Origin of the sequence: Nonomuraea indica (assembly GCF_002850745.1) — a bacterium.
Classification (GTDB): Bacteria; Actinomycetota; Actinomycetes; order Streptosporangiales; family Streptosporangiaceae; genus Nonomuraea; species Nonomuraea indica.
In genome coordinates, this window is sequence record NZ_KZ559487.1 from 28092 (window position 1) to 78235 (window position 50144).

General features: G+C 72.5%; 50 protein-coding genes. 20 read left to right on the top strand and 30 right to left on the bottom strand.

Going from position 1 to position 50144, the window contains the following annotated elements; translation table 11 throughout:
- Positions 1–223: 223 nt before the first annotated feature.
- Positions 224–1390 carry a glycerophosphodiester phosphodiesterase gene (locus CXR44_RS34250; RefSeq protein ID WP_101790307.1) on the top strand — a complete coding sequence of 389 codons (1167 nt, stop codon included), beginning with the start codon at positions 224–226 and terminating at the stop codon, positions 1388–1390.
- 152 nt (positions 1391–1542) lie between these two features.
- Here CXR44_RS34250 and pflA read toward each other — a convergent pair whose 3' ends face one another.
- On the bottom strand, positions 1543–2319 hold the full coding sequence (gene pflA / locus CXR44_RS34255; protein ID WP_245899769.1) for a pyruvate formate-lyase-activating protein: 777 nt from the start codon (positions 2317–2319) through the stop codon (positions 1543–1545).
- On the bottom strand, positions 2316–4562 hold the full coding sequence (pflB, locus tag CXR44_RS34260) for a formate C-acetyltransferase (protein ID WP_101790309.1): 2247 nt from the start codon (positions 4560–4562) through the stop codon (positions 2316–2318). The genes pflA and pflB overlap by 4 nt, the downstream gene beginning before the upstream one ends.
- A gap of 327 nt (positions 4563–4889) precedes the next feature.
- Between pflB and CXR44_RS34265 the strand changes: the two genes are divergently transcribed.
- Complete coding sequence (locus tag CXR44_RS34265; protein WP_101790310.1) at positions 4890–5420, top strand: flavodoxin family protein; 531 nt, start codon at positions 4890–4892, stop codon at positions 5418–5420.
- A 138-nt stretch (positions 5421–5558) separates the two neighbouring features.
- Here CXR44_RS34265 and CXR44_RS34270 read toward each other — a convergent pair whose 3' ends face one another.
- Positions 5559–6839 (bottom strand): MFS transporter, encoded by a 1281-nt coding sequence (locus CXR44_RS34270; protein ID WP_219602180.1) that lies wholly within the window; start codon positions 6837–6839, stop codon positions 5559–5561.
- A gap of 55 nt (positions 6840–6894) precedes the next feature.
- Between CXR44_RS34270 and CXR44_RS34275 the strand changes: the two genes are divergently transcribed.
- Positions 6895–7905 (top strand): ArsR/SmtB family transcription factor, encoded by a 1011-nt coding sequence (locus tag CXR44_RS34275; RefSeq protein ID WP_101790311.1) that lies wholly within the window; start codon positions 6895–6897, stop codon positions 7903–7905.
- 30 nt (positions 7906–7935) lie between these two features.
- Here the strand turns inward: CXR44_RS34275 and CXR44_RS39840 are convergent, their stop codons facing one another.
- The 3 genes from CXR44_RS39840 to CXR44_RS34285 form a co-directional block, all read right to left on the bottom strand.
- Positions 7936–8112 carry a hypothetical protein gene (locus CXR44_RS39840; RefSeq protein ID WP_180903843.1) on the bottom strand — a complete coding sequence of 59 codons (177 nt, stop codon included), beginning with the start codon at positions 8110–8112 and terminating at the stop codon, positions 7936–7938.
- A gap of 111 nt (positions 8113–8223) precedes the next feature.
- Complete coding sequence (locus CXR44_RS34280; RefSeq protein WP_101790312.1) at positions 8224–8433, bottom strand: hypothetical protein; 210 nt, start codon at positions 8431–8433, stop codon at positions 8224–8226.
- Positions 8434–8528: 95 nt separating this feature from the next.
- Positions 8529–9170: a response regulator gene (locus tag CXR44_RS34285; protein ID WP_101790313.1), complete on the bottom strand. Its 642-nt coding sequence runs from the start codon at positions 9168–9170 to the stop codon at positions 8529–8531.
- 170 nt (positions 9171–9340) lie between these two features.
- Between CXR44_RS34285 and CXR44_RS34290 the strand changes: the two genes are divergently transcribed.
- Positions 9341–10243, top strand: coding sequence for an ABC transporter ATP-binding protein (locus tag CXR44_RS34290; protein WP_101790314.1), 903 nt, complete (start codon positions 9341–9343; stop codon positions 10241–10243).
- The gene (locus CXR44_RS34295; RefSeq protein ID WP_101790315.1) at positions 10240–11880 is read left to right on the top strand and encodes an ABC transporter permease; all 1641 of its coding nucleotides are present in this window, start codon (positions 10240–10242) and stop codon (positions 11878–11880) included. Before CXR44_RS34290 ends, CXR44_RS34295 begins: the two co-directional genes overlap by 4 nt.
- Before the next feature lie 101 nt (positions 11881–11981).
- Here CXR44_RS34295 and CXR44_RS34300 read toward each other — a convergent pair whose 3' ends face one another.
- The 7 genes from CXR44_RS34300 to CXR44_RS34335 all read right to left on the bottom strand — a co-directional run bounded on the left by CXR44_RS34300 (position 11982) and on the right by CXR44_RS34335 (position 19091).
- Positions 11982–12695: a CBS domain-containing protein gene (locus tag CXR44_RS34300; RefSeq protein ID WP_101790316.1), complete on the bottom strand. Its 714-nt coding sequence runs from the start codon at positions 12693–12695 to the stop codon at positions 11982–11984.
- A 166-nt stretch (positions 12696–12861) separates the two neighbouring features.
- A complete protein-coding gene (locus CXR44_RS34305; protein ID WP_101790317.1) occupies positions 12862–13680 on the bottom strand; it encodes an alpha/beta fold hydrolase in 819 nt (272 codons plus the stop codon).
- Positions 13681–13917: 237 nt separating this feature from the next.
- Entirely contained in the window at positions 13918–14502 is a 585-nt protein-coding gene (locus tag CXR44_RS34310; RefSeq protein WP_144070189.1) for a hypothetical protein, read from the bottom strand.
- Between the two features lie 82 nt (positions 14503–14584).
- The gene (locus CXR44_RS34315) at positions 14585–15814 is read right to left on the bottom strand and encodes a serine hydrolase domain-containing protein (RefSeq protein WP_101790319.1); all 1230 of its coding nucleotides are present in this window, start codon (positions 15812–15814) and stop codon (positions 14585–14587) included.
- A 280-nt stretch (positions 15815–16094) separates the two neighbouring features.
- A complete protein-coding gene (locus CXR44_RS34320; RefSeq protein ID WP_219602181.1) occupies positions 16095–16649 on the bottom strand; it encodes a hypothetical protein in 555 nt (184 codons plus the stop codon).
- Positions 16646–17461: an alpha/beta hydrolase gene (locus tag CXR44_RS34325; RefSeq protein WP_101790320.1), complete on the bottom strand. Its 816-nt coding sequence runs from the start codon at positions 17459–17461 to the stop codon at positions 16646–16648. Before CXR44_RS34325 ends, CXR44_RS34320 begins: the two co-directional genes overlap by 4 nt.
- Before the next feature lie 202 nt (positions 17462–17663).
- Entirely contained in the window at positions 17664–19091 is a 1428-nt protein-coding gene (locus tag CXR44_RS34335) for an MFS transporter (RefSeq protein ID WP_101790321.1), read from the bottom strand.
- A 145-nt stretch (positions 19092–19236) separates the two neighbouring features.
- Here CXR44_RS34335 and CXR44_RS34340 point away from each other — a divergent pair, with 145 nt between their 5' ends.
- On the top strand, positions 19237–19839 hold the full coding sequence (locus CXR44_RS34340) for a TetR/AcrR family transcriptional regulator (protein WP_101790322.1): 603 nt from the start codon (positions 19237–19239) through the stop codon (positions 19837–19839).
- 57 nt (positions 19840–19896) lie between these two features.
- Here CXR44_RS34340 and CXR44_RS34345 read toward each other — a convergent pair whose 3' ends face one another.
- Positions 19897–20655, bottom strand: a complete 759-nt coding sequence (locus tag CXR44_RS34345; RefSeq protein WP_245899771.1) for a TetR/AcrR family transcriptional regulator — start codon at positions 20653–20655, stop codon at positions 19897–19899.
- Positions 20656–20739: 84 nt separating this feature from the next.
- On the opposite strand from CXR44_RS34345, the gene CXR44_RS34350 reads away from it, so the two are divergent.
- The 8 genes from CXR44_RS34350 to CXR44_RS34385 all read left to right on the top strand — a co-directional run bounded on the left by CXR44_RS34350 (position 20740) and on the right by CXR44_RS34385 (position 28755).
- Positions 20740–22233 carry an MFS transporter gene (locus CXR44_RS34350; RefSeq protein WP_101790324.1) on the top strand — a complete coding sequence of 498 codons (1494 nt, stop codon included), beginning with the start codon at positions 20740–20742 and terminating at the stop codon, positions 22231–22233.
- A gap of 11 nt (positions 22234–22244) precedes the next feature.
- Positions 22245–22871: a DsbA family oxidoreductase gene (locus tag CXR44_RS34355; RefSeq protein WP_101790325.1), complete on the top strand. Its 627-nt coding sequence runs from the start codon at positions 22245–22247 to the stop codon at positions 22869–22871.
- On the top strand, positions 22868–23455 hold the full coding sequence (locus CXR44_RS34360) for an NADPH-dependent FMN reductase (protein WP_101790326.1): 588 nt from the start codon (positions 22868–22870) through the stop codon (positions 23453–23455). Before CXR44_RS34355 ends, CXR44_RS34360 begins: the two co-directional genes overlap by 4 nt.
- 17 nt (positions 23456–23472) lie before the next feature.
- A complete protein-coding gene (locus CXR44_RS34365) occupies positions 23473–24222 on the top strand; it encodes an SDR family oxidoreductase (protein ID WP_101790353.1) in 750 nt (249 codons plus the stop codon).
- Between the two features lie 168 nt (positions 24223–24390).
- Positions 24391–25740 carry an amino acid permease gene (locus CXR44_RS34370; RefSeq protein WP_101790327.1) on the top strand — a complete coding sequence of 450 codons (1350 nt, stop codon included), beginning with the start codon at positions 24391–24393 and terminating at the stop codon, positions 25738–25740.
- On the top strand, positions 25737–26912 hold the full coding sequence (locus tag CXR44_RS34375) for an arginine deiminase (RefSeq protein WP_101790328.1): 1176 nt from the start codon (positions 25737–25739) through the stop codon (positions 26910–26912). Before CXR44_RS34370 ends, CXR44_RS34375 begins: the two co-directional genes overlap by 4 nt.
- Positions 26909–27838 carry an ornithine carbamoyltransferase gene (gene argF / locus CXR44_RS34380; protein ID WP_219602182.1) on the top strand — a complete coding sequence of 310 codons (930 nt, stop codon included), beginning with the start codon at positions 26909–26911 and terminating at the stop codon, positions 27836–27838. The genes CXR44_RS34375 and argF overlap by 4 nt, the downstream gene beginning before the upstream one ends.
- Positions 27835–28755: a carbamate kinase gene (locus CXR44_RS34385; RefSeq protein WP_101790329.1), complete on the top strand. Its 921-nt coding sequence runs from the start codon at positions 27835–27837 to the stop codon at positions 28753–28755. The genes argF and CXR44_RS34385 overlap by 4 nt, the downstream gene beginning before the upstream one ends.
- Before the next feature lie 66 nt (positions 28756–28821).
- Here the strand turns inward: CXR44_RS34385 and CXR44_RS34390 are convergent, their stop codons facing one another.
- From CXR44_RS34390 to CXR44_RS39145, 3 genes are all read right to left on the bottom strand, one after another.
- On the bottom strand, positions 28822–30228 hold the full coding sequence (locus CXR44_RS34390) for a DUF4389 domain-containing protein (protein WP_101790330.1): 1407 nt from the start codon (positions 30226–30228) through the stop codon (positions 28822–28824).
- Positions 30229–30380: 152 nt separating this feature from the next.
- The gene (locus CXR44_RS34395) at positions 30381–31031 is read right to left on the bottom strand and encodes a hypothetical protein (protein WP_144070190.1); all 651 of its coding nucleotides are present in this window, start codon (positions 31029–31031) and stop codon (positions 30381–30383) included.
- A gap of 104 nt (positions 31032–31135) precedes the next feature.
- On the bottom strand, positions 31136–31495 hold the full coding sequence (locus CXR44_RS39145; RefSeq protein WP_144070191.1) for a DUF6355 family natural product biosynthesis protein: 360 nt from the start codon (positions 31493–31495) through the stop codon (positions 31136–31138).
- Positions 31496–31726: 231 nt separating this feature from the next.
- Between CXR44_RS39145 and CXR44_RS34405 the strand changes: the two genes are divergently transcribed.
- Positions 31727–32416, top strand: coding sequence for a 2-phosphosulfolactate phosphatase (locus CXR44_RS34405; protein ID WP_101790355.1), 690 nt, complete (start codon positions 31727–31729; stop codon positions 32414–32416).
- Between the two features lie 7 nt (positions 32417–32423).
- Here CXR44_RS34405 and CXR44_RS34410 read toward each other — a convergent pair whose 3' ends face one another.
- Together CXR44_RS34410 and CXR44_RS34415 are read right to left on the bottom strand one after the other, a co-directional pair.
- Entirely contained in the window at positions 32424–33335 is a 912-nt protein-coding gene (locus CXR44_RS34410) for a DMT family transporter (RefSeq protein WP_101790333.1), read from the bottom strand.
- On the bottom strand, positions 33332–34153 hold the full coding sequence (locus tag CXR44_RS34415) for an SDR family NAD(P)-dependent oxidoreductase (RefSeq protein WP_101790334.1): 822 nt from the start codon (positions 34151–34153) through the stop codon (positions 33332–33334). The genes CXR44_RS34410 and CXR44_RS34415 overlap by 4 nt, the downstream gene beginning before the upstream one ends.
- A 152-nt stretch (positions 34154–34305) precedes the next feature.
- On the opposite strand from CXR44_RS34415, the gene CXR44_RS34420 reads away from it, so the two are divergent.
- Positions 34306–34884, top strand: a complete 579-nt coding sequence (locus tag CXR44_RS34420) for a TetR/AcrR family transcriptional regulator (RefSeq protein ID WP_101790335.1) — start codon at positions 34306–34308, stop codon at positions 34882–34884.
- 16 nt (positions 34885–34900) lie between these two features.
- Here CXR44_RS34420 and CXR44_RS34425 read toward each other — a convergent pair whose 3' ends face one another.
- Positions 34901–36001: a bifunctional NAD(P)H-dependent oxidoreductase/GNAT family N-acetyltransferase gene (locus CXR44_RS34425; RefSeq protein ID WP_101790336.1), complete on the bottom strand. Its 1101-nt coding sequence runs from the start codon at positions 35999–36001 to the stop codon at positions 34901–34903.
- A 30-nt stretch (positions 36002–36031) separates the two neighbouring features.
- Between CXR44_RS34425 and CXR44_RS34430 the strand changes: the two genes are divergently transcribed.
- A complete protein-coding gene (locus tag CXR44_RS34430; protein WP_101790337.1) occupies positions 36032–36508 on the top strand; it encodes a MarR family winged helix-turn-helix transcriptional regulator in 477 nt (158 codons plus the stop codon).
- Entirely contained in the window at positions 36493–36990 is a 498-nt protein-coding gene (locus CXR44_RS34435; RefSeq protein WP_101790338.1) for a Clp protease N-terminal domain-containing protein, read from the top strand. Before CXR44_RS34430 ends, CXR44_RS34435 begins: the two co-directional genes overlap by 16 nt.
- A 38-nt stretch (positions 36991–37028) precedes the next feature.
- Here CXR44_RS34435 and CXR44_RS34440 read toward each other — a convergent pair whose 3' ends face one another.
- Genes CXR44_RS34440 through CXR44_RS34455 form a run of 4 tightly spaced genes read right to left on the bottom strand, consistent with a single transcriptional unit; the run spans position 37029 to position 43261 of the window.
- Positions 37029–38366, bottom strand: coding sequence for an FAD-binding oxidoreductase (locus CXR44_RS34440; RefSeq protein WP_101790339.1), 1338 nt, complete (start codon positions 38364–38366; stop codon positions 37029–37031).
- On the bottom strand, positions 38363–40213 hold the full coding sequence (locus CXR44_RS34445; protein WP_180903844.1) for an ABC transporter ATP-binding protein: 1851 nt from the start codon (positions 40211–40213) through the stop codon (positions 38363–38365). Before CXR44_RS34445 ends, CXR44_RS34440 begins: the two co-directional genes overlap by 4 nt.
- A 5-nt stretch (positions 40214–40218) precedes the next feature.
- Positions 40219–43056, bottom strand: coding sequence for a type 2 lanthipeptide synthetase LanM family protein (locus tag CXR44_RS34450; protein ID WP_101790341.1), 2838 nt, complete (start codon positions 43054–43056; stop codon positions 40219–40221).
- A gap of 16 nt (positions 43057–43072) precedes the next feature.
- The gene (locus CXR44_RS34455; protein WP_101790342.1) at positions 43073–43261 is read right to left on the bottom strand and encodes a DUF6229 family protein; all 189 of its coding nucleotides are present in this window, start codon (positions 43259–43261) and stop codon (positions 43073–43075) included.
- Between the two features lie 93 nt (positions 43262–43354).
- On the opposite strand from CXR44_RS34455, the gene CXR44_RS34460 reads away from it, so the two are divergent.
- Positions 43355–43996 carry a response regulator gene (locus CXR44_RS34460; protein ID WP_281260314.1) on the top strand — a complete coding sequence of 214 codons (642 nt, stop codon included), beginning with the start codon at positions 43355–43357 and terminating at the stop codon, positions 43994–43996.
- An 18-nt stretch (positions 43997–44014) separates the two neighbouring features.
- Here the strand turns inward: CXR44_RS34460 and CXR44_RS34465 are convergent, their stop codons facing one another.
- Positions 44015–45271, bottom strand: a complete 1257-nt coding sequence (locus CXR44_RS34465) for a sensor histidine kinase (protein WP_101790344.1) — start codon at positions 45269–45271, stop codon at positions 44015–44017.
- Positions 45272–45488: 217 nt separating this feature from the next.
- Between CXR44_RS34465 and CXR44_RS39150 the strand changes: the two genes are divergently transcribed.
- On the top strand, positions 45489–46556 hold the full coding sequence (locus tag CXR44_RS39150; protein ID WP_144070192.1) for a nitroreductase/quinone reductase family protein: 1068 nt from the start codon (positions 45489–45491) through the stop codon (positions 46554–46556).
- Here the strand turns inward: CXR44_RS39150 and CXR44_RS34475 are convergent.
- From CXR44_RS34475 to pip, 5 genes are all read right to left on the bottom strand, one after another.
- Entirely contained in the window at positions 46553–46984 is a 432-nt protein-coding gene (locus CXR44_RS34475; RefSeq protein ID WP_101790345.1) for a type II toxin-antitoxin system VapC family toxin, read from the bottom strand. The genes CXR44_RS39150 and CXR44_RS34475 overlap by 4 nt on opposite strands.
- Positions 46981–47205, bottom strand: coding sequence for a FitA-like ribbon-helix-helix domain-containing protein (locus CXR44_RS34480; protein WP_101790346.1), 225 nt, complete (start codon positions 47203–47205; stop codon positions 46981–46983). Before CXR44_RS34480 ends, CXR44_RS34475 begins: the two co-directional genes overlap by 4 nt.
- Before the next feature lie 158 nt (positions 47206–47363).
- Positions 47364–48041 (bottom strand): CBS domain-containing protein, encoded by a 678-nt coding sequence (locus CXR44_RS34485; RefSeq protein WP_144070193.1) that lies wholly within the window; start codon positions 48039–48041, stop codon positions 47364–47366.
- Positions 48026–48706, bottom strand: a complete 681-nt coding sequence (locus CXR44_RS34490) for a CBS domain-containing protein (protein WP_245899773.1) — start codon at positions 48704–48706, stop codon at positions 48026–48028. The genes CXR44_RS34485 and CXR44_RS34490 overlap by 16 nt, the downstream gene beginning before the upstream one ends.
- A 149-nt stretch (positions 48707–48855) precedes the next feature.
- Positions 48856–49788 carry a prolyl aminopeptidase gene (gene pip, locus CXR44_RS34495; RefSeq protein ID WP_101790348.1) on the bottom strand — a complete coding sequence of 311 codons (933 nt, stop codon included), beginning with the start codon at positions 49786–49788 and terminating at the stop codon, positions 48856–48858.
- Between the last annotated feature and the right edge of the window lie 356 nt (positions 49789–50144).

A 50144-nucleotide genomic window follows, 5' to 3' on the forward strand; every position in this document is an offset into this window, starting at 1 on the left:
GCGTAGGCCACCTTCCCGGCCCGGTGCCGGCCGGCCCGGATCCGGCCGGCACGGTGAGCGGGACGGCCCGGGGCTCCTGGAGGATCGGCAATCACCGGCAGGACCGTGCTTGTCACGGAAAGTTCTGCCCTTATTAGCCGATTGCTGGATTTCGGCCTATACCATAATCGCCGCGGTGATCACCGGTGAGAGTCTCCGGTGCGGACGCCGCAAGGAGTTCCCCGTGCGAAAGATCGCAGCAACCACCCTCGCCGTCCTCGTCCCCCTCGCCGGAGCCGGCGCCTCACCGGCCGCGGCCGACACCGCGGCCGAGCCCGCGCGTGACCGGTCGCAGGTGGTCGTCATCGGCCACCGCGGCTCGGCGGGTCACCGTCCCGAGCACACCCAGGGCAGCTATGAGCTGGCCGTGGCCATGGGCGCCGACTGGATCGAGCCGGACCTGGTGCCCACCAAGGACCACGTGCTGGTCGTCAGGCACGAGAACGAGATCTCCGGGACGACCGACGTGTCGCTGCGCCCCGAGTTCGCCGCGCGCAGGACCACCAAGGTCGTCGACGGGCGCAACGTGACCGGGTGGTTCACCGAGGACTTCACCCTGGCCGAGCTGAAGACGCTGCGCGCGGTCGAGCGGCTGCCCGCCATCCGCCAGCGCAACACCGTCTACAACGGCGCCTACCAGGTCCTCACCTTCCAGGAGGTGCTCGACCTGGCCAAGCGGCTCTCGCGCCAGTACGGCAAGCAGGTCGGCGTCTTTCCCGAGACCAAGCACCCGACCTACTTCCGGTCGATCGGCCTGCCGCTCGAGGAGCCGCTGATCAAGACCGTCCGGAGCAACGGGCTCGACCGCCCGAACAGTCCCGTGGTGGTGCAGTCGTTCGAGCCGTCCAGCCTGAAGCGGGTGGCCAAGAGCCTGCGGGTCCCGCTGTGGCAGGCGCTGGGCACCAGCGGGCAGCCCTACGACCTGAGGGCGGCCGGGGACCCGACGACCTACGCCGACATGATGAAGCCCGAAGGGCTGGCGAAGATCGCGGAGTACGCGCAGTGGATCGGCCCGGACAAGTCCTCGGCGATCCCCGTCAACGCGGACGGCAGCTGGGGCACGCCGACGTCGCTGGTGGCCGACGCGCACAAGGCGGGCCTGAAGATCGGCGTCTACACCTTCCGCAGCGAGAACCAGTACCTGCCGCTGCAGCTGCGCCGCGGCCAGAGCCCGACCGACCACGGTGACGCGCTGGCCGAGTATCGCGCCCACATCGAGCTGGGTGTGGACGCCTTCGTCACCGACTATCCGGACGCGGCCAGCCTGGTCAAGGCCGAGCAGGGCAGGCCGCACCCGCACGTCCAGCCCAAGCAGTTCGACAACGGCATCGCCGAGGAGGGCCGCGAGTAGCCTGCCACCGGCCCACCCGCCCTCGGTCCGGCCGGATCGGGGGCGGCGGGCTCGGCCGGTCGCCGCGTCGCCCATACGGATCTCGGCGCCGTGTCCGTCCTCGAAGCGATCCCTTCCCGCTCCACGGGGGAGGCCGGCAGCCGGGGCGGGAGTCAGGTGGTGGCCACCCCGTGGCGGTGGAACCGGTCGTGTACGCGGGCCAGGAGCTCCTCGTCGGGTGGTGAGGTGTCGGCCAGGGGGAAGCGCAGGCCGAGCCGCCGGTACTTGTCGGTGGCCATGCGGTGGAAGGGCAGGACGTCGACGCGTTCGACGTTGTCCAGGCTCGCCACGAAGCGGGCCAGGCCGTCGACGTCCTCCAGGTCGTCGGTGACCCCGGGGACCAGGACGAACCTGATCCACGTGGGGCGGCCGAGGTCCGCCAGCCGGCGGGCGAAGCGGAGGGTGGGCTGGAGCGGCCCCCCGGTCAGCCGCCGGTAGGTGACCGCGTCGTAGGACTTGATGTCGAGCAGGACGAGGTCGGTGTCGGCGAGCATCGCGTCGGTGGCCCGCCCGCCGAGCAGACCCGAGGTGTCGAGGGCGGTGTGCAGGCCGCTGTCGCGGCAGCGGCGGAGCAGGTCGGCGGTGAAGCGGGGTTGCAGGAGCGGTTCGCCGCCGCTGATCGTCACACCGCCGCCCGCGACGGTGATGAAGCGCTGGTAGCGGCCGATCTCGGCCATCACCTCCTCGGTGGTGACGGGGCGCCCGTCGCGCATGTGCCACGTCTCGGGGTTCTGGCAGTACAGGCAGCGCAGGGAGCAACCGCTGGTGAAGACGACGAACCGGGTACCCGGGCCGTCCACGCCGACGGACAGGTCCCAGGAGCTGATGACGCCCGTTGCGGCCGGCACCGGCTCGGTGGGCCGAGGCGGTGGCGCATGACGGGAGTTCACAGCGATCCGTGGAAGGTCCGGTTGACGACGTCCTCCTGCTGTTCGCGGGTGAGGCGGACGAAGTTGACGGCGTAGCCGGAGACGCGGATGGTCAGTTGCGGGTAGCGGTCGGGGTGCTCCATGGCGTCCAGGAGCACGGCGCGGGTGAGGACGTTGACGTTCATGTGGAAGCCTGCCGCGTCGAAGTAGCCGTCCAGGACGCCGACCAGGTTGTCCACCCGTTCGGCCGGGGTGCGGCCGAGCGCTTCGGGGGTGACGGTGTTGGTCAGCGAGATGCCGTCGAGCGCCTGCTCGTAGGGCAGCTTGGCGACCGACAGGGCGGAGGCGATCATGCCGTGGCGGTCGCGGCCGTTGCCGGGGTTGGCGCCGGGGGCGAAGGGCTCGCCGGCGCGGCGGCCGTCGGGGGTGTTGCCGGTGTGCCTGCCGTAGACGACGTTGGAGGTGATCGTGAGCACGGACTGGGTGTGCTCGGCGTCGCGGTACGCGGGATGACGGCGGATCTTGGCCATGAACGAGCGGACCAGGTCGACGGCGATGGCGTCGGCGCGGTCGTCGTTGTTGCCGTAGGCCGGGTAGTCGCCGTCGATCTCGTAGTCGACCGCGAGCCCGGTGTGGTCGCGGACGACCTTCACGCGGGCGTGCCGGATGGCCGACAGGCTGTCCGCGGCGACCGACAGCCCGGCGATGCCGCAGGCCAGGGTGCGCCTGACCGGGTAGTCGTGCAGGGCCATCTCGATGCGTTCGTAGGCGTACTTGTCGTGCATGTAGTGGATGATGTTGAGCGCGTTGACGTAGGTCCGCGCGAGCCAGTCCATCATCCGGTCGAAGGCGGCCCTGACCTCCTCGTAGTCGAGGACGTCACCGGTCAGCGGAGGGTGGGCCGGGCCCACCTGGACGCCCGTCATCTCGTCGCGGCCGCCGTTGATCGCGTACAGGAGCGTCTTGGCCAGGTTGACGCGGGCTCCGAAGAACTGCATCTGCCGGCCGACCGGGGCGGCCGACACGCAGCAGGCGATCGCGGTGTCGTCGCCGAGGCGGGGGCGCATGAGGTCGTCGCTCTCGTACTGCAGGGAGCTGGTCTCGATCGACAGTTCGGCGCAGAAACGCTTGAACGGCTCCGGCAGCCGCGGGGACCACAGCACGGTGAGGTTCGGCTCCGGCGCGGGGCCGAGGTCGCGCAGCGTCTGCAGGTAGCGGTAGCTGGTGCGGGTGACCAGGGGGCGGCCGTCCGCGCCCATGCCGCCGATCGACTCGGTCACCCAGGTGGGGTCGCCGGAGAAGAGCTGGTCGTACTCGGGCGTGCGCAGGAAGCGGACGATACGGAGCTTGATCACGAAATCGTCGACGAGCTCCTGCGCCTGCTCCTCCGTGATGCGTCCTTCGGCGAGGTCGCGCTCCAGGTAGATGTCGAGGAAGGTGGAGGTGCGGCCGAGGGACATGGCCGCGCCGTTCTGCTCCTTGACGGCGGCCAGGTAGGCGAAGTAGAGCCACTGGACGGCCTCGCGGGCGGTGGTGGCCGGCTCGGAGATGTCGTGGCCGTAGGAGGCGGCCATCCGCTTCAGCTCGTCCAGCGCGCGAAGCTGCTCCGACAGCTCCTCACGGTCGCGGATCACCGCGTCGGTGGCCGCGCAGCCGTCCAGGGAGCGAAGATCGGCGTGCTTGCCCGCGATCAGCCGGTTCACGCCGTACAGGGCGACGCGCCGGTAGTCGCCGATGATGCGGCCGCGGCCGTAGGCGTCGGGCAGGCCGGTGATGACGCCGGAGCGGCGGGCGGCCAGGATCTCGGGGGTGTAGGCGTCGAACACGCCGTCGTTGTGGGTCTTGCGGTACCTGGTGAAGATCTCCTTCACCAGCGGGTCGAGCGTGAAGCCGTACGCCGCCAGGCCGTTCTCCACCATGCGCAGCCCGCCGGCGGGCATGATGGCGCGCTTCAGCGGCGCGTCGGTCTGGAGGCCGACGATCAGCTCCCGGTCGCGGTCGATGTAGCCGGGGCGGTGCGAGGTGATCGACGAGGGCGTGGCGGCGTCCACGTCATGGATTCCGCGCTCCCGCTCCTCGGGGAAGAGGGCCGACACCGCCGCCCACACGGCCCGGGTCCGCTCCGTCGGCCCTGCCAGGAAGCTCGCATCGCCCTCGTAGGGGGTGTAGTTGGCCTGGATGAAGGCGCGTACGTCGATCGTCGAGCGCCAGTCCGCGCCCTGGAAGCCGCGCCATGCGCCGACCTCGACCGCGGTGACCGTCATTGCTCCCCCTTGTGGTGATGGATGTTCGATGGCACGCTCGGCTCCCCGCTCAGGAGCGGGACAGACGACCTTGAGCGCTCCGGTCGACTTCCGGGCGGCGATGGGGCGGTGCCTCCTCGCCAGCTTTCCTCCTCCACGGTCGCCGGTGAGGGGCCGTACCGGCCAGGGACCAAGGTCACCGCACATCGTGGCTTTGGCCTCGGCGGCCGGGCCGGCCGCTGATCGAGGACCAACGGCGTCCTCCCCGGGGACCTAGGTCTCGGGCGCGCGGGGCCGGCTTCGGTGACAGTGGGTACGGAGATCTTCCGTCGCCAGAGGAGGCGTGTGATGGACGCGCTGGTCGTCTACGAATCCATGTTCGGCAACACCAGGCGGATCGCCGAAGCCGTGGCCGAAGGGCTGTCCTGCCGGGTGCGAGCCGAAGCGGTCGAGGTCGGCTCGGCGCCCGCGCAGGTGGGGCCGGACATCGGCCTGATCGTGGTGGGCGGGCCGACGCACGCCTTCTCCATGAGCAGGACCTCCACCCGCCGATCCGCCGCCCAGCAGGCCACGGGGCCGCTGGTCTCGCGCGGCGACGGCGTACGCGAATGGCTGGCCACGCTGCGCACCCCCGCGGCGAGGCTCGGCTCGGCCGCCTTCGACACCCGCATCGCCAAGCCGCGCATGCCGGGCTCGGCCGCGCGCGGCATCGCCAGGCGGCTGCGCCGCCTCGGCGTCAGGGCAGTGGGGCCGGCGCAGAGCTTCCTCGTCATCGGGACGCAGGGGCCGCTGGTGGACGGTGAAGTGGAGCGGGCCCGGCAGTGGGGCGAGCGGCTGGCCGCGTCGCTCCCCGCCACGGCCCCCGGCGAGAGCGCCTGACACGCGCACGGACGGGAACCCCTGACACACGCACGGACACGCCTGGAGCCGGCAGCCGCGGTGCCGGGTTCCGGCGCGCGGCCGGCCCCGGTGGCCGGAGGCGGAGTACCGCATCGAAGGCACGTCGTCGGCAGCCGATCACACCGAGATCGTCGGAGACGTAACCGGTAGGGGTGCGTCTGGGACAGACGTCGCTCTGGGGCGGTGCCTTCGGGCGACCGCCGCCGCGCCGGTGCCGCCGGCGACGAACAGTGCGGCCAGCGCGAGCCAGCCCGCGGTTCCGTGTTCGATGGCGGTGGCGGTGACGAGCAACGGTGAGATCATGGCGGCGATCGCGTAGCCCGTCTGGCTGAGGCCCTGGTAGGCGCCGGCGTTGCGCTGGTCGGCCAGTTCGAAGGCCATGCCCCAGCCGCCCGCCTCGCCCAGGATCTCGCCGAAGGCGTGGGCGAGCCCCGCCAGGAGCAGCAGGACACAGGCGGTGATCACGTTTCCGTAGCCCGCCAGCGCGTACAGCCCGCATGCGAGCGCGAGCAGCCACGACGCGCGCCGGACGGCGGTCCCGGCGTGACGCACGTCGCAGACGCCACGCGAGATGCGCACCTGGAGGCCGGCCACGACCACGGTGTTGAGGACGAGCAGCACGGACACGATGGCGGTGGGGGCCCCGGTGGAGGCGACCCAGAGAGGGACGCCGACAGTCAGCAGGCCGAACTGCACGGCCACGACGGCGTTGCACACCACGCTCGCGAGATACGTGCGGTCCTTGAGCGGTGACGGTCCCTTCACGGAAGTGTCGGTCGCCTGGCCGTCCGCCGAGGCGACCATCCGGGCCGGTAGCTCCGGCACCCGGGATCCGAGCCGTGCCAGCGGCAACGTGGCCGCCAGCAGCAGGACTCCGGAGGCGATCAGCGCGGCCTGGTACGCCACGGCGGTGCCCGTCTGGAGCGCCGCGGCGGCGGCCACAGTGCCCAGGCCGATGAAGACGTTCGTGACCACACGCAGCCGCGCCCGGACCACCACCCGTTCCGGGCCGGTGTACCACCGTGCCAGCATCGTCTGCTTCGACGTGCCGCTCGCCGAGCGCATCACTGCGGCCAGGCAGGCGACCAGGGTGAACACGACGGCGTCCGAAGCGAGCGTGTAGGCGAGCATCGCCAGGCCGTTGAGGGCCGTCGCCACCGTCTGGACGCGATGCGCGCCGACCCGGTCGGCGAGCCACCCTGACGCGTACGAGGCCAGGACGCCGGCGCCGCCCGCGATGCCCAGCGCCAGGCCGACCGTCGTCGCACCGAGTCCGATGACAAGCGTGAAGTACAGCGTGCTGACGGTGTAGAAGGTCCCGCTGGACAGCGCGAACGCCATCGTGCTGAGAGTCAGCGACCGGCCGACACGGTCCTCGGGGAAGAAGGTTCGGATCACGCCCCGTTTCTCCCGCAGCGGGGGTGCGAAGACCAATGATGTAGCGTACGGCTACATGGTCGCTGTGCGGAGCGGTGGGCTCATCGCGTACGAACTCGCCGGGATGGACGTCGCCGACGTGCGCTTCGCCGCCTCACCCATCAACGAGCTCACCCTGTCACTGCGTACGTTCCGCGACCCCGGACGCTTTCCCGTGCACCTGCCCTGGCTGCGGCGCACGGAACAGGTGCGATCCGGGCTCGACCTGCCCCTGCTGCGCGCTCTCACGAACGACGCGATGTGGTCGCCCGACTATCTGACGCCCCGTCCGCACGCTCCCCTCACCCGCATCGACGACGAACTCGCCGCCGTCGCGCGGGTGCCTCTGGACCGCATGCTCGACGACCTGCGCGCCCTCCACCCCGGTCGGCTGCCCCCACCGCTGCGGGGTGACCCGGCGACCGTTCGCACGCGCATCACAGAGGCGCTGCGGACGTACTGGCGCACCTGCTTCGCGCCGTGGTGGCCGCGGATGCGGACGGTCCTGCAGGCCGACATCATCTACCGCGGACAGGTCATCTCCGCGCACGGTCTGGCGGCGATGTTCGCCGACCTCAACGAGCGGGTGCGCCTGGACGACGGTGTCGTACACGTTCGCCTGGTCAGCAACGCCGGCTACCGCCGGTCCACCGGAGGAGAAGGGCTCACCCTGGTGCCGACGCTCTTCAGCAGAGGCGTGACCGCCCCGATCTCACCGGAAGAACCACCTCTGATCATGTACGGCACGCGTGGCGCCGGAACGCTCTGGCAGGCGGAGCCCCGCCGTTCCCCCGCGGCGCTCACCGGACTCCTCGGCGCGACACGCGCGGGCCTGCTCACGGCGCTGGAGACGCCGGCGTCGTCGACCGAACTCGCCGGCCGCCTCGGCGTCACCACCTCGGCCGTCAACCAGCACCTGCGCGCGCTGCGGGACGCCGGCCTGCTCATCGGCGCACGCCATGGCCGCTCGGTCCTGTACTTGCGTTCAGAACTCGGCGACGCTCTCATCGCGGGCGGGGCCGCGGATGACCCCGAAGACGCGCGGTGACACGGGCGGGCCGGCGCCGGGCCGGAGGAGTCAGCAGCGTTCCAGGTCGGGCTGGGTGAGGTGGAGGCGCTCGACGCTCCGGACGAGCGAGAGGTTGGCGGCGGTCAGGGTGCGCACCTGCTCTTCGAGTGCGGTGACCCGTTTCTTCAGGGCTACGAGTTCAAGGTCGAGCGCCGGCGCTTCCATGATCATCCGTCCAGTCGCCATCGCTGGTTCACCTCCGTCTGCAGGGGGACACACTCTCATCGTGACCGGCTCGTCCACCCTGCGGCACAGGCGAACGTCTCCGCCCGGAGGGACCAAAGGCACAGGCGACCTTCAGATCCTCTCCACGTCGTCCACCCGGAACAGGCCCCACCATCGTCCGCTGACATGGTCGTCGCGCACCGACCGGGCGTGGCGCTCCAGGCTCGGCTCCGACAGGGCGAAACGTACGTGAAGGGGCGCGTCGGCCTTGATCAGCACCACGGTGGCCAGCGTCAGCGCGAGCGGGCTGATCCTCCGCCGGCCGGGACCGGAACGTGACATCCGCGCATGGGGTGATCTTGCCCGCTCTCACCCGCGAGCGCGTCCCCGATGCCGCATCCGTCAGCGCCATCTCTCGGGGCCGGAGGGGGCGTGGCTCATTCGCGCCGGTCGGCCCGCAGCCGGGCGGACAGTGCGGCGGCCTGGGTGCGGCGCTGCATGTTGAGCTTGGCCAGCAGGTTGGAGACGTAGTTCTTGACCGTCTTCTCGGCGAGGAACAGCCGCTCGCCGATCTGCCGGTTGGTCAGGCCGTCGCCGATCAGGTCGAGGATCTGGCGCTCCTGTTCGGTCAGTGCGGCGAGCGGGTCCTTCTGGGCGGCATGGTCGCGCAGCCGCTGCAACATGGCGGCGGTGGTCTGGGGGTCGAGCAGCGACTGCCCGGAGGCGACGGTGCGGACCGCGCCGACCAGGTCGGAGCCGTGGATCTGCTTGAGCACGTAGCCGGACGCGCCGGCCATGACCGCGTCGAACAGGGCGTCGTCGTCGGCGAAGGAGGTGAGCATGAGGCAGGCCAGCCCCGGCAGCCGCGAGCGGACCTCACGGCACACGTCGATGCCGTTGCCGTCGGGCAGGCGCACGTCGAGCACCGCCACGTCCGGCTTCAGGGCCGGGATGCGGGCGATCGCCGACTCGGCGGTTCCCGCTTCGCCGATGACCTCGATGTCGTCCTCGGACCCCAGCAGGGAGGCCACCCCGCGCCGCACGACTTCATGGTCGTCAAGCAGGAACACACGAATCATGCCTTCGACGCTAGTCACCCGATCGAGGATTCCAAAAGGGGCCAAAGTCCCCAAGTCGCGCGGGGCGGCCCGCTCGTACGGGGCGAAGGTCCTGCCGCCCGACTCCCAACGTCCCTGTCCCTCCCCGGGGCCGGGCAGGACGCTGGAGGCCCCGGCGAGAGGAGCCCGAGATGCCCGCGGTGGTCGTCACAGGACTGCGCAAGGAGTACGGGACGGTCAAGGCCGTCGACGGAGTGAGTCTCACTGTCGAACGCGGCGAGGTCTTCGCGCTGCTCGGCCCGAACGGGGCGGGCAAGACCACGACGGTGGAGATCCTGGAAGGCCACAGGCGCCGCGACGGGGGAGAGGTGTCGGTGCTCGGCTTCGACCCCGCTACCGGCGGCCGGGCCTACCGTGAGCGCATCGGGATCGTGCTGCAGGAGGCCGGGTTCGAGGAGGAGTTCTCCGTCGCCGAGCTGGTCCGCCTCTACGCCGGTTTCTATCCCCGGCCGCGTGACCCGGAGGAGGTCATCGAGCAGGTCGGGCTGAAGGACAAGCGTGACGCCCGGGTGCGGACGTTGTCCGGGGGGCAGCGCCGCCGCCTGGACCTGGCGCTCGGCCTGGTCGGCGCGCCGGAGCTGCTGTTCCTGGACGAGCCCACCACCGGCTTCGACCCCTCTGCCCGGCACCACGCCTGGGAGCTGATCGACGCTCTGCGCTCGTCCGGCACCACGATCCTGCTCACCACCCACTACATGGACGAGGCCCAGCACCTGGCCGACCGGGTGGCGGTGTTGCGCGCGGGCCGCCTGGTCGCGGTCGGCGCGCCGGACACCCTCATCGCGGCCGAGCGCACCAGCGTGCTGTCCTTCCGGCTGCCCGAGGGGACGATCCTCGCCGATCTGCCGTCGCTGACCGGTCACGTCGAGGCGCATGGCGCGGCGGTGTCGGTCCAGACCGACCAGCCCGCCCGCGACATGCACGCCCTCACCGGCTGGGCGCTGGAGCGCGGCACCGAGCTGACGTCGCTGACGCTGGCCCGGCCGTCGCTGGAGGACGTCTATCTCGACCTGGTGAACGAGGTGACATCATGATCGGCGGGCTGGTCCGGCACGAGACCCGGTCCTTCTTCCGCAGCCCGGTCGCGGCCGGCTTCACCGTGGCGATGCCGCTGCTGATGGCGGTGATCGTGGGTGCCGCGGTGGGCAACCAGGTCGTCGACCCCCGGACGGGCGTGCGGGTGATGCAGTTCGTCATCCCGGTCATGGCCGTGTTCGGCGTGGCGCAGGGGTGCTTCGGCGCCCTGGCCATTCACCTGGCGGACCTTCGCCACCGAGGCTGGCTGAAGCGGCTGCGCGGCACGCCGGTGCCCGCGTGGGTGGTGCTCGCCGGGCTGGTGGGCGCCTCGCTCGTGATCGCGGCGGTGACGGTCACCGTGCTGCTGGCGGTGGGCGTGGTCTTCTACGACCTGCAGATGGTGTGGCGGACGCTGCCCGCGCTGCTGGTCACCCTGCTGCTGGGGGCGTTCTGCTTCACCGCGCTCGGCTTCGCCGTGGTCGCGCTGGTGCGCAGCGCGGCGGCGGTGCAGCTGATCGGCACGGGGCTGCTGCTGGCGCTGGCGTTCGTCTCGGACATCATCCTGGTCGGCGCCCGGCTGCCGGCGTGGCTCGACACGGTGGGCTGGGTGTTCCCGCTGCGGCATCTCGGGAACGCCGTCCGCGACGACCTCAACCCGTTCCTGACGGGCTCCGGCTTCTACGGCGATCACCTGGCGGTGCTCGCGGCCTGGGGGATCGGCGGGGCCGCGGTGGCCGTGTGGCGCTTCCGCTGGGAACGGCCACCCGCCCGTACGACGAGCGTCCGGACGCCGGGAGCCCGGAGGACGAGCGCCCGGACGGTGGGAGCTCAGAGGACGGAAGTCCGGACGGCGGGAGGCCGGCCGGCCGGCCGGGTGGCGCGCGCACGACTCGCGCGGCGGGAGGGCCGGCCGGCGGCGTGGCGCCTTCTCGCCGGCCAGGCACGGCACGCGCTGATCCGGCTGCGCCGTGACCTGTCCACGGCGTTCTTCACGGTGATCCTGCCGGCGCTGCTCCTGGCGCTCATCTCGCTGATCTTCGGCGACGCGCGGGTCTCGGGCATCCGGCTCCCGGTGTTCATGCTCGCCGCGATGATCACCTACACGGTGGGCGTCGCGTCGTACGTCAACATCGCCGAAGCCGTCGCCGGGGACCGCGAGCGCGGCGTGCTCAAGCGGCTGGCCGGCACGCCGCTCCCTCGCTGGGCCTACCACGCGGGCCACCTCACCACCGCGCTCCTGGTCACCGTGGCCACCGCGATCGTGCTGGCGCTGGTGGCCGCGCTCGGGTACGACGTCGTGCTCGCACCGGCCATGATCCCCGGGATGCTCGCCGCGATCGTGCTCGGAGGCGCGTGCTTCGCCGTCCTCGGCGCTCTCGTGGTGGCGTTCGTGACCAAGCAGCAGACCGCGAACGCGGTCACCCTGGGCACCTTCCTGCCGCTGGCCTTCGTCTCCGACGTGTTCGTCATCGGCGGGGAACTGCCCGGGGTGCTGCGGGCGATCGGCGACGCCTTCCCGCTCAAGCACGTCTCCCACACGCTTCTCGCCGTACTGGATCCGGCGGGCCGCCCGTGGCCGTGGACGGATCTCGCCGTGGTGGCGGCCTGGACGCTGGGCGGCGGCGTGCTCCTCGCGCTCAGGCGAGGACGCTAGACCGGCCTGCCGCCCCGACACGTGGTGTCCGGGCGGCAGGCGGTGTCACGGTGGTGGCGGCCCGGTCGGCGCCGCCGTCCACTGCGCTCCGGCGCGGGGACTCAGGGACGGTCCCATGTGAAGGGCAGCTCCATGATGTCGTCCTCCCGCCAGGCGAAGGCCCCCTGCACGTCGACGACTCCGTCGAGCTGCCGGGCCGCGTGGACGGCGGCGGTCGCCTCGCTGCGCCGATCCGGGTATCCGGACAGCGTCACGATGCCGTCGCGGACCTCGACGAGGATCCCGCCGCGGTCGTTCCACCTGGCGTGCGGCGGGATCCCCTCGACGACGCGGCGCCTGATCTCGTCGTCGTCGCGCAGGTACATCCTGAGCAGGTCCCGCCGGCTGACGATGCCCTGCAGCCGGCCCTCGGCGTCGACGACGACCAGCCGTTTGACGCCGCCCTCGTCCATGACGCGGGCGGCACTGACGGTGGAGGCCGACGCGGAGATCGTCACCGCGGGCGTCGTCATCAGGTCCGCCGCGGTGTGCCCCGCCGCCTTCCGGCCGTCCGCCGCGCCCTGGCCGGTGACACGCCGGCGCAGCCGGGCACGCAGCGGCGGGTGGTAGCTCTCACCGCAGTACTGCTCCCGGAACTCCTCCTTGCGCATCAGGTCTCCCTCGGAGACGACGCCGACGACCCGGCCGTCCTCATCCACCACGGGCACGGCGCTGATCGCGTTCCTCACCAGCACCTCGGCGACGTCCTTGAACGGGGTGTCCGCCTTGACCGACGTCACCTGCGCCGTCATGACCTCTCGCACCGTGATCCGCATCGTGTCCTCCTCCTTGGGCTCTGTCCTCCATCACATCGCCGTTCCGGGTGGATGCGTAGGGACGGAAGCCCTCGGGCCCCTGGACCTTCGGGTGCGGAAAGTCCCGGAAACCCGTCCCGCCCCGAGGTCCGCCTGCCGATCCCGAAGGCGGCCGGGTGCTAGGTGGTCAGGAAGGCGTCGGCTGACTCGGCGAGGGTGGCGTGCCCGCCGTGCCCGCCGTGTCCGCTGTGTCCGTCAGGAAGGCCAGTGCGTCGGAGGCGAAGCGCTTGTCGGTGAACGTGCCGCTGTGGCTGCGGCCCGGGTAGACGACGAGCCGGGCGTCGGGGATGCCCTCGACCGTGCACCGGGCCAGTTCCAGGGGATAGACGAGGTCCCTGTCGCCCTGGATCAGCAGCGTGGCCGCCTTGATGTCGTGCAGCCGGCCGCGCAGGTCGAAGCCGTCTTCGGCGTTGAGGACGGTGACGGCGTCGCTGTGGTCCTGGTGGCCGCTGTCCGACAGCCACAGCAGGCCTCGGAGCAGTTTCCGGCCGATCGCCGATTCGGTGACGATCTCGGCCAGCGCGGGGCTGGGCCGCCTGCCCTGGCGTGCGCGTTCGATGTAGGCGCGCTGGGCCCGCTTGCCGGCCGGGCCGAGAGTGCAGGCCGTACCCGCCAGGACCAGGCGGTCGACCAGGCCGGGATGGTCGGCGGCGAGTTGCAGGGCGATGGAGCCGCCGGTGGAGATGGCCAGCATGTTCACCGGGCCGTCGAAGGCGGTTCTGATCGCCTGCGCGTAGACGGCGGCGAGGTCGGCCATCGTCGTGGCCGGCGGCAGCCCGGGTGGCCGGTTGACGACGTAGACGGTGAAGTGCTCGGTGAACGGCCGCACCATCCGCATCGTGGACCAGCGCGCCAACCCCGTCGGGTTGGCCGCCTGGGGGGTGTAGAGCAGGACGACCAGGGGCGCTCCCGCGCCGGCCGAAAGGTACGGCAGGCCGTTCATCATGGGGTGATCCCTTCTGTGACCGCGTCGATCTGACGGTTCATCACGGCCGGACAGATCTCGGGTGCCCAGGTGCTCGGCGTGCAGCGGGGTCACCAGGACCCGAGACCGCCGTACAGCATTGTGGCTCTATGTGAACAGATTGGTTTTTCGTTCACAGCATAGCTGCCGCCGGCCGGGCGATCTCATCCGCCCCCGGCCGGATGGATCCGGCGCGGGGCAGTTGCCGTCACATACGGCTCAGAGCCGGTCCATCGCGTCGTCCAGCTCGACGAAGAACTTGTCGACGGCGCTCGTGTCCAGACCTGGGGACGTGATCGAGAAGCTGGGGAAGATCTTGATCCCGTTCGAGGAGGCCCCCGCACGGACCATGGGGCCCCGACCCTCCAGGCCCGCGATGATCCGGTTGATCAGGGCGTCGACCTGCCGCGCACTGTAGCCCTGGGGCACCACAGGAACGTGGGTGCCGCGGATCTTCCGTACGAGCCTCGCCTGGGGGGTGCGAGCCGCGCCTCTGATCCGGCGCCATTCGCGCAGGCGCGTCATCGGGGCGTCCAGGCTGTCGCGCACCAGGCCGCCCGCCAGCAGGAGGACGCCGCCCCCGATGAGGGTCCCGCCGACCAGCAGCGTTCCGGACGCCGCGGCCGCGGAACTGCTCTTGGACTCCTCGTAGCTTCTCGGCCCCGACTTCCTGCTCGAGCAGTAGTCGCCCGGGCTCATCCGCTCGAAGCCGCACCGGGGTTGTTCCGCGTCCTTGGCCACCACCAGCCACACCAGCATGACAACTGCCCCGATGGCCAGCATCCAGGCGCCCGCCTTGGTCATGTCCACCCCCTTCGGGTGGGCAAGATCGTATAGGCGCGGCACCCGGTCGGCCAGCCACACCGGCCGACCGGATCTCCATCGACTAGCCGGGCAGCTGCGATCGTTCGCCCAGCACCTTGCGGTAGAGCGCGTCCCGCAGGGCGAGCTCGCGCCTGTCGGTGATGCCGAATCCGAGACGGTTGGGCGCGTAGCAGTATCCGATGCCGGTGTCGGGATCGGCGAGGCCGAACGAGCCGCCGTTGCCGGGGGTGCCGAACGCGTCGTCGGCCGCGCTGCCGAAAGGCCAGCTGCTGGTGGGTTTCAGGTAGCCCAGCGAGTACACCGCCGGCGCCCGGAGGACGAGGTCGACCAGGCCGCCGCTGGGCGGCTGGGCCGGCCGCACCAGAGCGTCGAGGGTGTGCGGGGCCAGGCCGAGCTTGCCGGTCACGGCGGCGCCGTAGGCGGCCGCCACGGCACGTGCCTCGCCGATGCCGTTTCCCGCGGGCAGTTCGACGCTCAGCACGTCGAGGCGGTTGTAGTTGACGTCGGTCAGCAGTTCCTGCGGGTTGGCGAACGCCCGCAGCGTGAGGCTGCCCGGCGTCATCATGCCGCGCAGCAGGCCGCGCGGAACGTCGCCGAGGTGAAGCAGCGACTCGTACTTGCTGCGGCCGTGGATCGTCGCCCGGCGTTCCAGGTCGAACCCGGCCGGCAGACCGATGTAGAAGTCGATGTCCAGCGGCGCGGCGATCTCCTCGGCGAAGAACCGCCCCAGCGACCGCCTGGCCGGGTCCACCCGGCGGAGGAGCTCGCCCTCGTACCAGCCCAGCGAGATGCCGTGATAGCCCTGCCGGGTGCCCGCGGGCCACAGCGGCCGTTGCAGGGCGATGGCCGCGGCCACCAGGTCGAGGTCGCCGAGGTCGGCGATGGTCAGCGGGATGTCGATCACCGGCAGGCCGGCCTGGTGGGACAGCAGCTGCCGGACGGTGATGCCGCCCTTGCCCCGCCAGGCGAACTCGGGCCAGTACGCCGCGACCCGCTCGTCGTAGTCCAGCAGGCCACGCGAGTGCGCCAGAGCGAGCGCCAGCGAGGAGACGCCCTTGGTGGTGGAGAACATCGTCACCACCGTGTCCTCGCGCCACGGCGCACGGGTGACGCCGTCGCGGTAGCCGCCCCACAGATCGACGACCTTCCGGCCGTCGCGATAGACGGCGCACGCCGCCCCGACCTCGCCGCGCTCGGCGAAGTTGCGCCGGAAAGCGTCGGCGACCGGCCCGTACCCCTCGTCCACCTCGCCGCGCAGGAGTGCGGAGGGGACATCCACTTTGAGTGCCATGACGCTCCTCTCGTCATTCCCTGGCTACCGGTCTGCGCGGCTTCCCTGAAAGGGCCGAAAGGCCCCGCCTCGTGCTCGAAGCAGCCCCTCTCCTCCAGGACCGCATGAAGACGACAGCGAGGCGGGCCCGGTCGGTCAGGGGCGAACGTAGCGCCGGAACACGATTCCCGAGGCGAGGGAGTGGTGCTCGACCAGGCGCAGCCGCAGCGGCGCTCTCACGGGCGGGTACGGCTTGCCGTCTCGACGATCACGGGGAACGCGTACACCCAGAACACGTCGATCAGGTCCAGCGGCGAGACGGCCGGCTCGAGGCCGCCGACGGTCTGGAGGGCAGGCAGGGCGGCCGTGCGGGACGGACGGCGGGGACGATGCGCCAGTCGCGTTGGAACACGAGGTTGTGCAGGTCGGCGGCGGCGATGGCCCGCAGGACGGGGACGAGCTCCGCCGCGTGCCCCGCGTCCGTGACGTTGAGCGGCCACTCTCCGACCGTGCCGCCCCGCAGGTGCGGGTGGTGGAATCCGGCGCCGTAGTGGGCGGTGAGAGTGATCGGCGCGATGCCAGCCGCGCGCTGCGCCGGCCACGACAGCCGCCAGGCGGCGAAGCTGCCGCCGGCGGCGTCGGTATGCGGGCCGGTGGCGTGGACGGTGCCGGTGCCCAGCAGCAGGTGCTGGTCGAACTCGGCGAGCACCTGCCGTGCGGGCGGGTCGAGGAGGCTGACGGCCTGCCGGAAGGCGCCTTCCTTGCCCTGGCGGGTGGCGTGTCCGGCGTGGGTGCCGTCGCGTAGGTCGGCGAAGTGGCGGACCAGAGCCTCCAGCGGAGGTGGGGGAGTGGTCATGGCAGGTCCTTTCGATGGTCAGGCGGGACGAGCCCGCGCAGAGCCCGGGCGAGTCGGTGGAGAAGGAGGCTGTCCGGGCGCAGCACGTCCCCGTGGACGGCACCCGGCGGGCGGTGGATCCGCGCCGGCACGCCGTCCTCGCGCAGCCGGCGCGCGTACGTCTCGACGTCGTCGTGGACCGGGTCGTCGCGGCCGACGGCGAGGACCGCCGGCGCGACCCCCGCCAGGGAAGGCGCATCCCAAGGCGTCGAGTACAGGCGGGTGCCGTCGTGGTCGACGGCGCTCCCGCCGTCTCCGCGCCAGGCGCGCCAGGCCTGGCGCAGCAGCACCGCCTGGGGGAACGCGAAGGGCGAGCGATGGTAGGACGGGCTGGCACAGGCGGGATCGAACGGCGGGTAGGCCAGTACCTGCGCCACCAGTGGCAGGCCGCGGTCCCGGGCGGCCAGGGCGGCACAGGCGGCGAGCGTGCCGCCGGCGCTGTCGCCGCCCACCGCGAGCGGGCTTCCGGCCGCCTCGCCGTGGGCCCAGGCGAGGGCTGTGAGAACGTCCTGCACGGCGTGGGGGTGGCGGTGACGCGGCGCGAGCCGGTAGTCCACGCTGATCACCGTCCATCCGGAGCGGGCGGCCAGAGCCGTGGTGGCGTGCCGCCATTCGGCGGCGGAGCCGCGCTGCCAGCTCCCGCCGTGCGCCCAGACCAGCAGGCCGGCCGGAGTGCGGCCGGCCTGCGCGTGGACCTGGACCAGGACGGGACTCGTGCCGGGCAGGACGAGCCGGTGGCACGACGGCGCACGGCCTTCGACGGTGGACATCATCGGTGACTCCTCAGGTCAGGAACGCGTCCCGGTGGCCGCGTTCACAACTGGCGCAGGGCTTCTCCGTCAACGGCCCACTCGGGGCGCTGGTGACCTGCGCGGCACGGGGCGACAGCAGGTGGACGATGACGCCGGTCACCTCCTCCGGAGTGCCGATGCGCCCCGTGGGCGGTCCCCGTTCGACGGTGCGCTCCGTCCGGGGTCAGGTGCGGCGGGTGCGCAGGAAGACGGCGGCGATGAGGACGCCGAGCAGGACGAGGCCGGTGTTGGCGGCGATGGCGACCGTGACGCCGTCCAGGATGGCCGCCGCGGTGACGGCGCCGCCGGTCACAGCGGTGACGATCGAGGACATGATCGGTGTCCCCATGGTGATGCCGACCTGCTGGGACATGGAGGCCAGGCCGGTGGCCAGGCCCTGCTCGCGGTCGGGCAGCCCGGTGGTGGCGGTGACCATGAACCCGACGATGACCAGCATGTTGCCCACGCCGCCCAGGAAGGTGGCGGGCAGCAGGAGCCCCATCGCGGCGGGCGTGTCGCCGAGGAGGAGCAGGACGGCGGTGAAGGCGGCCTGCAGCAGCCCGCCTCCGATCAGCACGGCCGAGGTGGAGGTGCGGGCGATCATCCTGGACGCGAGCAGGCCGCCGGCGACGGTCCCGAGGCCCAGCACGCCGAAGGCGAGCCCGGCGGCCAGGGCCGAGAAGCCGAGGGTCTTCTGCATGTAGAGGGTGAGCAGGTACACCAGGGACGTCTCGGTGACGAAGGCGAGCAGGCCGAGCACGTTGCCCCAGGCCACGGTGCGCTTCCTCAGCACGTCCAGCGGGACCAGAGGCTGGACGGCCCTGCGCTCGACGAGGTGGAACAGGGCGAGCAGGACGGCGCCGCCCAGCAGCCCCGCCATGGCGAGGGGGTGGGTCCAGCCGTGCTCGCCGGCCTGGGTCAGGCCGTAGACGATGCCGAGCAGCGCGAGGGTCACGGTCAGGGCGCCGGGCAGGTCGACCTTGGGGCGGTCGGCGGGCCGGGACTCGGCGATGACGGTGGGGGCGACGAGGAGCACCGCGAGCGCGACGGGGACGTTGATGAAGAAGGCCCAGCGCCAGGAGAGCACGTCGGTGAGGACTCCGCCGAGGACCGCTCCGGCGGTGAACCCGGCTGACATGAGGGCGCCGTTGAGGCCGAGGGCCTTCTGGCGCAGCGGGCCTTCGGGGAAGGACGTGGTGAGCAGGGCGAGCCCGGCGGGGGTGGCGGCGGCGGTGGCCAGCCCCTGCGCGACCCGGGCGATGATGAGGATCTCGGGGTTGGGGGCGAGCCCGCCGACGAGCGAGGCCACGCCGAGCAGGGCGATGCTGCCGAGGAAGATGCGCCTGCGCCCGATCAGGTCGCCGATGCGGCCGAAGAACAGGGTGAACCCGGCCGCGCACAGGGCGAAGGCGGTGGCGATCCACTGCAGGTTCGCCAGGGAGAAACCGAGGCTGTCGCCGATGTCGGGCAGGGCCACGTTCAGGATCGAGAAGTCCACGGCCAGCATGAACTGGGCGACCAGCAGCACCGCGAGGACGACCTTCAGGCGGCCGGTCAGGTGCTGCGGAGGCGCCGCCTGCGCGGGCGCCGGCAGGGGTTGGGTGGAGGTCATGACAGAACGTCCTCTCTGGCGCGCCCGGACAGCACGCCATCGCAAACGGGTCCAGAGTTCCGTTAAGATGAGAGAACAGTAGCACCAGATCGACGGCTAAGGGAACTGCAGTCCCGATAAGCCCTCACGTGAGAAGGAGCCCGTCATGGCCGCCGCCCCACAACCCGGTGCCGTCCGTCCTGGCGGACGCACCGCCCGCGTCCGCGAGGCCGTCCTCCAGGCCGCCGGCGACATCCTGGCCGACAAGGGCTTCGAAGGCCTCGACCTCGGCGACATCGCCCGCGTCGCGGGGGTGGGCAAGACCACCGTCTACCGCCGCTGGGGCACGCCCGGCGCGCTCGCCGCCGACCTCCTCCAGGACATGGCGGAAAGCTCGCTGCCCCGCGCCCGCACCGGCAGCGTGGCGGAGGACCTGCGCGACAACGCCCGCCTGGTCGTCAGGACCCTCACCGATCCCCGCCAGGGACGCCTGTTCAGGGCGCTGATCGCCGCCTCCCTCTGCGACGAGCAGGCCGCGCGGGCGCTGCACCGCTTCTACGCCGTACGCATCGAGGAATGGTCCGGCTGCGTCACCGACGCGATCGAACGCGGCGAACTGCCCCCCGGCACCGACCCGCGCCGCGTGATCGCCGCGGTCTCCGCCCCCCTGTACTACGCCCTGCTCAACACCGGGGAAGCCCTCGACGAGGCCGCCGCGGACCGGGCCGCGGCGGCGGCGCTGGCGGCGGCACGCGCGGGGGCCATCTGACGCGAGGCTCCCGACCTCGCGCGATCAGCTGTGCAGCGGGCCGCTCGCCCGGGAGCGTCACCGCCGTTCGGCTCGGGGAGGGCGAAGCGACGGGATGAGTGCGGCGATGGCGTCGAGGATGCGGTCGAGTCCGTGCCGGAAACGCTCCTCGGGGGCGAGGTGGGCGGTGCGGGAGTCGAGGACGGATCGGTTGAACAGGGGGAACGCGCCGGACTCGACGACCTGGCGGACGTACGGCCCCATGTAGTCCCGCTTCCAGCGCTCGGGGTCCAGGCCGGTGCGGCGCGCCTCCTCCAGCCAGCCGATCTCGCGGCGGATCGCGCTGTGCAGGTAGTCGTTCAGCATGGCGACCAGGCCGGTGCTGTCGTCGATGTCGAGCCCGAGCTCGTCGAAGGTGCCGAGCGCGAACTCGTGCACGCGCAGGAGGTGGGGGCCCAGGGTGGGCCGGCTGGTGAGCAGCGCGATCAGCCACGGATGGCGCAGGCCCGTGGCGCGGATCCGCCGGGCCAGCAGGGCGAGGTCGCCGCGCCAGTCACCGGACGGGCCGTCGGGGAGTTCGACCTCGCTCATCGCCAGGTCGATCATGAGGTCGAACAGGTCGTCGCGCCGGGGCACGTAGCGGTAGAGCGACATGGCGCCGGTGCCCAGCTCGCCGGCGATCCGCCGCATGGTCGCGGCCTCCACCCCTTCGGCGTCGGCGATCCGGACAGCCGTTCGGGTGATCTGCTCGCGGCTGTAGCCGGGGCGCCGTCCCGGGCCGGAGCGTTCCTGCCGTTCGGGCTGCATCCAGATGCTGGTCGGTTCCTCGTCGGCCACATGGCCCCCTCTCTCATTTGCGTACATGGTACCTGAATGGCTATGGTCCCTTTCACGTACGAGGTACGCGAATTTGGAGGACGTATGGATCGAACTCTTCGCACGGGCGTGACCGGTGTGATGCTGGGCATGATCACAGCCCCGCTGGACGGCATGATGCTCGGACCCGCGCTGCCGTCGATCGTGAGAGACCTCGGCGGTCTGGAGTACTTCTCCTGGGTGGCGACGGCCTACCTGATCTGTATGGCCGCTTCGACGCCGATCTGGGGGAAGCTCGGCGACCTGTACGGCCGCAAGGCGGTGTACATGGCCTCGATCCTGGTCTTCCTGCTGGGATCCGGGCTGTCCGGAGTCGCGCAGGACATGGTCCAGCTCGTCGGCTTCCGGATGGTGCAGGGGCTGGGCGCGGGTGGCCTGATGACCGGGGCGCTGGCGTTGATCGGTGAGCTGGTGCCGCCCCGGCACAGTGGCAGGCTCATGGGCCTGTTCGGGATCATGATGCCGATCGCCTTCATCGCCGGGCCGTTGCTCGGCGGCCTGTTCGCCGATGCGGGCTGGCGGTGGGCGTTCTTCGTCAACCTTCCCATCGGTGCGGTCGCCCTGCTGCTCATCGGCGCGGCCGTACGGCTGGAGCGGCGCCGGATCAGGGCACGGATCGACTACCTGGGAGCGCTGCTGCTGACGGTGGTGCTGGTGGCGCTGAGCCTGGTCGCCAGCTGGGGCGGCACCCGGTACGCCTGGGCCTCCGCACCCGTCCTCGGGCTGACCCTGATCGGGGTGGCGGCCCTGGCCGCCCTGCTGCTCGTGGAACGGCGCGTGGCCGAGCCGATCGTCCCGCTGCGCCTGTTCGCCGACCGCAACTTCACCCTCGCCCAGGTCATCCGGTTCCTGGGCGGCGTCGGCATGGTGGTGGCGGCCACCTTCCTGCCCCAGTACATGCAACTGGTCCACGGCGCCTCGCCGGTCGTCAGCGGCCTGCTGATCCTGCCGGCGATGCTCGGGATGGTCGCCGTGCTGATCGGCACCGGCCGGCTGATCAGCCGCACCGGGCGCTACCGGATCTACCCGATTCTCGGCGGCGCCACTGTGGCGGCCGGCATGCTCGCGCTGCTCCTGCTGCGGCCCGGCACCAACCTGGCCCTCGCCTCCGCACTGACGCTGATCGGCGGTCTCGGCGTGGGTCTGCTCATGCAGTCCACCACGATCATCACCGTCAACAGCGCCGCGCCGCGCGACATGGGGGCGGCCAGCGGCTCGGTCACCCTCTGGCACACCATGGGCGCCTCGCTGGGCATGGCCGCCCTGGGCGCCCTCTACACCGCCCGCCTGCAGGACACCCTCGTCGAGCGCCTCGGCGCGGAGGCCGCCACCCGGATCGCCCTGACGCCCGAGGCGCTCGCCCGGCTCACGCCCGCCGCACGGGAGGCGGTGCACCTCGCCGTCTCCAACGGCATCCACGCCATGGCCCTCGGCGCCGCCGCGCTGGGCGCCCTCGCCTTCGCGCTGGCCTGGTTCATCCGCGAGGTCCCCCTGCGCGACGGCGCCCCATCGGCCGAGCCCGCCACCGCGGCCGCGTGAGGCGGGCACCCATGTCACACCACGTGCGAGTCCAGCTCGTCATGGACGTCATCTGCGTCCACTCCTACCTCGGCCACACCCGCTTCGCCCGCGCCGCGGACCGGCTCAGGGCCGAGGGCACGGAGGTGACGGTGGAGTTCCTGCCCTTCGAGCTCGCCCCGGGCGCCCCGGCCGACGGACGGCCGCTCCTGGAGGTCCTGAAACAGACCTTCGGCCCGCAAGCGGCCGCCGGCGCGCTCGCCTTCGCCGAACACGCAGCCCGCGAAGGCCTCCGGCTGGAGTACGGCAAGGCGCTCGCCACCGGCACCTTCGACGCGCACCGGCTCATCGCCGACGCCGCGCGCCAGGGCAAGGCCGAGCCCATGGCGGAACGCCTCTTCCGCGCCCACTTCACCGACGGGCTGCACATCGGCGACCCCGCCACCCTGGCCCGGCTGGCCGCCGAGGTCGGTGTCTTAACCGGCCACGTGCCTGCCGACAAAGTACGCGCCCGGCTCGATCACGTACGCCGCCTCGGCGTCACCGGCGTGCCGGTCTTCCTCATCGACAACCTGCCCCCGCTCACCGGTACCCAGTCCGAGACCACCCTGCTGGCGGCCCTGCGCCAGGCCCGCCATCACGAACGGAGAACACCATGAACACTGACCCCCTACGGCTGGCCGTCATCGTCGGCAGCGTTCGCGACGGTCGCCTCGGCCCCACCGTCGCCACCTGGTTCGCCGGCCAGGCAACCTCCCGCCCGGACCTCGACGTGGACGTGATCGACCTGGCCGACGTGCCGATCGGCGCGGCGGCCCCGTCGATGTCCGCGCCCGCGCCGGTGCTGGAGGCCCTGGGCGGGCTGACCCCGCGGCTGGCGGCCGCCGACGCGTTCGTGGTGGTCACTCCCGAGTACAACCACAGCTACCCGGCCGGCCTGAAGAACGCCATCGACTGGCACAACCAGCAGTTCCATGCCAAGCCGGTGGCGTTCGTCTCCTACGGCGGCATCTCCGGAGGTCTGCGCGCGGTGGAGCACCTGCGGGCCGTCTTCGCCGAGCTGCACGCCGTCACCACCCGCGACACCGTCAGCTTCCACGGCGCCTGGGAGAGCTTCGACACAGGCGGGCAGCCGAAGGACCCCGCAGGCCCGGCCGCGGCCGCCAAGGCCCTGCTGGACCAGGTGACCTGGTGGGCCCGCATCCTGCGCGACGCCAGGACCACCACCCCCTACACCGCGTGAACCAGAAAGGCATGATCATGATGAGTTCGACCGGAAAGACGGCGCTGGTGACCGGCGCGAGCCGGGGCATCGGCCGGGCGATCGCCACCCGGCTGGCCCGTGAAGGCGTCCGCGTCGCGGTGCACTACGCCGGCAACCACGCGGCCGCCAAGGACACCGTCGCGGCCATCGAGGCGGCCGGCGGGCGGGCCTTCGCCCTCCAGGCCGAGCTGGGCGCCCCCGGCGACGCCGAAGCCCTGTGGACCGCCTTCGACGCGCACGCCGACGGGCTGGACATCCTGGTCAACAACGCGGGCGTCCTCGGCGGCCAGAGCGAGATCGACGGCGTCACCCGGGAGGGCTTCGAGCGCCTGTTCGCGGTCAACACCACCGCCCCGTTCTTCATCACCCAGCAGGCCCTGCCGCGGCTGCGCGACGGCGGGCGGATCGTCACCGTGGGCACCATGCTCACCCGCGGGGCGGCCATGCCCAGGGCGATCGACTACGCCATGTCCAAGGCCGCGCTCGACGTCATGACCGTCGCCCTGGCCAAGCAGCTCGGGCCGCGCGGCATCACGGTCAACCTCGTGGCCCCGGGTGTCATCGACACCGACATGCACCAGGGACGCCTCGTCGGCGAAGCCCTGTCCTGGCTGTCGTCGCAGACGCCCCTCGGCCGGCTGGGCACACCGGCCGACGTGGCCGACACCGTCGCCTTCCTGGCCTCCGACGACAGCCGCTACGTCACCGGGCACCGGCTCGACGTGTCAGGCGGGACGACCATGTAGACGCCGCCGCCCGGCCACGGGCAGCGGCCCGGCCCTCCAGGGCCGCCCCGTGGACGGCGGGAGCGGCGAACAGAGGACCAAGGTCCTGGGACATCGGTGGCATAAGCCTCAATTCGCGGCAGTCCCTGGGTTGATGTGCTGGCGGTGATCATATGAGAGGGGATCACCATGTCCGTCACCCCGCTACCGCAACGCCGCAAGCTGGGGCCGTGGATGGCGACCGCGCTGGTCGTCGGCAACATGATCGGCTCGGGGGTGTTCCTGCTGCCCGCGTCGCTGGCCGCCTTCGGCAGCGCGAGCCTGCTCGCCTGGGTGCTCACCGCGACCGGCGCGCTGCTGCTGGCGATGGTCTTCGCCCGGCTCGGCCGCGCCTACCCCCAGACGGGCGGCCCGTACGCCTATGCCCGCCGGGCGTTCGGTGACTTCATCGGCTTTCAGACGGCATGGGGCTACTGGATCGCGGTGTGGGTGGGCAACGCCGCCATCGCGGTGGCGTTCGTCAGCTATCTCGGCTACTTCTGGCCCGCGCTCGCCGACACCGCCCTGCTCGCCGCGACCGTGGCGCTGGCGGCGATCTGGCTGCTGACCGCCGTCAACGTCCGGGGAGTGCGCCTCGGCGGCTGGATCCAGGCCGTGACCACCGTCGCCAAACTGCTGCCGCTGGTCGGACTGGCCGTGGCCGCGCCGTTCTTCATCGACGCCGCCGACTTCACCCCGTTCAACCCGAGCGGCCAGAGCACCTTCGGGGCCGTCACCGCCGCCGCCACGCTCACCCTGTGGGCGTTCATCGGCATCGAGTCGGCCACCGTCCCCGCCGAGGACGTCGAGGACCCGGAACGTACCGTCCCGCGCGCCACCGTCATCGGCACGGTCGTCACCGCGGCCGTCTACATCCTGGGCACCGTCGCGGTGTTCGCCGCCGTGCCCCGCGCGCTGCTGGTCGACTCCACGGCGCCGTTCGCGGACGCCGCCGAGGCGATGTTCGGCGGCTGGGCGGGCACCGCGGTCGCGGTCGGCGCGACCGTCAGCGCGTTCGGCGCGCTGAACGGCTGGATCCTGCTGCAGGGTCAGGTGCCGCTGGCCGCGGCCCGCGACGGGCTGTTCCCGCGGGTGTTCGCCAAGACCTCGCGCTGGGGCACCCCGGCCGTGGGGCTGGTCGTCTCCAGTGTGCTGATCACCGGGTTGATGCTGCTGAACTACAACGCGGGGCTGGTCGAACAGTTCAACTTCGTGATCCTGCTCGCCACGCTCACCACCTTGATCCCGTACGCGTACGCGGCGGCGGCGCAGCTCCTGCTGGCGCTCACCGACCGCGAGCGCTTCTCCGGCAGGCGGCTGGCCGTCGACGGCACGATCGCCGTCGTGGCGTTCGTCTACGCGCTGTGGACCATCGCCGGATCCGGCTACGAGGTCGTCTACAAGGGCACGCTGCTGATGCTCGCCGGCATCCCGGTCTACGTGTGGCTGAAGTATCGCGACCGAGCCGACACCGTACGCATCGACAGGAAGGCGGCATGAGCATGTTCCACGTTGACAGCGAGGTGGGCACCCTGCGGCAGGTCATCCTGCACCGCCCCGGGCTGGAGCTGATGCGGCTCACGCCGTCCAACTGCGACGAACTCCTCTTCGACGACGTGCTGTGGGTCAAGCGGGCCCGCCAGGAGCACGACGCCTTCGCCGACGCCCTGCGCGAGCGCGGCGTGACCGTCCACCTGTTCGACGAGCTGCTGGCCGAGACGCTCAAGCTGGCCGAGGCCCGGGCGTGGGTGCTGGACCGGGTGGTCACCGAACCCGCCTTCGGCCCCACGCTCGCCCCGCCGCTGCGCCTGGAGCTGGAGGCGATGCCGGCGGACGTCCTGACCCGCCATCTCATCGGCGGGCTGACCAAGCGCGAGCTCGGCCTGGCGGCCGACAGCCTGTGCCTGGCCGGGCTCGGCGACGACGACTTCATCCTCCCGCCGCTGCCCAACCACCTGTTCACCCGCGACGCGTCGGCCTGGATCTACGGTGGGGTGTCCCTGCATCCGATGGCCAAACCGGCCCGGCGCCGCGAGACCACGCACGTGGCCGCCGTCTACGCCTTCCACCCCCTGTTCGCCGGTCAGGCGCCGCTGTGGTTCCCGGCGGAGGCCGAGCAGCCCGCCAGCATCGAGGGCGGCGACATCCACGTCGTCGGGGACGGCACGGTCCTGGTCGGGATGAGCGAACGCACCACACCCCAGGCGATCGAGCTGCTCGCCCGCCGCCTGTTCGAGGCGGAGGCCGCCGACCGGGTCGTCGTCGCCGCCCTGCCGCGGAAACGGGCCTTCATGCACCTGGACACCGTCATGACCATGGTCGAGCGCGGCGTCTTCGTGGTCTACCCGGAGCTGCCGCCGCTGCGCTCGTTCACCCTCACGCCGGGCCTGCGCGTCCGCGAGAACGACGACCTGTTCGCGGCGCTCGGCGCGACCCGCGTCCTGCGCGCCGAGCAGGACGTGTGGGCGGCCGAGCGCGAGCAGTGGGACGACGGCACCAACGTGCTGGCCATCGCCCCCGGCGTGGTCGTCGCCTACGAACGCAACGTCACCACCAACACCATGCTCCGCAAGCACGGCATCGAGGTCATCACCATCCCCGGCGCCGAGCTCGGCCGCGGCCGCGGCGGCCCCCGCTGCATGAGCTGCCCCATCGAAAGGACCGCGTCGTGAAGGACCTGCTGCGCATCGCCGACCTGGCGCCTGACACCCTCATCCACCTGCTCGACCGCGCCGGCCACTTCCAGCGGCACCCCCACGACCGCGGCGAGCTGCTGCGCGGCCGGACCGTGCTGCTGTACTTCGCCAAGCCCTCCACCCGCACCCGCCTGTCCGCCGAGACCGCCGTGGTGCGGCTCGGCGGGACCGCGCTCACCGTCGGCCCGGCCGAGCTGCAGCTCGGCCGGGGCGAGACCATCGCCGACACCGCCCGCGTCGTCAGCTCGTACACCGCCGCCGTGGTCATCCGCACCTTCGACGACGAGGACGTGCGGAGCTTCGCCCGCGCGGCGCACGTGCCGGTGATCAACGCGCTCACCGACGGCCACCACCCGCTGCAGGCGCTCGCCGACCTGATGACGTTGCGCGAGATCTTCGGCGACCTGCGCGGGCGGAAGGTCGCCTACGTCGGCGCGGCGACCAACGTGACGCACAGCCTCATGGAGGCCGCCGCCCTGGCCGGGCTCTCGCTCGCCGTGGCCACCCCGGCCGGCTACGCGCCCGATCCGGCGGTCGAAGCCATGGCCAGGAAGCTCTCCACCGGAGGCGACCTGGTGCTCACCGGCGATCCGCGCGAGGCGGTCGACGGGGCGGACGCCGTCTACACCGACGTGTGGCTGTCCATGGGAGACCCGCCTGAGCAGAAGGCCGCCCGTGTCGCCGCGCTGGCCCCGTACCGGGTCACCGCCGGCCTGATGGCCGCCGCCCGCCCCGGCGCGGTGTTCCTGCACTGCCTGCCCGCCCACCGGGGCGAGGAGGTGACGGCCGAGGTGATCGACGGACCGGCGTCCGAGGTGTTCCGGCAGGCCGCCAACCGGCTGCCCACGGCGCAGGCCGTACTCGACGCGCTGCTCACCGGCGGCCTGGCGGGGACGCTGTGAGGGTCGTCGTCGCGGTCGGCGGGAACGCGCTGCTGCGCCGAGGCGAGCCCGCCGATGCCGCGACGCAGCAGCGCAACATCGCGGTCGCCGCCGAACAGCTCGCGAAGGTCGCCGAGCGGCACCAGCTCCTCATCGTGCACGGCAACGGCCCCCAGGTGGGGCTGCTGGCCGAGGAGAGCGAGCACGACCCCACCCTGGAGCGGGGCTATCCCCTGGACACGCTGGTGGCCGAGACGCAGGGCATGATCGGTTACTGGCTGGCGCAGAGCGTCGGCCGCCGCCTGCCGGAAACGCCGGTCGGCGCGCTGGTCACCCAGGTCGTGGTGTCCGCCGCGGACCCCGCCTTCGACCGGCCGGACAAACCCATCGGGCCCTACTACCCGGCGGAGGAGGCGAAGCGGCTGGCCGGCGAGCGCGGCTGGGAGTTCACCGAGGAGGAGCGCGGCATGCGGCGGGTCGTCCCCTCGCCGCGCCCGATCCAGGTCGTCGAGCTGCCCATCATCAGGCGCCTGCTGGACGGCGGGTGCGTGGTGATCGCCGGCGGGGGAGGCGGAGCACCCGTCACGGCCGACCGGACCGGGGTGGAAGGCGTGGTGGACAAGGACCTGGTCACCGCGCTGCTCGCCGAGCAGGTCGAGGCCGACTCGATGGTCATCCTGACCGACGTGCCGTACGTGTACGCCGACTACGGCACTCCGAGCCAGCGGCCCCTCGTGGTCGCCTCCCCGGACGAGCTGGACGCCGGGGCGTTCGCGGCAGGCTCCATGCGGCCGAAGATCGAGGCGGCCTGCGCCTTCACCCGGGCCACCGGGCGGCCGGCGAGCATCGGGTCGCTGACCGAGCTGGCGGCCGTGATCAGCGGCACGCGGGGCACGCACATCCGTGCACGGCGAGCGTCCGGCGCCACCCCTGCCTGAAGCAGGGCGAACGGCCGAGCAGCCCACCTCCGGCCACCGAGGTGGGCTGCGCCCTGTCCGAGGTTCTCAGGCGCTGGGCGTCGGCGCGGTAGGCGCGGTCTCGGGGACGGGGCGCCGGGTCAGGCGGATGCCGAGCAGGACGAGCCCGACGCCGGACACCAGCAGGATGCCGGTCGCGACGAACAGCCAGGTGGTCAGCCCGTCCAGCCACGGAAGCGTGGCGGACAGCCGGAGGTCGGCCGAGATCGTGGGGCTCGCGTCCGCGTTCATGATCACGATGGTCCACTCGCCCGGCTCGACGTCCCATTCGAGGCTCCCGGAGCCCGTCGCCGTCCAGAAGGTCTGCGCGGCGGGAGGCGTGGCCGGCCGCCCGCCCGCGTGCCGGGTGTAGACGGTGTCGTCCGGACCCGGGCCGAAGGTCAGGCGGGTGACGCGATCGTGGCCGACGCCCTTCAGGTAGGCGTCCACGTCGGCCCGGGGGCCGATGCCGACGAACAGCGGGCCGCCGGAGGCCGACGTCTCGACGCGCACCTTGCCGGTGAAGCCGCGCAGGTACTCCACGCCCTGGCCGCCGATGGCGATCCGGTCGGTGGTCAGCGCGTAGGCGGGGGTGGAGACACGCTCGCCGGTCGTGCTGACGAACCCGCCGCCGGTGCGGGACTGGGCGAGCACCGCCGAGAGCGAGCCGGCCGCGGCCGTGCCGATCCCGCCGGACGCGAGCAACGCGCCCACGACGATCGCCGCGATCGAAGCGGCGCCGTGCCGGACCGGCGCGTGCCGCGGCTGCGGCGGCGGCTCCATGCGCGGCAGCTCGTGGCCGCCCTGCTCCAGCCGGAACGGCGGGTAGACATCGGTCATGAGCGTGGCGTACGCGGCCACTCTGAGCGCCCACCGGTTCATCCCGATCACGAGGTCGTGCAGCCCGTGCGGGTAGCGGCCGGTGAACAGCAGGGACAGGGCGGCGACGAGAACCAGCAGCCCGATGAGCCCGCCCCAGTCGAGCGTGTAGAGCAGGCCGCCGCCGTCAGGCAGGTCGCCGCGCCAGGAGACGACGCTGCCGCTGGTGAACAGGCCCACGATGAGGTAGTGCGGGATGGCCAGCAGCCACCACTTGATCAGCACCAGGCCGCGGGAGAGCCGTTCGGGGTAGTCGATCTCCAGCGTGGCCGGATAGTCCGGCGCCGGGCCGAGGGTGAAGGGCGGATAGCGGTCGGTTCCCAGGGCGCCGTAGGTGTAGTAGGCCACGCGCCAGGTCCACCGCAGCACGCCGACGTTGAAGTCGAACAGCGCGCGAGGGTAGTGGCCGGTGAACAGGATCGCGAAGAACGCGATGACGGTGAGGACGCCGAAGGCGATCCACAGGAGGGCGAGCACGATGTAGTGGGGGATCGCCAGGAACCACTTGACGATCCAGAGGCCCCGGTTCAGCGGCTCGTCCAGCCGGGCCTCGACTCGTACGGGATAGGTGCTCATGACTCCAGCGCACCACCGTCACGCACGCGCGCCTGCGGTCGAAAGTCCCGGCCCGCCCGCCGATGGGCACCTGTGACGGCGTGCCGAGCGAGCGTGGCGACGGCCCGGGCGGGCGCGCGGGGGCGGGCGCGGGGGAGGGCGGGCGTGCGTCCTCACCCTCGACGATCTCGGATGTGGTCCGGGGCGGACCGGTGCTCGCCCCGTGGCCCCGTGGGCGGTGCGAGCGGTAGCTCGAGTTCCCAATGCCCCCTGGCGACACGCGGCGGGCCCCAGCCGAGCGGCACGGGTCCGGTGGCCTCATCGGCCACGTCGTAGCCGGGCGCGACCTCGGGCCGTTGACAGAAGCACCGCCACCGGGTCGGCGGACCGTGGCGCGGTCCTCTCGGCGGCCAGAAGCGGATGCGTATCCTCGTGCCGTGGATCGCGCCGGCGCCGGCGGGGAGCGGGACCCGGAAGCGGCACGGGCGGTGCGCCGTGACGTCGAAGACCTCGATCGGGCCGTTTCGACGCCGATCGGCCGGCTCGATCCCGATCGTGTAGTCGCGGGGAAGCGTCACCAGGCCCCACCACTGCGGATTCCCCTGGCGATCCTGGTCCAGGAAGGTCTCGACCTCGGGGAGGGACGGCGCCAGCTCCTCGTGGCGGCGTTCGCGCTCCTCCTCCCGCCGCTCCTGTTCGACCCTCGCGATGGCGGCCGCCTCTCTGGCGGACATCCTGGCCGCCCTGGCGGCTGCCGCGGAGAAGTAGAGCGCGACGGCGGCAATGGCGGCGGCGGCGGTGGCGGCCCATGCCTCTGAGTCCACGTCCACCACGCTACGTCACCGCTGGCGGCCGGGCCGCGCCCCTGTTCGCGCGGCGGAGGGCGACCGCCTGAGCGATCGCCCTCCGCCGCGTCACGAGATGTGCGCTAGCACAGGCCTATGTACCACGCGTTGTCGGCGGTCTGGCGTTCCGCCAGGTACTTGTCCTCCCACGGATCCACGCACGTGTATTGGTTGGGTCCGGAGATGTTGTCTATCTCGACGAAGATCCTGGTGTCCCCGCAGTGGTAGTAGCGGAGATCCGCACCCCACGCCTCGCCGGTGAGGTAGGCGCCACACCGCTTGCCGACGGGGGCGGCCATGGTGCCGACGTCCTGAGAGGCGGTGGCCGACGGGGGACCGCTGGAGGCCTGTGCGGCTCCTGCGGCCAGGGCTGGTGCCAGTGATCCGGCGAGTACTCCGCCGGCGAGGACCAGTCCACCCAAGGCGCGTCTGACGGTCAGCACTCTGGTCTCCTTCACGTCGTCAAGTGCCGCTTCGTGATGGCCTTATACGGCTACCACGGGCTGTGCGGTGGAGCCTTCCGCTTCATGAAAGATCACTACTGCCCTTCGTGCAACAGCATGACGGGAACGGGGCGATGATTGGCGCTTTTCGGTGTCCCCGACAAGCGCGTCACAGGCCTGGCCAGCCGACTGATCACCTCCAGGTGGTCGGGCATGCGGGATCATGTCCGGATGGATGCTCGTTTCTCTGGTATCGCCGAGCTGGCCGAAGCCCCGTCCGTGGCGGTCGTGGTCGACGTCATGCGTGCTTTCACGGTGGCCGCCTGGGCGTTCGCCCAGGGAGCGGAGAAGATCGTTCTCGCCGAGTCTCTGGACGAAGCCCTCACGCTCAAGAGTCGCCACCCGGATTGGGCGGCGCTCAAGGACGGTCCGCCTGCGCCCGGGTTCGACGCCGTGAACTCGCCGGCCCTGCTGCGGTCCGTCGGCTTCGGTGGACGGACCGTTGTGCAGAAGACCACGGCGGGGACCGTCGGCGCTCTCGCGGTCAAGGAGGCGTCGCTGGTGCTGTGCGCCAGTTTCGTGGTGGCGGAGGCAACGGCCCGGCTGCTGCGGACCCGTGCGTGTGACAGTGTCACGTACGTGGTCACCGGCGAGGACGGGCAGGCAGACGAAGATCTGGCGTGCGCTGAGTACATCGCTCGAAGGGCGAACGATGCCGGGGCGGACGCGGCTCCGTTCCTCCGCCGCGCTGCCGAGTCGCGCGCCGCCGCGGAACTGGCGGAAGGGGTGCGTGAAGGAGCCCATCCCGATGACGTCGCACTCTGTCTGGAGCTTGACCGGTTCCCCTTTGCCATGGTGACGACCGTGGAGGAATCGCTCATGGTCCTCCGTCCTTCACCGGCCGGCGCGGCTTCGATCTGATCGCTGGTCAGGTCACCTCGTGGACACCCGCCTGCGGACGGTGTGGTCCTGGGTTGGCGCGGCCGGGCTGGCGCAGGCCGAGGACGACGCCCGCCGTGACGAGCAGGGCGCCGGTGACGTCGGCGGGGCCTGCCTGGCCGAGGCCCAGTGCGAGGGTGGTGAGCAGGGCGCCGACCGGTACGAGACCCGCGAACAGGCCCGCACGATCGGCGCCGAGGCGGCGCAGTGCGTCGTACCAGAGGAAGAAGGCGGCCGCGGTGACGATGGCGCCGAGGTAGCCGAAGGCGGCTGCCTGGCTGGGTGTGGGCAGCCGCAGGGAGGCCGTGCCGTCCAGGGCGAGGCCCGCGGCCAGCAGCATGGGGACGGACAGCGCGGCGGGATAGGCGGCGACCCTCAGGGGGCCGAGTTTGGGCAACAGGGGGACGGCGAGCAGGGAGAAGGCCACCTCGCCGGTGAGCGCGCCGAGGGACAGCAGGAGGCCCGTCAGGCTGCCCGAGCCCAGACCGGCGGCGACCGCCGCGCCGAGTGCCACCACGAGCGCGGCGCCGACGGTGCGGGGAGCCGGGCGCCGGCGTTCCATCAGGGGTCCGACGAGGGCGAGTACGAGGGGGACGGCTCCGACCACGGTGCCGATCATGGCGGGGCCGGCGTGCCGGGTGGCTTCGACGAGGAAGAGGTTGAAACCTGCCAGCCCCGTGGCGGCCAGCGCGATCAGGAGCAGGATGTCACGTGAGGTGAGACGGACGCGGGGCGGGCGCCGGTGGCCTACGACAGTGAGCAGGATGGCCGCGGCGATGGCGTAGCGCAGGGCCTGCCCGGTGAAGACCGGGTAGTCGGCGATGGTGGCGGAGACCGCGGTGGAGGTGCCGACGAGCAGCATCGCCGAGGCCGCGCTGAGGGAGGCGGCGGAGGATTTCATCCGGCGTGCTCCGCCACGGTCGAGGGGGCGTCAGCCGAGGGGGTGAGGACCTTGCGGGTGATGCGTTCGGCGATGGCGGCGACCAGGGTCCGGGGCCGGCGGGGGGTCAGGTGCGCGGTGAGGGCGTTGCCGAACCCGGGGGCGACGTAGCCGCGGTCCCGCTCCAGCGCGCGCAGGGCGGCGCGGACGACGGGTTCCGGGGTGGTCATGGAGCCGGTGACGGCCGCGTTGCGGGTGCCGATGGTGTCGAAGAAGGCGGTCTCGACCGGGCCGGGGCACAGGGTGAGCACGCGGATGCCGCGCCGGCGGTACTCCTGTCGCAGGGCGAGGCCGAAGTTCAGCACGAAGGTCTTGGACGCGCCGTAGACGGCGAAGTAGGGGGAGGGCTGGAAGGCGGCGTTGGAGGCGACGTTGACGATCGCGCCGCGGCCGCGCTCCAGCATGCCGGGCAGCACCTCGTGGGTGAGGTCGACGAGCGCGACGACGTTGACCATCAGCTGGTCGTGGTCGCGGGCTGCGGGGATCTCCTCGAAGCGGCCGCAGGTGCCGAAACCGGCGTTGTTGATCAGAACGTCGACGTCCAGACCGCGGGTGGTCAGCTGGTCGGCGATGCGACGGGCGGCGTCCGGCTCGGCGAGGTCCTGGACCAGCACATGGGCGCGGATGCCGTGTTCGGCGGTGAGTCGCTGGCCGAGGGCGGCGAGCCGGTCGCCGGAGCGCGCCACCAGGACGACGTCGTGGCCCTGGGCGGCGAGCTGGGCGGCGAATTCGGCGCCGAGGCCGGACGACGCTCCGGTGATGAGGGCGGTGCTGCGCATGTGGTTCTCCTTGGCTGGGGCCACCTGAGGTGGTGGCAACTGGGACGAAAATGTACCAGGAATCGGCATAACTGCAACAGGCATGATGCAATTAATGAGTTGGCTGCATCAACGCTGTAGTGTGGCGTTGGATAAGTGGCCGAGCAGGAGGCATGATGGGCGAGACGACAGCACGATCGTTGCGGGCGGACGCGGAGCGCAGCGTGCGCGCGATCCTGGAGGCGGCCGAGCGGGTGCTCGCCCAGGAGCCGGGCGCCTCCATGGAGCAGATCGCCGCGGCCGCGGGAGTGGCCCGCACGACCATTCACCGGCGGTTCGCCAGCAGGCAGGCGCTGATCGAGGCACTGGCCGCGTCCGCGGCCCGTCAGCTCGCCCAGGCGGTCGACGACGGCCGGCCGGACACCGCGCCGCCGCTGGTGGCGATGCACCGCATCACCGCCAACGTGCTCGAGGTCAAGAGCGCCTGGGCGTTCGCGTTGGGACTGCCGGCAGCCCCCGGCGGTGAGGCCGCCGCACTCCACCAGGACATCGCCCGCAGCTGCACCGCCGTACTCAAGCGGGCCCAGGACGACAAGCTCATCGACCAGGCGGCCGACCTCGACTGGGTGCGCCGGGTCTACTACGCGCTGATCGGTGAATCCCTGCACGGCAACGCGGACGGCGCCGACCCGGACACCCTGGCCGCCCGCATCGTCGACACCCTGCTGCACGGCGCAGGCCCCCGCGCCTGAGGCGCCGGAGGTCTCGTCAGCCCACCTCTGCCGGCTCCTCGTCGGAGACCCCGACGGCGCCGTCCGCGGGCACGGGCTTGGTGAGGAGGGCCGTCGCCCTGTCGGACGACTCCGTACGGTAACCCTGGGCGTGGTAGAGGCGGATGTTGTCCCGGCTCCGGGCGCCGGTGGACAACACGATGCGGCGGCATCCGGCGTCGACCGCGGCTTCGGCCTCACGCAGCAGCCAGCGCCCCACGCCCTGGCCGCGCAGGTCGGGGACGACGCCGAGGCGGCCCACGTGCCAGTCGTCGCCCACGCGTCGCGCGCGCACCATGCCCAGGAGCCGGCCGTCCCGCCACAGGCCCGTGGTCCGCCAGGTGGCCAGCCACGCGCGTACCTGCTCCAGCGACTCCTCCAGGGCAGGGATGGCCAGGGTGTCGTTGGCCAGCGCCTCCTCCAGCCAGCAGCACCGCTGGAGCACCAGAACCTCCGCGGCGTCGTCCGGGGTCAGCGCTCGCACGTACGACCCCGGGAGCGGCCCGGAGCCCGAGCGGGGGCGCTCGCGCATCGGCCGCAGGGCGTGCGCGAGGCGGACGAGCTCGTCCAGGACCCCGATGGCGGCCTGGTCACGGCCGGCATCCGGGCGGACCCGCCCGCCGTCGACCGTGTCGGCGATGCGCAGGGCGACCGTCGCGCCCAGCGGCACCAGCCGCAGCGTGGTCACCACCTGCTTGGCGTGCTGGACCGACCGGGTGCCCGCCGAGGTGTTGCCGTAGCTGACGAACCCCATCGGCTTCCACGCCCATTCCCGGCCCAGGTAGTCGAGGGCGTTCTTGAAGGCCGCGGGCATGCCGTAGTTGTACTCGGGGGTGACCGCGATGAAGCCGTCCGCCGCGTCCACCATCGCGCTCCACCGCTTGGTGTGCTCGTGCCGGTAGACGCCGGACGCCGGCTCCTCCTCCTCGTCGAGGAACGGCAGCGCGAGGTCGCCGAGGCTCACCGGCAGCAGTTCCACGCCCAGCTCCGTGGCCCGCGGCGCGATCGCGTCGATCAGCCACCGCCCCACGGCCGGGCCGAGGGCGCCGGGACGGGTGCTGCACATGAGGACGATGACCCGCAGAGGTTTCGTTGACATGGAAACGAACTTAGCTGGTAACTTGTTTACATGTCAAAGAGAAGTCCGGGGGAGACGGTGCGCTGGCTCGACGCGGACGAGGAGCGCGCCTGGCGCGCCCTGCGCCGCATGATGATCGCGATCCAGTCGCGCACCGCGCACGACCTGGCCGCGATCGGCCTGTCCGAAGCCGACTACGAGGTGCTCAGCACGCTCTCCGAACGCCCGGGCCGCACCAGCACGCTGCACGAGCAGGCCGCCAAGATGGGCTGGTCGCGCAGCCGCCTGTCACGGCACGCCACCCGCATGGAGACCCGCGGCCTCGTACGGCGCGAGCCCGACCCGGACGACGGACGCGGCTGTTATCTCGTCCTCACCGAGCACGGCATGGAAACCCTCGAGGACGCCGCCCCGGCACACCTCGAATCGGTCCGCCGCCACGTCATCGACCGGCTCTCGCCGGCGGACCTGTCCGCCCTGGAAAGCATCGCCCGCAAGCTGGAGGAACCCGCATGTACCAGAAGTTGACGGACAGGGCACGGCGGGTCCTCGTCCTGTCCCAGGACGAAGCCAGAATGCTCGGCCACGACTCCATCGGCACCGAACACCTTCTCCTCGGACTGATCCGTGAAGGTGAGGGCGTGGGCGCCACGGTGCTCAAGAACCTGGGCCTGAGCCTCGAAGGCCTGCGCCGGCAGGTCGAGGCGAACCAGGGCCGGGGCCGGACCGTCGCCTCGGGACACCTTCCGTTCGCCCCGGCAGCCGGCGAAGCCCTCCAGCTGTCGGACCAGGAGTCCACGCGGCGTGGCCTCGACCACATCGGCACCGAGCACCTCCTGCTCGGGCTCGTCCGGGACGGCGCGAGCGCGGCGGCTCAGGTGCTGGTCAAGCTCGGAGCCGACCTCGACCGTGTCCGGCGTGCCGCGGACGAGCTCGTCGCGGGGCAGCGCCCCGGACACGCTCATCACGGACCGCCGACAGGCGAACAGGCCACGGGCCGCCACGCCTGATCTCCGCACCCGGCGGCGGACGCGGGGAGGCATCGCCGTCAGCACAGCGGCTGCGCCGAGCGGAACAGGTCCTCCGGGTCGTAGGCGGCCTTCACCTCGCGCAGCCGCGGCAGGCTGTCCCCGTGATAGGCCCGCCCCCAGTCCGGCAGGTCGGCGTCGGGGTAGTTGGGGTAGACCGCGCCGGATGCCCACGGCGCCAGCCGCGCCCACGACCGGCACAGCCACGCGTGCGCGTCCCGCCGGCGGCTGTCGGTGGCGCGGAACCCCACCTGGACGGACTGCTTGAGCAGGAAGCGCGGCGCTCGGTGGGCGAAGGCGGTCACGCCGGGGGCGACCCGGGCGATCGCGCCTCCCCAGGGCACGAACTCCAGATCCCGGATCTCGCCGCGCACCCGGTCGGCCGCCAGCCGTCCCAGCAGGTCCTCGACGGCCGTCCGGGGCAGGCGCCCGTCGAAGAAGCCGGACTTGTTCAGGCGGAGCCCCGGCCGCTCGCCGTACGGCAGCTCCGTGACGGCACCGTCTCCGCCGTCCGCGTAGGCGTGGTGGCAGGCGGCCGCGGCGCCCTCCAGCCGGGTGAGCCGCAGCCGATCCGGCGGCGCCAGCTCGCCGGCCAGTTTCCCGGCCTGCTCCACCGGCCCCGCGACGACGCCGAAGAGCACGGCGTACGGCGGTTCGCCGGGCTCGTCTCCGGCGACGACGGCGATCTCCAGGTTCGCCTCGTCCGGCGCTTCGGGCGCCCAGAGCTGCCAGGCGTCGATCAGATCGACGGCATCGGCGAAGTCGCAGACCGCCTGGACGGCGGTGACCGGCACGATGGGCCGGGTGCGCAACGTCACCCGCGTGACCACGCCGAAGTTACCGGCGCCGGCCCCGCGCAGCGCCCACAGCAGGTCATCGCCCGCCTCGACGCTCCGCCCGTCGGCCAGGACCACCCGCGCCGCCAGCAGATGGTCGGCGCCGAGCCCGTACATGCGGCTGAGGACGCCGTAACCGCCGCCGAGCACGGCTCCGACCACGCCGACCGTCGGGCACCAGCCGCACGGCACCATGCGCCCGTGCTCGGCCAGGCGGCGGGCCAGCTCGCCGATCCGCACGCCGGGGCCCACCCGCACGCTGCCCGCGCCGACCTCGATCTCCTTCATCCCGCCCAGGTCGACGAGCAGCCCCGTCGTGGAGGAGTGCTCGGCGAAGCTGTGGCCGCCGCCGCGCAGCGCGAACGGCAGGCCGCGCGCGCGGACCAGCTCCAGGACGCCCGCCACGTCCCCCTCCGAAGCGCAGCAGGCCACGGCGGCGGGCAGCGCCTCGGTGAGCGTGCCGAGGAAGGCCTTGCGCCTGGCCTGGTAACCCGGCTCGCCGGGGTGGATCATGCGCGTCATCGCCTGGCCGCCTTCCCGGTCTGCAACGCGTACAGCTCGGCGTAGCGTCCGCCCAGCGCCAGCAGCTCCTCGTGCGTGCCCTGCTCGGCGACGCGCCCCCGGTGCAGCAGGTAGATGCGGTCGGCGTGCCGGACGCTCGTCAGCCGGTGCGTGATGAGCAGGACGGTCCGCTCTCCGGCGATCTTGCGGAGCGTCTCGTAGACCGCGTACTCCGCCTTGGCGTCCAGCGGCGCGGTCGGCTCGTCCCAGATCAGCAGGGGGCCGTCGCGGAACAGCCCGCGCGCGACAGCCAGACGCTGCCACTGGCCCGCCGACAGCTCGTGACCGCCCCTGAACTGCCTGGACAGCAGCGTCTCCCATCCGGACGGCAGCCCGGCCACGACGTCGTCGGCCGCGGCGAGCGACGCGGCCTCGCGCAGGGCGCGGTCTCCCGGGTCGGCGCGGTCGTGGCGGCCCATGCGGACGTTGGTCCTGGCGTCGTGCGGCCAGCGGACCGGGTGCTGCGGCACCAGGACCACCCGGTCGGCCAGGGTGCCCGGGTCCAGGCCTGCGCTGTCGAGCCCGTCCCAGCGCAGGGTGCCGCTGGTGGGCCGGTAGAGCCCGGCCAGCAGCCTCGCCAGCGTGGTCTTGCCCGAACCGTTCTCGCCGACCAGCGCGACCGTCTGGCCCGCGTGGATGGCCAGGTCGATCTCCCGCAGCGCCGGGCTCGAACTGCCCGGATAGGTGAAGCCGACGCCGTGCAGGGTGATGCGCTCGGGGGAGCGCGGCGCCGCCGTACCGCCCGCCGGTCGCCTCCTGGCCTCGGCGTCGGCGAGGAAGTCGTGGTAGTCGGCCACGTACAGCGACTGCTCGAACAACTGGTCGCCGGCCTGGGTGAGCTGCCGCAGCGCCGCGGCCGCCACCCTGACGGCGATCACCGCGGTGCCCGCCGCGGCCGGCGCGATCCAGCCGGCGTGCAGCATCAGCCCGAGCACGACCAGCACCCCCGCCGTGGCCAGGCCGCTCGCCGCGCGGCCCGCCGTCCTGGCCCGCGCCATGGACAGCGCGACCCGCGTCTCCTCCGCCATCAGGACGTCCGCCGCCCGGCGGTATTCGGCCAGCACGTACGGCTCAGCCTGGCAGGCCCGCAACTCGCCCGCCGGTTCGCGCTCGGTGGCCAGCTCGGCCAGCATGTCCACCCGGCGGTTCAGCGTCACCATGGCCCTCATCCCCGCGTACCCGCGCCGGGCGGCCTTCAGCACCGCCCACGCCTCCGGGATCACGCCGGCCACCAGCAGCGGCACCAGCAGCGGGTGCAGGACGGCCAGCCCCGCGGCCGCCGCCGTGACCCCGCAGGCCGCGCCGATCAGCTCGACGATGTTGCCCGCCGCGCGGTCGAGGTGGAACAGCCCCCGGTCGCGGGCCCGGTGCAGGCCGTCGTAGAACTCGACGTCGTCGAAGTCGGCCAGCTGCACGGCCAGGGCGGCGGCGAACAGCCGCTCCTGCGCCGCCCGCCGCAGCGCGGGCTCCAGCCGCGCCCGGGCCAGCTCCACTGCCGCCTCGGCCGCGCCGCGCAGGGCCACGACCGCGGCGACCAGGGCCAGGCCCGGCACCGCCGCCAGCAGCCGGTCGGGCGCCGCCCCGCCGGCCAGCAGCTCGTCCAGCACCGTCGTGGTCGCCAGCAGCCCACCGGCCGTCGCGGCGCCGGAGGCGAGCTGCAGGACGAGGATGGTCAGCGCGGGCCCGCGCCCGGACTGCCAGATGAGCCGCAGCACCGGGACGGTGAGCGCCGGCAGCCGTCGCAGCCCGCGCCGGGGCGCGTCCGTCCGGTCCAGGTGCCAGTACGGGGAGACCAGCTCCTCCTCCACCGGGCTCACTCCAGGTCCGGCAGCAGGACGGACGGCAGGGCGCTGTCCGGGTGCATGCGCAGCAGCTGGTAGGCCACCCCGCCCAGACCGGGCAGCAGGCCGGGGGCGAAGGCGTCCCTGGCCAGACCGCTGACCGGGCCGTTGGCCTCCAGGCTGCCCAGGATGTGGGCGTCCAGCCGCGCCCGCTCCACCGGCGCGACCCCGGCCGCCCGCGCGTGCTCGATCACCTCCCAGGCCCCGAGGTCGCCGTGGCAGAGCGTGTGGTTCCAGCCGGTGCCGTCGGCCCAGCAGGAGGCGGCGGCGCGCGCCAGCCTGTCGCGCCACAGGGTGCCGCCCTCGCGGGCCAGCAGGTCGGCGGCGACGATCCCGACCCCGCCCGCGCCGTGGCACCACGCGGCGGCGGTGAAGCCGTCCCCGCGCAGGTCCACCCAGCCCCGCTGGGCGGGGTCGTACAGGGTGTCCTCGTAGGCGAACGCCGCCTCGGCGAGCTCCTCCAGGCCGCCGGGCGCCCCGGGGGAGTCCGCCAGCCGCGACAGGGCCCAGCCGATACCGGTGGCGCCGTGCGCCAGCCCGCCGAGCCCCTGGGGGAAGCGGGGGCTGGGCCAGCAGGCGCCGCCCGGCCGGTGTTCCGCCAGGCCCGCCAGGCGGGTGCCGATCGACCGGGCCAGCTCGGCGTACCGTGCGTCGCCGGCCTGCTCGGCGAGCCGCAGCAGCGGGACGATCGCCCCCGCCATCCCGGAGAGCAGGTCATAGCAGTCGTCGGCCTCGATCGACTCCGGGAGCAGCCCGGCCAGCGCCCGGGCGCGGAGCAGCGCCTCCTCCCCGGCCGCGCCGAGGGCGCGCAGCAGCAGCCAGCCCCACACCTGGGAGGTGATCCCGAGGTAGGCGCCGGGCGGCTCCGGCCGCATCCGCATGTCCTCCCTCCGCTTGGCGGCGTCGCGGTCCTCGGCGAGGCGCATCGTGCGCAGCACCGCCTCCAGGAGGCCGGGCAGCTCCTCGATCGGCTCGGCCCTGCCGCTGCCCGCCTCCCGGATGTAGGCGGCCAGCAGGACCGCCACGCCGTGTGCTCCGCCGTACAGGTCGGCGGACAGCGGTTGCACGGCCCAGCCGGTGGGGTTGAGCACGGGCGTGATCCAGGTGACCGTCCCGTCCGCGCCGCGGACGGCGCTGTCCAGCACTCCGCGCATGATCCCGGCCGCCGCCGCGCGCCGCCGGGGCTCCAGGCGGTCGGTGCGGACCAGGCCGGGCGAGAGCCGCTTGTCCTCCGGCATCCAGCCCTCGTTGAGGTAGGCGCTGACCAGGGCCGCCTGCGCCACCCGGCGGTCCAGGCCGTGGTCGCGCGCCCGCCAGCGGGCCACGGCTTCGGCGATCAGATCGCGTTCCGGGCCGCACCGGGTGCCCGCGGGGCCGTGCAGCACGCCGACGCGCGGCGTGGTGTCGAACATCGGGATGTCACCGTGGCACAGCTCGTCCACCTCGGCGGCGATGATGGCGGGGTCGCCGGGGGCGCCCGGCACGTTCTCCGACATCTTGGCCAGCAGCGCGGCGGCCTTCGCGCGGGCGGGCGCCTCATCGTGCAGCGCGGCGGGATGCCAGAGCATGCGGCCCAGCTCGGCGTACGACTCGGTGGAGCGCAGCACCGCGCGGACCGGGCAGTCGGCGAAGCCCGCCAGCAGCGGCTCCAGCTTGCCCGACCGGTCCAGGGCGGCGAGGCGGCCGTCGAGTTCGTCGAACCCGGTGATGATCTCGTCCCAGTAGTGGCCGAGCACCGGCTCCGGGCTGGGATGGTTGGCCGCCGGAGGCAGCCGCACCCGCTCGGTGCCCATGCGGGGGCTGTCGGTGCCCGCGCCGAGCACCACCGGCAGCTCGACCTCCGGTTGCTGGCCGGGCAGCGCGCCCGCCGCCGACATGTCCACGCCCCGCCAGCCCAGGGCCACGCCGCGTCCCGGCAGCAGCCCGGTGCGCATCACCGAGGTGTCCACCAGCTGCACCGCCAGGTCGACCGCCTGGCCGTACCCCGAGGGGCGGGCCTTGGCGTGCGGGGTGAACAGGCTCTCGCAGTCGACGACGACGGGGTGCGGTCCGGCGGCGATGAGGTTCTCGGCGTGCAGGTCGCTGCCGCCGAGCAGGCGCATGAGCGCCAGCCAGTGGCCCATGCCGCGGTAGAAGGCGCGCAGCTCTCCGGGGCCGGCGCAGTGGCGGTGCTCGATGTGCTCGGCCCAGCCGTACCCCTGGCGGGTCACGACCGCGGGCACGCGCATGGTGGAGACGCCGAGATGGGGGAGCAGCTCGGCGAGCGCCGCGTCCACCGCGAGCGAGCGTGGCTTGTAGACCGCCCGGCCGTCCGCGCCGTGTAGCACGACGACGGTCTGCCCGCCCCGGTGGCTGTCCCCGGCGCCGAACTCGACCCGTCGGAGCTCGCCCGACGGCGCCCCCGGAAGCGCCGCCAGGGCGGCGCGGTCCTCGGCGAAGCGCGCGGCGAAGCGGTGGGCGGCCGCGCACCGGTGGCGGATAGCCGTCGTCAGCCTGGCCGTCATCCCCGGGTACGGCACCGCCAGCTCGCGCCAGAACGCCGGTTCGGCGACGCGTCGCCGCCATTCCTCCCACCGGGCGGCGGGGTCGGCGGCGGTCAGGCGTCCCGACAGCCGGGCGGCGTTCAGCTCCAGCACCAGCACCCTGGTGATCTTGCGGCGGACGTCCTCCTCGACGGACCGCGCGGAGCCGGCCAGGACGGCGGCGCGCTCGGCGGGGGCGAGGCCGGTGAGGGACCCCAACCGGGCCTCCAGGTCGGCCAGAGCCGGTCCGATCAGCGGGTCCAGCGGAGGGTCGAACTCACCGGCCATGTGCTCCCGTCCCCGCTCAGCAGCAGTAACGGGTGTAGGAGCCCGAGCAGGCGGTCCCGCACTTGCCGGAGTAACCCGGCCCGGTCATGGTGATCTCGGACTCGGCGTACATGCCGGGCAGCATCGGGCCGACCGGGCTGTCCGGCTCGTCTCCCGTCCTCCAGGCGGCGATGATCTCCTCGGCCCTTTCGAGCGTGACGGTCATGCTTGCTCCCTTCTCGGACTTGGCGCCATGATCCAGCGCCGGGTCTCCGACCGGTAGCCGCCATAACTGCGCACTTGACACCTCATTCCCGATATGAAAAAGACAGGCGTGATCACCCTTTCGGTAGTCGACGATGACCGGATGCTCATCGAAGGGCTGGCCGCCTGGCTCGCCGGGGTGCCCGACGTACGCCTGGTCGGCTGCGCCGCGACCGTCGCCGAACTCCTCGGTACGGAGCCGTCACCGGCCGACGTGGTGCTGCTCGACCTGCTGCTGGCCGACCGGTCCGACCCCGTGGCCAACGTCCGCAGGCTGGTGCGGCTGCGGCGGCGGGTCCTCGTGGTCAGCGTGGTGACCTCGGGCGACATGGCCCGGCAGATGATCGCCGCGGGGGCGGGCGGCTACCTCACCAAGGACCACGACCTGGCGGCCCTGGTGGCGAAGGTCAGGGAGGTGGCCAAGGAGGAGGTGGCCATCTCGCCCGAGCTGGCGCTGGGCTGGCTGGCGGACCGGGACCACGACCGGCCCGTCCTGTCACCGCAGGAGCGCGCGGTGCTGCTCGCCTACGCCTCCGGCATGACGCTCATCGCGGCGGCCCGCAGCGCCGGGGTGCAGCCGGGGACCGCCAAGAACTACCTGGAACGCGTCAAGGACAAGTACCGGAAGGCGGGCCGCCCCGCCTACACCAAACTGGACCTCGCCGCCCGCGTCAGGGAGGACGGCCTGGCGACCTGAGCTCCACGCGCGTCCGGCTCACGCACGTCCGCCCGGGCTCCGGGCGGGGTCAGGCCACCTGAGCTCGACGCACACCCCTTCACCGGGAGCCGTGATGATCTCCGCTCTTCCGCCGATCTCCCGCATGCGTCCGACGACCGAGGAACGCAGCCCGTAACCGTGCTCCACCCCGCCGGGAGCGAAGCCCCTGCCCCGGTCCACCACGCGGACGGTGACCACGCCGTCCACGGCCACCGCGGTGAGCCAGGCCTCCCGTTCCCCGGAATGCCGGGCCACGTTGTTGAGCGCCTCCGTCGCGGCCTCCGCCATGGCCACCGCCACGTCGGCGGGCAGATCCTCGGGCAGCGCACCGGCCGCGTAGCGCACGCACAACCCCAGCCCCGCCGCCCCGGCCACGGCCCGGGCCAGGCCGTTGCTCAGCCCGTTGGCGGGGCCCGCGGCATCCTGACTGATCAGTGCCCGCACGTAGGCCGCGTCGGCCGCGCAGCGCCGCCGCACCTCCTCCGTGTGGTGATCCAGCCCGCCTCGGGCGATCGCGGTCAGCGTGGCGAGGACCGTGTCGTGCAACTGCCGGTAGTGCGCCAGCCGAGCCCGTTCGGCGACCCGCTCCGCCTCGGCCGCCAGCCGCTGCTCGGCCAGCCCGTCCAGCCGCGTGGCCTGGGCCGCCAGGTAGCGGCGGATGAAGAAGACGATGACCGCGAACCAGACGTAGCCGTTGACCCGCACCGCCAGCTCCAGCGCGGGCGGGACGAGCCCGCCGAGATCGCCGGCGTGCGCGACCGCGTAGACGACGATCGGCGGGAGCAGCGCGGCGAAGTGGACCAGACGCTCGCTGACCGCGCCGATCAGCGCCCCCGTCGCCAGAAGCGCGTGAGAGGACCAGTTGCGCACGCACGTGCCCGACTCGGGCAGGCAGACGCCGGTCACCCCGACCATGAAGACGCACGTGGCGAGCACGTCGATGACCACCGCCCGGGGTGTGAACCAGCCGCGCCGCGCCACCCAGCGGAACAGCGTCACGTTCCAGACCAGGGCCAGCGCCAGCAGGACCGCGTTGCGGCCGCCGTCGGCGAAGAGCGTCTCGTCCGCGAACAGGCTCGCGACCGCGGGCAGCAGGTAGCTGAGGCGCTGCAGCATCAGCAGCATCGCGACGAACCGGCGCACCCGCTCGCCACTGGGCCTGGCCGCCAGGAACAGCGGATCCCGCCAGCCGAGCGACCCCCGCCCGCCCGCCGCGGCCCGTTCGGCGGTGTCACGCGCGGGGGGTGGCTGCATGTGGAGTGACGCCCTTCTGCCGAATCGGCTTCAAAGATCCATCGCCCCCGACGCGATCACAAGCACGGGCCGTAAACGGACGCCCGAGTCACCGGAATAGCGCCCGGCCCGTCGGCCGCCCAAGAAGGGTCCAAAGACGCCCGAAGGTGTGACCTCGGTCTCCAGACCGCGGCCGGCCCGGCCGTCACGCTGGTGCCGAAGAGAAGGGAGGCCTCGGATGCGCCGGAACGAGCCGTCGCCGCTCAGGTCCGCGACCTCGCCGTGGAAGCTGCTGGACCGTCTCCAGACGCTCCTCGTCAACCCGTTCGTCGCCTGGTTGCTCCGGTCGCCGCTGCACGACCTGCTGTCGGGGCGGGTCATGCTGCTCACCGTCACCGGCCGCAGGAGCGGAGCCGCCATCCGGCTTCCCGTGCTGTACGAGCGGCACGGGGACACCCTCACGGTGATCAGCAGGCCGTCGCGGCTGTGGTGGCGCAACCTCGAGGACGGCGCCCCCGTACAGGTCGTCCTCGGAGACGTGACGATGAACGGTCACGCGACGGTCAGCCGCGAACCGGCGCGCACGGAGGCGGCCGAACGGCAGGGTCACGCCGTCGAGCCGGGCCCCGCGGCCGGCGGCTCCGTCGTCGTCGCCATCCGCCTCCTGACGCGGGAGCCGGCCCCGGTCCCGAACGGCGGGGGTCTGTGGTGGCGCTGGACGCGGGCGGTCACGCTGGGGGAGCTGGCCGGGTTCACCGTGCCGGCGGTGGTTGGGGTTCTGGTGGCCGGACCCGAATGGGGGATGCTGGGCATCGGGCCGCTCCTGCAGGGAACGGCGATCGTCATGGCCGGGGCCGTGGAGGGCACGGTCCTCGGCCTGGCGCAGGCGTACGCGTTGAGAGCCGCGCTGCCCGGGATCGCCACCCGTGACTGGGTACGGGCGACGGCAGCGGGAGCCGTCCTCGCGTGGGTCGTCGGCTCCCTACCGGTCGTCCTCGGCGACCGCCTGCTGCGGTGGCCGCCCGCGGTGCTCGCCCTGCTCGGGCTGACCCTGCTGGTCGCGATGGGGCTGCTGCAATGGCGGGTGCTGCGCCGGCACGCGCGCCGGGCCTTCTGGTGGGTGATCACCACCGCGGGCTCCTGGCTCGTCGCGCTGGGGGCGTTCGCCCTGGTGACCACGCCGCTGTGGCACGAGGGACAACCTGGCTGGTGGAGCGTCCTCGTCGGCCTGCTCGGCGGCGCGGTCATGGCGGTCACGGTGGCGGCACTCACCGGGGCAGCGCTGGTGCGCCTGCTCCGGTCCTAGATGGCTGATGTTCTTTTGCGGGATGGCGGCGGGTAGTGGTGGATCTCCGCGTGGTGACCCGTCGAACCAGCGAACTTCGCGTCACAGGTGAGCAGCGGCATTCCCAGCAGTTCGGCGAGCGCCACGTACATCCCGTCGTAGGCCGTGAGGCTGTGGCGCAGCTCCAGCACCCGCGGCTGCAACGGCAGCATCGGATGCCGCGTGATCGGGAGTTCCGCGTACCGCTCCAGCATGAGGCGGCCCCGCTCGGCGGAGATGCGTACCTCGGGCTTGCTGGTGATCACATGCCCGCGCACCACCGACGCGATCTCAACGTCGATCAGTGCTGGGGCGTGAAGAGTGCGGGCCAGCCGCTGACGGAGAAGATCGTCGCCTTCCACGTTCGCCAGCAGGCGGAACACGATAGAGGCGTCAACGACCAGGCTCACCGGCGTCCCTCGCGCATGGTCTCGCCCACGAAGTCGGGGTCGTATGGCACCGGCTCGTCGGCGGCGATCTTGGCCATCACTTCGTCGGTCGTGGGCTGCGCGGCCTCTTCGTTCAGGAGGTCACGGAGGTAGGCCGCCAGAGACTTACCGGCGCGCTCCGCACGCGCCTTGAGCGTCCGTTCGGTGGACTCCGGAACGTCCCTGATCTGTATGATCGCCATACCCCCACGTTAGCATGCAGGCTGCATGCGCGCAGGGTGGAACGCCGCCAACGCCCTGGGCCTGACCTGGGCCTGACCTGGGCCGGGCGGCGGCTGCAAAGCTGGGCGCGGTGCCTGCTCGACTGACGTGACGCCGGACCTCCGTGCCTTGGGGCGCTTCAGCTCCGGAGGTGCCTGACCCGGACGATGCCGGGGACGGTGCGGGCGAGCAGGCCCGCGACGTGGTCGGCGTTGTGGTCGGCCGGGTGGTCGGCCGCGTGGCCGCCCGCGTGGTTGGCGGGATGGTCCGCCGGCTCGTGGCGTGGGCCGGTCAGCTCGGCGACGCCGTCGTGCACGGCGACGTCCCAGCTCGGGCCGGAGGGATACTGCTCGATCAGCGCGGCGACGACCGCCTGGCGCAGGTCCTCGTCGGAGCGGGCCAGCATCGCCATCAGGTCGCGGCGGCTGAGCATGCCCACCACGGCGTCGCCGTCCACGACGGGCAGGCTCTTGACCCGGCTGCCCACCATGAGATCGATGGCCGTGGTGACGTCGGTGGTCGCGGTGACGGTGACGACGTCGCCTGTCATGACCTCCAGGACGCGACGCGGCGGCGGCTCGTCCGGGGGGCCGGCGGGCGTCATGGTGGCGCGGGGGTCGGGCCCGAACTCGCCGCGCAGCAGGTCCAGTTCGCTGACCACACCGACGAGGCCGCCCCCGTCGTCGACGACGGGGGCGGCGGTGATGCCGTGACCGTACAGGACCCGGATGGCCTGCCGCACCGGGTCGGTCCGGTGCACGGTGATGGCCGGGCTGCTCATGACCTCACGGACGAGCATGGCTACCTGGCGTCCCACGTGCTGTCGTCCTGCCTCCAGGTCAGCTTGTCGACGACGTCGACCACGCCGTTGACCCGGGCGCTCATGCGGGCGGCGATGCCGGTCTCGGTGCGGCGGTCCATCCAGCCGGACAGCGTCACGACGCCCTGGCGCACCTCCACCTGAACGCCGTCGGTGTCCACCCACAGGGAACGGTCGAGGATGTCGTCGCGGATCTCGGCGGCGATCTCCTCGTCGCCCCGCAGGAACAGTTTGACGAGGTCGCGGCGGCTGACGACGCCCTGCAGGCGGTCGTTGTGGTCGACGACGGCGAGGCGCTTGACGCCGTGGGCCTCCATGAGACGGGCGGCCGAGACCGCCGACGCCTCGGGGGTGACGGTGACGGCGGGGCTGGTCATCAGCTCGCCGGCGGTGTCGCCGCCGGCCTTCTGCCGGCCCTTGGGGTGGCGCAGCCGGGCGCGCAGCGGCGGGCGGTAGCCCTCGCGGTAGAACTGCTCGCGGAACTCCTCCTTGCGCAGCAGGTCGGCCTCGGAGACCATGCCGATCACGTGCCGGTCGTCGTCGACGACGGGGACGGCGCTGATGCCGCCCTCGATGAGCGCCTGGGCGATGTCCTTGAAGGGGGTGGTGGCGGTGACGGAGACGACCTTGCTGGTCATCACGTCCGCGACGGTCATGCGCATGGTGGTCGGCTCTTTCTCGCGTCTGTGGGCGTTGGTGCCTTCATCACACCTCGTGAGAGAGAGCTGGGTTAGGGAAGGAAGTCCCGAGCCCGGCAGTCGTTGGTCAGCCGGCGGCCCGGGACGCTCATGCGCGGCCGTGCCCTGACGGCTCAGCGGAACCGGTCGGTCGCGGCGACGACCTGCCCGGCCATCTCGGGCCCGCCGTGCCCTTCGCCGACGACGACGAGCTCGCTGCCGGGCCAGTTCCTGTGCAGCTCCCAGGCGGTGCCCAGGGGCCCGCTCACGTCGAACCTGCCGTGGACCAGCACCCCGGGGACGCCCTCCAGGAGGCGGGCCCGCTCCACCAGGTCGCCTTCGTCCGGCAGGAAGCAACCGTTGGCCCAGTAGTGCGTCACCAGCCGCGCGAACGTCATGCGGAAGGCGGGATCGTCGAACAGCGGGCTCGGCCGATGCCTGGGGTCGAGGCTCACGTGCGCGTCCTCCCACGCGCACCAGGCACGGGCGGCCTCCTCACACGTCCGCGGATCGGCCAGGAGCCTGGCGTAGGCGGCTGCCAGGTTCCCGTCACGGTCCTGCGCGGGCACGGCGTCGCGGAAGCGCTCCCACTCCTGCGGGAAGATCCGTCCGACGTCACGGGTGATCCACTCGATCTCCTTGCGGCGCCCCGCGGTGACCGAGTACAGGATCAGCTCGCTCACCCGCCGCCGGTGTCGTTGCGCGTAGGCCAGGCTCAGGGCCGAACCCCACGATGCCCCGAGCAGCTGCCACCGCTCGATGCGCAGGTGCTCGCGCAGGAGCTCCATGTCGGCGATGAGGTGCGGGGTGGTGTTGGCCGACAGGTCGCTCTCCGGCAATCCGGCGTCCGGCGTGCTGCGACCGCACCCTCGCTGGTGGAACACGACGATCCGGTACGCCTCGGGGTCGTGGTGGCGCCGCCAGTTCGCCGAGCCCGCGGCCCCGGGCCCGCCGTGCACGACCACGGCCGGCTTGCCCGCCGGGTTACCGCTGACCTCCCAGTAGACCTGGTGGCCGTCGCCCACGTTGAGCATGCCCTGATCGTGTGGCTCGATGGGGGAGTACATGGACGCCAAGGTAACGCCCCGGCCGCGGAAGTCGGCCGCGGAAGTTGACGGGGCCGTCCCGGCCGTGGCATGCTGAAGGCGGCAGCGAGGTTGACACTGATAGTAAGTGTAGACACTCGTTTGTTTTTTGCGTTATGCTGCTCCCTCGCGCTGCCGTGTGACGCCCCGGAGTTCGCCGGGGCGTTTGGCGTGCGCGCACTCCGATTCCATCCGTGCCTCCGGAAGGACATCTGTTGGCAGCCTCGCGCAACGCCTCCGCCGTACCCGCCGGTCCCCGTCGCGTCTCGTTCGCCCGCGTCCAGGAGCCCCTCGAAGTTCCTGACCTTCTCGCCCTGCAGACCGAGTCCTTCGACTGG

Bases quoted from the DNA above. Each gene is read 5' to 3' on its own strand.
- pflB (WP_101790309.1), bottom strand. From the start codon at position 4,562: ATGACGGTCACCGCGGTCGAGGTCGGCGCATGGCGCGGCTTCCAGGGC.
- CXR44_RS34265 (WP_101790310.1), top strand. From the start codon at position 4,890: ATGGACGCGCTGGTCGTCTACGAATCCATGTTCGGCAACACCAGGCGG.
- CXR44_RS34275 (WP_101790311.1), top strand. From the start codon at position 6,895: ATGGTCGCTGTGCGGAGCGGTGGGCTCATCGCGTACGAACTCGCCGGG.
- CXR44_RS39840 (WP_180903843.1), bottom strand. From the start codon at position 8,112: ATGGCGACTGGACGGATGATCATGGAAGCGCCGGCGCTCGACCTTGAA.
- CXR44_RS34280 (WP_101790312.1), bottom strand. From the start codon at position 8,433: ATGTCACGTTCCGGTCCCGGCCGGCGGAGGATCAGCCCGCTCGCGCTG.
- CXR44_RS34285 (WP_101790313.1), bottom strand. From the start codon at position 9,170: ATGATTCGTGTGTTCCTGCTTGACGACCATGAAGTCGTGCGGCGCGGG.
- CXR44_RS34290 (WP_101790314.1), top strand. From the start codon at position 9,341: ATGCCCGCGGTGGTCGTCACAGGACTGCGCAAGGAGTACGGGACGGTC.
- CXR44_RS34295 (WP_101790315.1), top strand. From the start codon at position 10,240: ATGATCGGCGGGCTGGTCCGGCACGAGACCCGGTCCTTCTTCCGCAGC.
- CXR44_RS34300 (WP_101790316.1), bottom strand. From the start codon at position 12,695: ATGCGGATCACGGTGCGAGAGGTCATGACGGCGCAGGTGACGTCGGTC.
- CXR44_RS34305 (WP_101790317.1), bottom strand. From the start codon at position 13,680: ATGATGAACGGCCTGCCGTACCTTTCGGCCGGCGCGGGAGCGCCCCTG.
- CXR44_RS34310 (WP_144070189.1), bottom strand. From the start codon at position 14,502: ATGACCAAGGCGGGCGCCTGGATGCTGGCCATCGGGGCAGTTGTCATG.
- CXR44_RS34315 (WP_101790319.1), bottom strand. From the start codon at position 15,814: ATGGCACTCAAAGTGGATGTCCCCTCCGCACTCCTGCGCGGCGAGGTG.
- CXR44_RS34320 (WP_219602181.1), bottom strand. From the start codon at position 16,649: ATGACCACTCCCCCACCTCCGCTGGAGGCTCTGGTCCGCCACTTCGCC.
- CXR44_RS34325 (WP_101790320.1), bottom strand. From the start codon at position 17,461: ATGATGTCCACCGTCGAAGGCCGTGCGCCGTCGTGCCACCGGCTCGTC.
- CXR44_RS34335 (WP_101790321.1), bottom strand. From the start codon at position 19,091: ATGACCTCCACCCAACCCCTGCCGGCGCCCGCGCAGGCGGCGCCTCCG.
- CXR44_RS34340 (WP_101790322.1), top strand. From the start codon at position 19,237: ATGGCCGCCGCCCCACAACCCGGTGCCGTCCGTCCTGGCGGACGCACC.
- CXR44_RS34350 (WP_101790324.1), top strand. From the start codon at position 20,740: ATGGATCGAACTCTTCGCACGGGCGTGACCGGTGTGATGCTGGGCATG.
- CXR44_RS34355 (WP_101790325.1), top strand. From the start codon at position 22,245: ATGTCACACCACGTGCGAGTCCAGCTCGTCATGGACGTCATCTGCGTC.
- CXR44_RS34360 (WP_101790326.1), top strand. From the start codon at position 22,868: ATGAACACTGACCCCCTACGGCTGGCCGTCATCGTCGGCAGCGTTCGC.
- CXR44_RS34365 (WP_101790353.1), top strand. From the start codon at position 23,473: ATGATGAGTTCGACCGGAAAGACGGCGCTGGTGACCGGCGCGAGCCGG.
- CXR44_RS34370 (WP_101790327.1), top strand. From the start codon at position 24,391: ATGTCCGTCACCCCGCTACCGCAACGCCGCAAGCTGGGGCCGTGGATG.
- CXR44_RS34375 (WP_101790328.1), top strand. From the start codon at position 25,737: ATGAGCATGTTCCACGTTGACAGCGAGGTGGGCACCCTGCGGCAGGTC.
- CXR44_RS34390 (WP_101790330.1), bottom strand. From the start codon at position 30,228: ATGAGCACCTATCCCGTACGAGTCGAGGCCCGGCTGGACGAGCCGCTG.
- CXR44_RS34405 (WP_101790355.1), top strand. From the start codon at position 31,727: ATGGATGCTCGTTTCTCTGGTATCGCCGAGCTGGCCGAAGCCCCGTCC.
- CXR44_RS34410 (WP_101790333.1), bottom strand. From the start codon at position 33,335: ATGAAATCCTCCGCCGCCTCCCTCAGCGCGGCCTCGGCGATGCTGCTC.
- CXR44_RS34415 (WP_101790334.1), bottom strand. From the start codon at position 34,153: ATGCGCAGCACCGCCCTCATCACCGGAGCGTCGTCCGGCCTCGGCGCC.
- CXR44_RS34420 (WP_101790335.1), top strand. From the start codon at position 34,306: ATGATGGGCGAGACGACAGCACGATCGTTGCGGGCGGACGCGGAGCGC.
- CXR44_RS34425 (WP_101790336.1), bottom strand. From the start codon at position 36,001: ATGTCAACGAAACCTCTGCGGGTCATCGTCCTCATGTGCAGCACCCGT.
- CXR44_RS34430 (WP_101790337.1), top strand. From the start codon at position 36,032: ATGTCAAAGAGAAGTCCGGGGGAGACGGTGCGCTGGCTCGACGCGGAC.
- CXR44_RS34435 (WP_101790338.1), top strand. From the start codon at position 36,493: ATGTACCAGAAGTTGACGGACAGGGCACGGCGGGTCCTCGTCCTGTCC.
- CXR44_RS34440 (WP_101790339.1), bottom strand. From the start codon at position 38,366: ATGACGCGCATGATCCACCCCGGCGAGCCGGGTTACCAGGCCAGGCGC.
- CXR44_RS34450 (WP_101790341.1), bottom strand. From the start codon at position 43,056: ATGGCCGGTGAGTTCGACCCTCCGCTGGACCCGCTGATCGGACCGGCT.
- CXR44_RS34455 (WP_101790342.1), bottom strand. From the start codon at position 43,261: ATGACCGTCACGCTCGAAAGGGCCGAGGAGATCATCGCCGCCTGGAGG.
- CXR44_RS34460 (WP_281260314.1), top strand. From the start codon at position 43,355: ATGAAAAAGACAGGCGTGATCACCCTTTCGGTAGTCGACGATGACCGG.
- CXR44_RS34465 (WP_101790344.1), bottom strand. From the start codon at position 45,271: ATGCAGCCACCCCCCGCGCGTGACACCGCCGAACGGGCCGCGGCGGGC.
- CXR44_RS39150 (WP_144070192.1), top strand. From the start codon at position 45,489: ATGCGCCGGAACGAGCCGTCGCCGCTCAGGTCCGCGACCTCGCCGTGG.
- CXR44_RS34480 (WP_101790346.1), bottom strand. From the start codon at position 47,205: ATGGCGATCATACAGATCAGGGACGTTCCGGAGTCCACCGAACGGACG.
- CXR44_RS34490 (WP_245899773.1), bottom strand. From the start codon at position 48,706: ATGCGCATGACCGTCGCGGACGTGATGACCAGCAAGGTCGTCTCCGTC.
- pip (WP_101790348.1), bottom strand. From the start codon at position 49,788: ATGTACTCCCCCATCGAGCCACACGATCAGGGCATGCTCAACGTGGGC.